Source organism: Streptomyces sp. NPDC001450, from assembly GCF_053597295.1.
On sequence record NZ_JBSFHY010000038.1, the window covers coordinates 56,449 to 108,060 of the forward strand.

At 70.7% G+C, this 51,612-nt stretch carries 51 protein-coding genes, 1 rRNA gene, 4 pseudogenes and 1 riboswitch; of the genes and pseudogenes, 21 read left to right on the forward strand and 35 right to left on the reverse strand.

Going from position 1 to position 51,612, the window contains the following annotated elements:
* Positions 1 to 146 precede the first annotated feature (146 nt).
* The 4 genes from ACWC5O_RS33690 to ACWC5O_RS33705 all read right to left on the reverse strand — a co-directional run bounded on the left by ACWC5O_RS33690 (position 147) and on the right by ACWC5O_RS33705 (position 3,059).
* Positions 147 to 911 (reverse strand): SDR family oxidoreductase, encoded by a 765-nt coding sequence (locus ACWC5O_RS33690; protein ID WP_450583288.1) that lies wholly within the window; start codon positions 909 to 911, stop codon positions 147 to 149.
* Between the two features lie 29 nt (positions 912 to 940).
* Entirely contained in the window at positions 941 to 1,702 is a 762-nt protein-coding gene (gene fabG / locus ACWC5O_RS33695) for a 3-oxoacyl-ACP reductase FabG (protein WP_100825028.1), read from the reverse strand.
* A 146-nt stretch (positions 1,703 to 1,848) separates the two neighbouring features.
* Positions 1,849 to 2,298 (reverse strand): DUF3037 domain-containing protein, encoded by a 450-nt coding sequence (locus ACWC5O_RS33700; RefSeq protein WP_450583286.1) that lies wholly within the window; start codon positions 2,296 to 2,298, stop codon positions 1,849 to 1,851.
* Positions 2,295 to 3,059: a HipA family kinase gene (locus tag ACWC5O_RS33705; protein WP_450583284.1), complete on the reverse strand. Its 765-nt coding sequence runs from the start codon at positions 3,057 to 3,059 to the stop codon at positions 2,295 to 2,297. Before ACWC5O_RS33705 ends, ACWC5O_RS33700 begins: the two co-directional genes overlap by 4 nt.
* A gap of 174 nt (positions 3,060 to 3,233) precedes the next feature.
* On the opposite strand from ACWC5O_RS33705, the gene ACWC5O_RS33710 reads away from it, so the two are divergent.
* Positions 3,234 to 3,755 (forward strand): Rieske (2Fe-2S) protein, encoded by a 522-nt coding sequence (locus ACWC5O_RS33710; protein ID WP_450583282.1) that lies wholly within the window; start codon positions 3,234 to 3,236, stop codon positions 3,753 to 3,755.
* A gap of 22 nt (positions 3,756 to 3,777) precedes the next feature.
* Here ACWC5O_RS33710 and ACWC5O_RS33715 read toward each other — a convergent pair whose 3' ends face one another.
* Positions 3,778 to 4,422, reverse strand: a complete 645-nt coding sequence (locus ACWC5O_RS33715) for a cysteine hydrolase (RefSeq protein WP_450583280.1) — start codon at positions 4,420 to 4,422, stop codon at positions 3,778 to 3,780.
* A 149-nt stretch (positions 4,423 to 4,571) separates the two neighbouring features.
* On the opposite strand from ACWC5O_RS33715, the gene ACWC5O_RS33720 reads away from it, so the two are divergent.
* Positions 4,572 to 5,039 (forward strand): pyridoxamine 5'-phosphate oxidase family protein, encoded by a 468-nt coding sequence (locus ACWC5O_RS33720; protein ID WP_450583278.1) that lies wholly within the window; start codon positions 4,572 to 4,574, stop codon positions 5,037 to 5,039.
* A 21-nt stretch (positions 5,040 to 5,060) separates the two neighbouring features.
* On the opposite strand, the gene ACWC5O_RS33725 is transcribed toward ACWC5O_RS33720, so the two are convergent.
* Positions 5,061 to 5,963: a LysR family transcriptional regulator gene (locus tag ACWC5O_RS33725; RefSeq protein ID WP_450583277.1), complete on the reverse strand. Its 903-nt coding sequence runs from the start codon at positions 5,961 to 5,963 to the stop codon at positions 5,061 to 5,063.
* A gap of 74 nt (positions 5,964 to 6,037) precedes the next feature.
* Between ACWC5O_RS33725 and ACWC5O_RS33730 the strand changes: the two genes are divergently transcribed.
* Positions 6,038 to 6,967: a DMT family transporter gene (locus ACWC5O_RS33730; RefSeq protein ID WP_450583275.1), complete on the forward strand. Its 930-nt coding sequence runs from the start codon at positions 6,038 to 6,040 to the stop codon at positions 6,965 to 6,967.
* A 15-nt stretch (positions 6,968 to 6,982) separates the two neighbouring features.
* Here the strand turns inward: ACWC5O_RS33730 and ACWC5O_RS33735 are convergent, their stop codons facing one another.
* Positions 6,983 to 8,314, reverse strand: a complete 1,332-nt coding sequence (locus ACWC5O_RS33735; protein ID WP_450583274.1) for an aminotransferase class I/II-fold pyridoxal phosphate-dependent enzyme — start codon at positions 8,312 to 8,314, stop codon at positions 6,983 to 6,985.
* A gap of 35 nt (positions 8,315 to 8,349) precedes the next feature.
* Between ACWC5O_RS33735 and ACWC5O_RS33740 the strand changes: the two genes are divergently transcribed.
* Positions 8,350 to 9,033, forward strand: a complete 684-nt coding sequence (locus tag ACWC5O_RS33740) for a pyridoxamine 5'-phosphate oxidase family protein (RefSeq protein ID WP_450583272.1) — start codon at positions 8,350 to 8,352, stop codon at positions 9,031 to 9,033.
* 9 nt (positions 9,034 to 9,042) lie between these two features.
* On the opposite strand, the gene ACWC5O_RS33745 is transcribed toward ACWC5O_RS33740, so the two are convergent.
* From ACWC5O_RS33745 to ACWC5O_RS33755, 3 genes are all read right to left on the reverse strand, one after another.
* A complete protein-coding gene (locus tag ACWC5O_RS33745) occupies positions 9,043 to 9,981 on the reverse strand; it encodes a DMT family transporter (protein ID WP_450583271.1) in 939 nt (312 codons plus the stop codon).
* A 191-nt stretch (positions 9,982 to 10,172) separates the two neighbouring features.
* Complete coding sequence (locus tag ACWC5O_RS33750) at positions 10,173 to 11,177, reverse strand: EamA family transporter (RefSeq protein WP_450583269.1); 1,005 nt, start codon at positions 11,175 to 11,177, stop codon at positions 10,173 to 10,175.
* Positions 11,178 to 11,268: 91 nt separating this feature from the next.
* A complete protein-coding gene (locus ACWC5O_RS33755) occupies positions 11,269 to 11,847 on the reverse strand; it encodes a Clp protease N-terminal domain-containing protein (protein ID WP_450583267.1) in 579 nt (192 codons plus the stop codon).
* A 375-nt stretch (positions 11,848 to 12,222) separates the two neighbouring features.
* On the opposite strand from ACWC5O_RS33755, the gene ACWC5O_RS33760 reads away from it, so the two are divergent.
* On the forward strand, positions 12,223 to 12,651 hold the full coding sequence (locus tag ACWC5O_RS33760; RefSeq protein ID WP_450583265.1) for a type II toxin-antitoxin system Rv0910 family toxin: 429 nt from the start codon (positions 12,223 to 12,225) through the stop codon (positions 12,649 to 12,651).
* Between the two features lie 73 nt (positions 12,652 to 12,724).
* Here the strand turns inward: ACWC5O_RS33760 and ACWC5O_RS33765 are convergent, their stop codons facing one another.
* Positions 12,725 to 13,351, reverse strand: a complete 627-nt coding sequence (locus tag ACWC5O_RS33765; protein ID WP_450583263.1) for a PadR family transcriptional regulator — start codon at positions 13,349 to 13,351, stop codon at positions 12,725 to 12,727.
* 360 nt (positions 13,352 to 13,711) lie between these two features.
* Between ACWC5O_RS33765 and ACWC5O_RS33770 the strand changes: the two genes are divergently transcribed.
* Entirely contained in the window at positions 13,712 to 14,275 is a 564-nt protein-coding gene (locus ACWC5O_RS33770; protein WP_450583262.1) for a dihydrofolate reductase family protein, read from the forward strand.
* 113 nt (positions 14,276 to 14,388) lie between these two features.
* Positions 14,389 to 14,991, forward strand: a pseudogene (locus ACWC5O_RS33775) (maleylpyruvate isomerase N-terminal domain-containing protein); the annotation flags it as partial.
* Here the strand turns inward: ACWC5O_RS33775 and ACWC5O_RS33780 are convergent.
* Positions 14,936 to 15,301 (reverse strand): MerR family transcriptional regulator, encoded by a 366-nt coding sequence (locus ACWC5O_RS33780; RefSeq protein WP_450583261.1) that lies wholly within the window; start codon positions 15,299 to 15,301, stop codon positions 14,936 to 14,938. The pseudogene ACWC5O_RS33775 and the gene ACWC5O_RS33780 overlap by 56 nt on opposite strands.
* Before the next feature lie 93 nt (positions 15,302 to 15,394).
* On the opposite strand from ACWC5O_RS33780, the gene ACWC5O_RS33785 reads away from it, so the two are divergent.
* Positions 15,395 to 15,838: a hypothetical protein gene (locus ACWC5O_RS33785; RefSeq protein ID WP_450583259.1), complete on the forward strand. Its 444-nt coding sequence runs from the start codon at positions 15,395 to 15,397 to the stop codon at positions 15,836 to 15,838.
* Positions 15,839 to 15,886: 48 nt separating this feature from the next.
* Positions 15,887 to 16,702 (forward strand): PhzF family phenazine biosynthesis protein, encoded by an 816-nt coding sequence (locus ACWC5O_RS33790; protein ID WP_450583258.1) that lies wholly within the window; start codon positions 15,887 to 15,889, stop codon positions 16,700 to 16,702.
* 36 nt (positions 16,703 to 16,738) lie between these two features.
* Here ACWC5O_RS33790 and ACWC5O_RS33795 read toward each other — a convergent pair whose 3' ends face one another.
* Both ACWC5O_RS33795 and ACWC5O_RS33800 read right to left on the reverse strand, forming a co-directional pair.
* Complete coding sequence (locus ACWC5O_RS33795; RefSeq protein WP_450583701.1) at positions 16,739 to 17,539, reverse strand: CPBP family intramembrane glutamic endopeptidase; 801 nt, start codon at positions 17,537 to 17,539, stop codon at positions 16,739 to 16,741.
* Between the two features lie 94 nt (positions 17,540 to 17,633).
* Complete coding sequence (locus tag ACWC5O_RS33800) at positions 17,634 to 19,151, reverse strand: glutamate--cysteine ligase (protein WP_450583256.1); 1,518 nt, start codon at positions 19,149 to 19,151, stop codon at positions 17,634 to 17,636.
* A 568-nt stretch (positions 19,152 to 19,719) separates the two neighbouring features.
* On the opposite strand from ACWC5O_RS33800, the gene ACWC5O_RS33805 reads away from it, so the two are divergent.
* Entirely contained in the window at positions 19,720 to 20,304 is a 585-nt protein-coding gene (locus ACWC5O_RS33805) for a hypothetical protein (protein ID WP_450583254.1), read from the forward strand.
* A 365-nt stretch (positions 20,305 to 20,669) separates the two neighbouring features.
* Positions 20,670 to 20,876 carry a DUF5999 family protein gene (locus ACWC5O_RS33810; RefSeq protein ID WP_041665012.1) on the forward strand — a complete coding sequence of 69 codons (207 nt, stop codon included), beginning with the start codon at positions 20,670 to 20,672 and terminating at the stop codon, positions 20,874 to 20,876.
* Positions 20,877 to 20,969: 93 nt separating this feature from the next.
* On the opposite strand, the gene ACWC5O_RS33815 is transcribed toward ACWC5O_RS33810, so the two are convergent.
* The 7 genes and pseudogenes from ACWC5O_RS33815 to ACWC5O_RS33845 all read right to left on the reverse strand — a co-directional run bounded on the left by ACWC5O_RS33815 (position 20,970) and on the right by ACWC5O_RS33845 (position 28,115).
* Positions 20,970 to 22,043 carry an endo-1,4-beta-xylanase gene (locus ACWC5O_RS33815; RefSeq protein WP_450583253.1) on the reverse strand — a complete coding sequence of 358 codons (1,074 nt, stop codon included), beginning with the start codon at positions 22,041 to 22,043 and terminating at the stop codon, positions 20,970 to 20,972.
* 56 nt (positions 22,044 to 22,099) lie between these two features.
* Positions 22,100 to 22,864 carry a carbohydrate ABC transporter permease gene (locus ACWC5O_RS33820; protein WP_244201699.1) on the reverse strand — a complete coding sequence of 255 codons (765 nt, stop codon included), beginning with the start codon at positions 22,862 to 22,864 and terminating at the stop codon, positions 22,100 to 22,102.
* Between the two features lie 59 nt (positions 22,865 to 22,923).
* Complete coding sequence (locus tag ACWC5O_RS33825) at positions 22,924 to 23,922, reverse strand: carbohydrate ABC transporter permease (RefSeq protein WP_450583251.1); 999 nt, start codon at positions 23,920 to 23,922, stop codon at positions 22,924 to 22,926.
* Between the two features lie 6 nt (positions 23,923 to 23,928).
* A complete protein-coding gene (locus ACWC5O_RS33830) occupies positions 23,929 to 25,224 on the reverse strand; it encodes an extracellular solute-binding protein (protein ID WP_450583699.1) in 1,296 nt (431 codons plus the stop codon).
* A 168-nt stretch (positions 25,225 to 25,392) separates the two neighbouring features.
* A complete protein-coding gene (locus ACWC5O_RS33835) occupies positions 25,393 to 26,883 on the reverse strand; it encodes a glycoside hydrolase family 43 protein (protein ID WP_450583249.1) in 1,491 nt (496 codons plus the stop codon).
* Between the two features lie 193 nt (positions 26,884 to 27,076).
* Positions 27,077 to 27,816, reverse strand: a pseudogene (locus ACWC5O_RS33840) (diaminopimelate decarboxylase family protein); the annotation flags it as partial.
* A complete protein-coding gene (locus ACWC5O_RS33845; protein WP_450583247.1) occupies positions 27,813 to 28,115 on the reverse strand; it encodes an SAV_915 family protein in 303 nt (100 codons plus the stop codon). The gene ACWC5O_RS33845 and the pseudogene ACWC5O_RS33840, both read right to left, overlap by 4 nt.
* A gap of 357 nt (positions 28,116 to 28,472) precedes the next feature.
* Here ACWC5O_RS33845 and ACWC5O_RS33850 point away from each other — a divergent pair, with 357 nt between their 5' ends.
* From ACWC5O_RS33850 to ACWC5O_RS33860, 3 genes are all read left to right on the forward strand, one after another.
* Complete coding sequence (locus tag ACWC5O_RS33850) at positions 28,473 to 29,003, forward strand: universal stress protein (RefSeq protein ID WP_450583245.1); 531 nt, start codon at positions 28,473 to 28,475, stop codon at positions 29,001 to 29,003.
* 103 nt (positions 29,004 to 29,106) lie between these two features.
* Positions 29,107 to 29,664 carry a hypothetical protein gene (locus tag ACWC5O_RS33855; RefSeq protein WP_450583244.1) on the forward strand — a complete coding sequence of 186 codons (558 nt, stop codon included), beginning with the start codon at positions 29,107 to 29,109 and terminating at the stop codon, positions 29,662 to 29,664.
* A gap of 351 nt (positions 29,665 to 30,015) precedes the next feature.
* Complete coding sequence (locus ACWC5O_RS33860) at positions 30,016 to 31,965, forward strand: amino acid transporter (RefSeq protein WP_450583242.1); 1,950 nt, start codon at positions 30,016 to 30,018, stop codon at positions 31,963 to 31,965.
* A gap of 95 nt (positions 31,966 to 32,060) precedes the next feature.
* Here the strand turns inward: ACWC5O_RS33860 and ACWC5O_RS33865 are convergent, their stop codons facing one another.
* Entirely contained in the window at positions 32,061 to 32,657 is a 597-nt protein-coding gene (locus ACWC5O_RS33865) for a DUF1707 SHOCT-like domain-containing protein (protein WP_450781138.1), read from the reverse strand.
* 125 nt (positions 32,658 to 32,782) lie between these two features.
* Here ACWC5O_RS33865 and ACWC5O_RS33870 point away from each other — a divergent pair, with 125 nt between their 5' ends.
* Together ACWC5O_RS33870 and ACWC5O_RS33875 are read left to right on the forward strand one after the other, a co-directional pair.
* Positions 32,783 to 33,178: a TOBE domain-containing protein gene (locus tag ACWC5O_RS33870; protein WP_450583238.1), complete on the forward strand. Its 396-nt coding sequence runs from the start codon at positions 32,783 to 32,785 to the stop codon at positions 33,176 to 33,178.
* 199 nt (positions 33,179 to 33,377) lie between these two features.
* Positions 33,378 to 33,728, forward strand: a pseudogene (locus tag ACWC5O_RS33875) (molybdopterin cofactor-binding domain-containing protein); the annotation flags it as partial.
* Here the strand turns inward: ACWC5O_RS33875 and ACWC5O_RS33880 are convergent.
* A pseudogene (locus tag ACWC5O_RS33880) lies at positions 33,643 to 34,085 on the reverse strand (hypothetical protein). The pseudogenes ACWC5O_RS33875 and ACWC5O_RS33880 overlap by 86 nt on opposite strands.
* A 150-nt stretch (positions 34,086 to 34,235) precedes the next feature.
* Here ACWC5O_RS33880 and modA point away from each other — a divergent pair.
* Genes modA through ACWC5O_RS33900 form a run of 4 tightly spaced genes read left to right on the forward strand, consistent with a single transcriptional unit; the run spans position 34,236 to position 37,512 of the window.
* Entirely contained in the window at positions 34,236 to 35,063 is an 828-nt protein-coding gene (gene modA / locus ACWC5O_RS33885) for a molybdate ABC transporter substrate-binding protein (RefSeq protein ID WP_450583236.1), read from the forward strand.
* Positions 35,060 to 35,926, forward strand: coding sequence for a molybdate ABC transporter permease subunit (modB, locus tag ACWC5O_RS33890; protein ID WP_450583235.1), 867 nt, complete (start codon positions 35,060 to 35,062; stop codon positions 35,924 to 35,926). Before modA ends, modB begins: the two co-directional genes overlap by 4 nt.
* A gap of 52 nt (positions 35,927 to 35,978) precedes the next feature.
* Positions 35,979 to 37,064, forward strand: coding sequence for an ABC transporter ATP-binding protein (locus tag ACWC5O_RS33895; RefSeq protein ID WP_450583697.1), 1,086 nt, complete (start codon positions 35,979 to 35,981; stop codon positions 37,062 to 37,064).
* Between the two features lie 28 nt (positions 37,065 to 37,092).
* Positions 37,093 to 37,512: a TOBE domain-containing protein gene (locus ACWC5O_RS33900; RefSeq protein ID WP_450583233.1), complete on the forward strand. Its 420-nt coding sequence runs from the start codon at positions 37,093 to 37,095 to the stop codon at positions 37,510 to 37,512.
* Positions 37,513 to 37,564: 52 nt separating this feature from the next.
* Here ACWC5O_RS33900 and gcvP read toward each other — a convergent pair whose 3' ends face one another.
* Positions 37,565 to 40,450, reverse strand: a complete 2,886-nt coding sequence (gene gcvP / locus ACWC5O_RS33905; protein WP_450583231.1) for an aminomethyl-transferring glycine dehydrogenase — start codon at positions 40,448 to 40,450, stop codon at positions 37,565 to 37,567.
* 172 nt (positions 40,451 to 40,622) lie between these two features.
* A riboswitch (glycine riboswitch) is annotated at positions 40,623 to 40,717 on the reverse strand.
* Positions 40,718 to 40,836: 119 nt separating this feature from the next.
* On the opposite strand from gcvP, the gene ACWC5O_RS33910 reads away from it, so the two are divergent.
* Positions 40,837 to 41,208: a PRC-barrel domain-containing protein gene (locus tag ACWC5O_RS33910; RefSeq protein ID WP_386579652.1), complete on the forward strand. Its 372-nt coding sequence runs from the start codon at positions 40,837 to 40,839 to the stop codon at positions 41,206 to 41,208.
* On the opposite strand, the gene ACWC5O_RS33915 is transcribed toward ACWC5O_RS33910, so the two are convergent.
* The 11 genes from ACWC5O_RS33915 to rrf all read right to left on the reverse strand — a co-directional run.
* Positions 41,130 to 42,623: a DNA polymerase IV gene (locus ACWC5O_RS33915; protein ID WP_450583229.1), complete on the reverse strand. Its 1,494-nt coding sequence runs from the start codon at positions 42,621 to 42,623 to the stop codon at positions 41,130 to 41,132. The genes ACWC5O_RS33910 and ACWC5O_RS33915 overlap by 79 nt on opposite strands.
* Positions 42,624 to 42,675: 52 nt before the next feature.
* Positions 42,676 to 43,356: a MerR family transcriptional regulator gene (locus ACWC5O_RS33920; protein WP_450583227.1), complete on the reverse strand. Its 681-nt coding sequence runs from the start codon at positions 43,354 to 43,356 to the stop codon at positions 42,676 to 42,678.
* A gap of 263 nt (positions 43,357 to 43,619) precedes the next feature.
* Positions 43,620 to 44,093: a bifunctional nuclease family protein gene (locus tag ACWC5O_RS33925; protein ID WP_026253112.1), complete on the reverse strand. Its 474-nt coding sequence runs from the start codon at positions 44,091 to 44,093 to the stop codon at positions 43,620 to 43,622.
* Positions 44,094 to 44,177: 84 nt separating this feature from the next.
* Positions 44,178 to 44,915, reverse strand: a complete 738-nt coding sequence (ftsR, locus tag ACWC5O_RS33930) for a transcriptional regulator FtsR (RefSeq protein ID WP_450583226.1) — start codon at positions 44,913 to 44,915, stop codon at positions 44,178 to 44,180.
* Between the two features lie 40 nt (positions 44,916 to 44,955).
* Positions 44,956 to 45,786, reverse strand: a complete 831-nt coding sequence (locus ACWC5O_RS33935) for an FHA domain-containing protein (protein ID WP_450583224.1) — start codon at positions 45,784 to 45,786, stop codon at positions 44,956 to 44,958.
* A gap of 190 nt (positions 45,787 to 45,976) precedes the next feature.
* A complete protein-coding gene (locus ACWC5O_RS33940; protein ID WP_450583222.1) occupies positions 45,977 to 46,813 on the reverse strand; it encodes a DUF881 domain-containing protein in 837 nt (278 codons plus the stop codon).
* 5 nt (positions 46,814 to 46,818) lie between these two features.
* Positions 46,819 to 47,151 (reverse strand): small basic family protein, encoded by a 333-nt coding sequence (locus tag ACWC5O_RS33945; RefSeq protein WP_003988855.1) that lies wholly within the window; start codon positions 47,149 to 47,151, stop codon positions 46,819 to 46,821.
* A complete protein-coding gene (locus tag ACWC5O_RS33950) occupies positions 47,148 to 48,059 on the reverse strand; it encodes a DUF881 domain-containing protein (RefSeq protein ID WP_450583220.1) in 912 nt (303 codons plus the stop codon). Before ACWC5O_RS33950 ends, ACWC5O_RS33945 begins: the two co-directional genes overlap by 4 nt.
* 130 nt (positions 48,060 to 48,189) lie before the next feature.
* A complete protein-coding gene (locus ACWC5O_RS33955) occupies positions 48,190 to 50,685 on the reverse strand; it encodes a sugar phosphate nucleotidyltransferase (protein ID WP_450583218.1) in 2,496 nt (831 codons plus the stop codon).
* Positions 50,686 to 50,798: 113 nt separating this feature from the next.
* Positions 50,799 to 51,407 carry a CDP-alcohol phosphatidyltransferase family protein gene (locus ACWC5O_RS33960; RefSeq protein WP_450583216.1) on the reverse strand — a complete coding sequence of 203 codons (609 nt, stop codon included), beginning with the start codon at positions 51,405 to 51,407 and terminating at the stop codon, positions 50,799 to 50,801.
* Between the two features lie 110 nt (positions 51,408 to 51,517).
* Positions 51,518 to 51,612: ribosomal RNA gene (gene rrf / locus ACWC5O_RS33965) — 5S ribosomal RNA — on the reverse strand; the annotation flags it as partial.

Consider the following 51,612-nt stretch of genomic DNA (forward strand, 5'->3'; position numbering starts at 1 on the left):
CGGGCCTCTGAACCACCCCAGGGGTCGAAGTTCTTGATCGTTGTGCTATGACGACGTTGTCATTGCGCTGTGCGGACCGTCTGACGGGTTTCGGGCGCCGTTCCGCTGGGAAACGGCGCCCGAAAAAGACGACCGGACAACGCAGGTCAGGCACCCACGCCGGCGTTGAGGAAGATGCCGCCGTCCACGACGAGCGTCTGGCCGGTGACCCAGTCGGACTGGGCGGAGGTGAGGAACGCGGCCGCCCCGCCGATGTCGGACGGCACACCGAGCCGGCCGAGCGGGTAGGCGGCGGCCGCCTCCGCCTCCCGACCCTCGTACAGGGCCTGGGCGAACTTGGTCTTCACGACGGCCGGGGCGATCGCGTTCACCCGCACCCTGGGCGCGAACTCGTGCGCCAGCTGCTGGGTCAGGTTGATCATAGCGGCCTTGCTGACGCCGTAGGCGCCGATGAACGGCGAGGGCGCGAGGCCCGCGATCGAGGCGATGTTGACGATCGCGCCGCCGTTGTCCTTCTGCCAGGCGTGCCAGGTCTTCTGGGCGAAGCCGAGCGCCGAGATCACGTTGGTCTCGAACACCTTGCGGGCGACGTCCAGGTCGAGGTCGGCGATGGGTCCGAAGACCGGGTTGGTGCCGGCGTTGTTGACCAGGAAGTCGACGCGGCCGAAGGCCTCCATGGTGCGCTCGACGGCCTCGGCCTGGTGGGCGAGGTCGTGGGCCTTGCCGGCGACGGCGATGACCCGCTCGGCGCCGAGCTGCTCGACGGCTTCCTTCAGGGCGTCCTCGTTGCGGCCGGTGATGCAGACGCGGTCACCGCGGGCGACCAGCGCCTCGGCGACGCCGTAACCGATGCCGCGGCTCGCGCCGGTGACCAGCGCGACCTTGCCGGAAAGCTCCGGGAGTTCAGTCATGTCCGTGTTCCCCTATGTCCCCGAATTCCCTAGTTGAGCGGTCCGCCGGCCACGTACAGCACCTGGCCGGAGACGAAGCCGGCCGCCTCGCCGGTGAAGAAGGCGATGGCATTCGCGATGTCCTCGGGCTCGCCGACGCGCTGCACCGGGATCTGGGTGGCGGCGGCCTTCTTGAAGTCGTCGAAGCCCATGCCGACGCGGTCGGCGGTGGCCTTGGTCATCTCGGTGGCGATGAAGCCGGGGGCGACGGCGTTGGCGGTGATGCCGAACTTGCCCAGCTCGATGGCGAGGGTCTTGGTGAAGCCCTGCAGGCCGGCCTTGGCGGCCGAGTAGTTCACCTGGCCGCGGTTGCCGAGCGCCGAGGAGGAGGACAGGTTGACGACCCGGCCGAAGCCCGCGTCGACCATGTGCTTCTGGACGGCCTTGGTCATCAGGAACGAGCCGCGCAGGTGGACGTTCATGACGGTGTCCCAGTCGGAGACGCTCATCTTGAACAGCAGGTTGTCGCGCAGCACGCCCGCGTTGTTGACCAGGATCGTCGGGGCGCCCAGCTCCGCCGCGACCCGGGCGACGGCGGCCTCGACCTGCGCCTCGTCGGAGACGTCCGCGCCGACCGCGATGGCTTTGCCGCCGGCCGCGGTGATCTTCTCGACGGTGTCCTTGCAGGCGGCCTCGTCCAGGTCGATCACGGCGACCGCGCGACCCTCGGCAGCCAGTCGTACGGCGGTGGCGGCGCCGATACCGCGCGCCGCGCCGGTGACGATCGCGACCCGCTGTTCAGTGGTGGACATTCTGCTTCTCCTCGCCCTTGAGAGAACCTGTCTGGCTCTTGAGGGAGCCTGCCTGGTGCGGTGAGCGACCGCTTAGTACCTTCAGCACACGTGACGCTAGAAGTCCTGGCACCCGGTGTCAACGGGACACCGGGTGGTGTGATCCATTACCTCACCAGGAGGTCCAGCAGACGCTCGGTTTCGGCCGCCGGGTCGGCGGTCAGTCCGGTGTGCACGGGGCCGGGCTGGACGATGGTGGAACGGGGCGCGACCAGCCAGCGGTAACGGCGTCCCGCGTCGTCGCCGGCCGCCTGTCCGGCCTCCTCGCCGCCCGCGCAGTGACGCTCGATCGCGGCGAGCGCGGCCCGCACCCCGGCCACGTCGGCAGCGGGGTCGAGGGCGAGCAGGCGGGCCTCGTCCAGATGGGTGCGGGCGCCGACGTAGGCCTGGGCGCGGCAGTAGACGACCACGCCCGCGTTGATGCACTCACCGCGCTCGACGCGGGGGACGACCCGCAGCAGGGCGTACTCGAACACGTCCCGGTCGCCGCCCTGACCCGCCCTGGTGATGTGGCGCTCGATCACATGGCCGGCCATGTGGATGTGGGTCCCGCTCACTTGCCCTCCTCGATACCGGTGATGCGCTCGGCGACGACGGCCGCCCGGGCGAGCAGGGGCCGCACGTAGGCCCGCCGCAGGTCGTCCGGGGTGTCGAAGCCGGGCTCGTCGGCCAGCCAGGCGTCGGGGATCTCGGCGGTGACCTCGGCCAGGAGGTCCTCGGTGACCTTGGGGGCCAGCTCGGCCGCGGCGCCGGTCACGTCCGGGGCGAACCCGGCGAGGGCGTGGTCGGAGGCGTCGTAGGGGCGGGCCGCCGAGGCCTCGACGGAGGGCCAGTTGTGGTGCCAGATCATCGTGGCGCCGTGGTCGATGAGCCACAGCTCGCCGCGGTGCACGAGGAGGTTCGGGTTGCGCCAGGAGCGGTCCACGTTGTTGATCAGCGCGTCCAGCCAGACGATCCGCCCGGCCTCCTCGGGACTCACCGGGAAGGCGAGCGGGTCGTAGCCGAGGGCGCCGGAGAGGAAGTCCATGCCGAGGTTGGTGCCGCCGCTGGACCGGAGCAGCTCCTGGACCTGCTGCTCGGGCTCCCCGAGCCCCAGGACGGAGTCCAGCTCGATGGTGACCAGGCGCGGCATCCGGAATCCGAGCCGGCGGGCGAGTTCGCCGCAGACGACCTCGGCGACCAGTGTCTTGCGGCCCTGTCCGGCGCCGGTGAACTTCATGACGTACGTCCCGAAGTCGTCGGCCTCGACGAGCCCCGGCAGCGAGCCGCCCTCACGCAGCGGCGTGATGTAGCGGGTCATGGTGACTTCCTTGAGCATCGCCCCAGGTTACTGGCGCGGGAGCCGCGCCCCGCCGACTGCTTGTCGACAGCCGTGGTTCACGGCGGTCTCATGCCCGCCGGGCAAGGATCTGGTTGCCCGTCTGAACAGGTGGTGCCCCAGGACCGTACCCCTGGACGGATCACGAAAAGCTCCGCGGAAGGGAACGCCCACATGACCAGCGCATCGCCCAAGCCCGAAGCGGGACCCGCCCGTCGTACCGTCATGGCGGCGGCGGGAGCGGCCGGGCTCGCCGCCGCGCTGACCGCCTGCGGTTCGAGCGACGACTCGTCGGACACCGTCAACACCGGGTCCGGTTCGTCCGGCACGACCGGGTCCACCGGCTCCACGGGATCCACCGGGGCCTCGCAGGACAGCGGTTCCTCGGCCTCGGGCGGTTCGGCCGGCGGCACGGCCCTCGCCAAGACCTCGGACATCCCGGAGGGCGGCGGCAAGATCTTCAAGGACCAGGGCGTGGTGGTGACCCAGCCTGCGGCGGGCACCTACAAGGCCTTCTCCTCGAAGTGCACCCACCAGGGCTGCGCGGTGGGCAGTGTGGCCAACGGCGTGATCGTCTGCCCGTGCCACAACAGCCACTTCTCCGTCGAGGACGGCAGCGTGAAGAAGGGTCCCGCGACCCAGGCGCTGGCCGCCGCGAAGATCGCCGTCTCCGGCGACGAGATCAAGCTGGCCTGAGGCGTGCTGGTGCCGACAGGCCCTAGGCCCGTCGGCGCGGCCGTTTCAAGCAGCCGAGCACCTCGTCCGTGGACGTGATCGTGGCGACCAGGGCGAGGGTGTTGCGGATCATCGCGGGGGTGTAGTCGGCGGGCACACCCGCGATGGCGTCGGCCGGGACGACGGCGGTGTAGCCGCGGTTGACCGCGTCGAACACCGCGTTGGGAACGGCCACGTTGGCCGAGACGCCGGTGACGATCAGGGTGCGGCAGCCGAGGTTGCGCAGCACCGCGTCGACCTCGGTGCCCTGGATCGGGGACAGTCCGTGCAGCCGTCGTACGACGAGGTCCTCCTCGGTGACCTCGATCGGGGGCGCGACCCGCACCGCGGTGGTGCCGGTCAGCTGCTGGACGGGGAGCCGTTCGGCGGCGCGGAAGAGGCGGGCGTTGCGGCTCGCGCCCCGGCCGTCCGGGCGGCGCTCGGCGAGGGCGTGGATCACCTGCACCCCGGTCTCGTGAGCGGCGGCGACCAGCCGGGCCACGTTGCGCAGGGCGCCGGAGGAGCGGGCTTCGCGGGCGAGTTCGGGCAGCGCGCTGTCCGGGCCGACCACTCCCCGCTGGCACTCCACGGTCAGCAGGACCGTGCTCGCGGGATCGAGCAGTTCGCCGAGCTCTTCGTACGACGGCATGGCGCCTCCGTTCGTCGAGGTGCGGGGCGGTGAGAGTAACCACAACGAGGCAACAGCGGAAGTCGACCCATTCCCTTTTCTGACGTGATGTCAGAGGATCAACAGCACTCGGAAGTCCTCTGGCACGACGTGGGAGAAGAGGGGACCGCATGACCGTCACTCAGCAGCGCCGGGGCCGGAAGATCATGATGACGCCCGGTGAGCTGGACGAGTTCCTGACCAGCCAGCGCACCTGCCGGGTCGCCACCGTCTCGGCGGACGGCGCGCCGCACGTCAGCGCGCTGTGGTTCGCCTGGGACGGCACCTCGCTGTGGCTGTACTCGGTGGTGCGCAGCAGGCGCTGGACCCAGCTGCGCCGCGATCCGCGGGTGGCGGTCGTGGTCGACTCGGGCGAGGAGTACGACCAGCTGCGCGGGGTCGAGCTGTCCGGGCGGGTGGAGTTCGTCGGCGAGGTGCCGCGGACCGGCGAGCTGTGCGCCGAACTCGACACGGCGGAAACGCTGTTCGCCCGCAAGAACTTCGGCCTGGACGAGATGCCGCACGACGGCCGGCACGCCTGGGCGCGGCTGACCCCGGAGAAGATCGTGTCCTGGGACTTCCGGAAGCTCGGGGCGTAGCACTCGCTCGGGACGTAGCACTCAGTCGGGTTGCCGGGCGGCGGCGCGCAGGGCCTCGACCGCCGCCCGGATCGAGGGGCGGCGGTCGGCGTCCGCGCGCCAGACGACGTACACGTGCCTGCGTACGCGCTGCTTGAGCGGGACCATGACGATGCCCGGCGGCACCGGGTGGCGGCCCAGCAGCGGCGCGATGCACACACCCAACCCGGCGGCGACCAGCCCGAGTTGGGTGTGGGTCTCGCCGGCACGGTGGCCGACGATCGGCTCGATGCCCTTCGAGCGCAGCGTGAACATCAGCCACTCGTGGCAGAACTCGCCCTCGCCCCAGGTGATCCACTCGTCCTCCGCGAACTCGGCGAGGTCCACCTCGTCCCGGTCCGCGAGCCGGTGCCCGACGGGCAGGGCGACGTCGGCCGCGTCGTCCAGCAGCGGAGCCTTGACCAGGCCGTCCGGCACGGGCATCGGCTTGTTGTACCAGTCGAGGACGACCGCGAGATCGAGGTCGCCGCGCACCACACCGGCGATGCCCTGCTCCGGCTCCAGTTCGCTGGAGCGCACCCGCAACCCCGGATGCTGGGCGCGCAGGGCGGCGAGCACGGCCGGGAAGAGGCCGCGGGCGGCGGTCGGGAACGCCGAGAGGCGCAGTTCGCCGACGACCTGGCCGCGGTGCGCCTCCAGGTCGGACTGGGCCAGCTCGACCTGCGAGAGGATGCGGGACGCGTGCTCGGACAGCAGCCGCCCCGCGTCCGTGAGCCGCACACCCCGCCCGTTCTTGGCCAGCAGCCGCTGGCCGACCTCCCGCTCCAGCTTGCCCAGCTGCTGCGAGACCGCGGACGTGGTGACGTGCAGCGCCTCGGCGGCGGCGCTGACCGAGCCGTGCCGGGCGAGGGCGTCCAGGGTGCGCAGGCGCTCCAGATTCAACATGTAAGCAATCCTAAGAGATAATGAGTGGGAAATCTCGATTGTGCTACGAGGTTGCCTCCAGCATCGTTGATGCCATGAGCACGGTCACCGCACCCCGAACCCAGCCCTCCGCCCCTGCCCGCACCCGCACCCGCCTCGGCTGGCGGCTGCGCTTCGGTGCCCTCTCGCTGATCTGGGGCTTCAGCTTCCTGTTGATCAAGGTGGGCACGGAGGGCTACGCGCCCTTCCAGGTCACCCTGGGCCGGCTGGTCTTCGGTACGGCGGTACTGGCGGCGACGATGGCCGTGAAGCGGGAGCGGCTGCCTCGGGGGGCGCGTGTCTGGGGCCACATGGCGGTCGCCGCGTTCTTCCTGAACGCCCTGCCGTTCTCCCTCTTCGCCTACTCGGAGCTGACGATCCCCTCCACGCTGGCGGGCATCTGCAACGCCACGTCACCGCTGTGGGGCATGGCGCTGTCCTTGGTCGCGCTCTCGGAGGACCGGCCCACGCGGGTTCGCTTCGCCGGTCTCGGCCTGGGCTTCCTGGGGGTGCTGACGGTGCTTGGTGCGTGGCAGGGGTTCCATGGGCTTGATGCCACGGGTACCGCCATGGCTCTGTCGGCTTCGCTGAGCTATCCGATCGGGTGGATCTATGTGCGGCGGACACTGGCGGGGACGGGGAACTCGCATCTGTCGATGACGGGGGCGCAGTTGCTTCTGGCGACCGTGCAACTGACCGTTGTGACACCTCTGTTCACCAGCCTTCCGACGCACTTCTCGTTCGTTCCGCTGCTGGCGGTCGCTGCCCTGGGGGCTCTGGGGACGGGGCTGGCGGTTCTCATCCAGTACGGGTTGGTCGCGGAAGTCGGGCCCACTACGGCTCAGATGGTCACGTACTTCATTCCGGTCATCGCCACGGCTGCGGGGGTGGCGATTCTCGGGGAGTCGCTTCGCTGGACCACGCCGGTGGGAGCGGTGATCGTACTCGCGGGGGCTGCGCTTACTCAGGTCAGGAAGAAGGCCTAGGTCAGTCGCCCTGCCCTACACGTAAGTCCGCACCGGCGTTGGGCCCACCGCTGCCGACACCGCGTCCGCCAGCGGACCGGCCTCCTCCGTCGTCAGCGTCGAGATCGTGATGCGGATTCCCGGTGGGGCGTTCAGGCGGAAGCGGGCGCCCGGGGAGACCGCCCAGCCCGCGTGCAGCAGGCGGGCCACCACACCCGTCTCGTCGGGGACCGGTACCCAGACGTTCATGCCGCTGCGGCCGTGCGCCGTCACCCCGCGTGCGGCCAGGGCCTTGATCAGGGCGTCCCTGCGGCTGCCGTACGAGGCCGCCACCTCGCGTGTGTCCACCGCGCCGTCGTTCCACAGCCTCACGACGGCCCGTTGGACCAGCAGACTCACCCACCCGGCACCCAGCCGCTGCCGCCCCCGCACCCGGTCGACGGTGACCGCGTCCCCGGTGAACACGGCCAGCCGCAGATCCGGGCCCCAGGCCTTGGCGACGGAGCGTACGAAGACCCAGTGGCGGGTGACCCCGGCGAGCGGGGACAGCGGCACATCGACGATGCCGTGGCCGTGGTCGTCCTCGATCAACAGTGTCTCGGGGTACTCCTGGAGCACCGACCGAAGCGCACACGCGCGCGTGGCGGTCAGGGCGGCGCCGGTCGGGTTCTGCGCCCGGTCCGTGACGATCAGGGCACGGGCCCCGGACTCCAGCGCCCGCCTGACATCTTCAGGGCGCGGCCCTTCGTCGTCGACACCGACCGGCACCGCCCGCAACCCGAGTGCCGGGACCAGATCCAGCACCCTGCCCCAGCCGGGGTCCTCCACCGCCACCCGGTCGCCCGGTTTGAGGTGCGCCGCTAGGACCCGCTCGACGGCGTCCAGGGATCCGGAGGCCACGCCGATGGGGCCGTCGGGCACGCCGTCGGCGTCCAGGGCGGCGCGGGCGAGACGCGCCAGCTCCGGCTCCACCGGGTCGTGGCCGTACAGCACGGGTTCCCGGTCGCCCTGCGCGGCGGCCGCCGCGAACGCCTCCGCGAGGTGGGGCAGCAGCGCGGGGTCCGGGTTGCCGTCGGCCACGTCCCGTACGCCTTCCGGCACGGCCACCCGGATCTGCTCGCGCCCCGTCGTGGCCGGCTTGGGCCGGACCCTGCTGCCCCGGCGGCCGGCGGTCTCGATCACCCCGCGCTCGCGCAGGGTGCGGTAGGCGGCCGCGACCGTGTTCGGGTTCACCCCGAGCCGGGTCGCCAACTCCCGCATGGGAGGCAGTGGTTGGCCCGGTTCCAGCTCACCGGCGCCGACCGCGCGTTCGACACTGGCCGCAATCTCAGCTGCGCCGTGCCCCTGAATCGGATACTCTCCTAGCACAAAAACAATTATGCACTAGTACAATGGAGAACGCCATGCAGGGGACCCAGGAGACTCCGCCGAAGCCCGTCGCGTACACCCCGACCCACCGCACCGTGCCGACGCGATCCGCGCAGAAGGCGTCGTACGACAAGGACGTGGTGCACGCGATACTCGACGAGGGCTACGTCTGCCACCTCGGCTTCGTCCGCGACGGCGCCCCGGTGGTGCTGCCGACGCTGTACGGCCGGGTCGGCGAGCGGCTCTACGTGCACGGGTCCACGGGTTCGCGCCCGCTGCGGATGACCGGTGAGGCGGACCCGGGCCTCGCGGTGTGCCTGACGGTCACCCATGTCGACGGGCTGGTGCTGGCCCGCTCCGCGTTCCACCACTCGGTCAACTACCGCTCCGTGGTGGTGCACGGCATCGCGCACGAGGTCACCGACCCCGAGGAGCGGCGGCTGGCCCTGGACGCGCTGGTGGACCAGGTCGTGCCGGGCCGGTCCGCCGACTCCCGGCGCGCGAACAAGAAGGAGCTGGCCGCGACCGCGGTCATCCGCCTCGACCTCGACGAGGTCTCCGCCAAGATCCGCACCGGCGGCGCGAACGACGAGCCCGAGGACCTCGACCTGCCGCACTGGGCCGGGGTCGTCCCGCTCCGCAAGGGCTACGGCACCCCCCTCGACAACGCCGACCTGGCGCCCGGCATCGACGTCCCGCAGTACGTGACGGCGCTGTGACGCGGGGGGTCAGGCCGGCACCGGCTCACGGCGGTCGCGGGCCTCGGTGAACGCCAGGCCGACGACCGCGCCGAGCAGCAGCAGGGTCCCGGTCACCGTGGCCGCCGTGAGGGGCTCGCCGAGCAGGACGACGGCGAGCACGGCCGCGGTCACGGGCTCCAGCAGCATGATCACGGAGACGGTGGCGGACCGTACGACGGCGGCTCCCGCGAAATACAGGGCGTAGGCGAGGGCGGTCGGAACGGACGCGATGTACGCGAGGAGCACCAGCAGCCGCACGGGGTGGTCGGTGTGCGGGAACAGCCCCTCGCCCAGGGCGAACGGCAGCAGGCACAGGGCGGTGACCCCGAAGGCCCCGACGGTGGTGCCGGAGGCGTCGGCGCCGGTGTCGCGCCCCCACCACCGGGTCAGCAGCGTCATCGCGCAGTAGCCCGCCGCCGACGCGAGGGCGTAGAGCACGCCCAGCGGCCGGACGCTGGCGGCCGAGCCGCCGAGGGTGAGCACGGCCAGCCCCGCCACGGCCCCGGTGACCGCGAGGACACCGCCCCCGCCCAGCCGCTCCCCCAGGGTGAGCCGGGCGCCGAGCGCGATGAGGACGGGCCCGGCGCCGAGCGTGACCACGGTGGCCACGGCCAGGCCGGTCGACTCGACGGCCGCGAAGTAGGCGGTCTGGAACACCGCGAGCCCGACGCCGGTGGCGAGGGCCTTGCCGGCCCTGCGGCGCAGGGCCTCGGGCGCGGCCGGGCGGGCCCGGGAGCGCAGCAGGCGGCTCGCCAGCAGCAGCACGAGCCCGGCGGCGCAGCGCCAGAACGAGAGGGCGAAGGGGCCCATGCCCCCGGTCCGGTAGACCAGGGAGGCGGCGGCGCCCACGGTTCCCCAGATGGCACCGGTGACGATCAGATAGAGCAGGCCACGCCCGACGGACAGGCCAGAGGCAGTGTTCGACACGAGGTTTCTCCGCAGAAGCGCACAGAAGTGCGGAAGTTCGGAAGGCGACCCGCCTCGGCGGGGCGCACGGACTTCGTCTGCGGGCAGCACCGTCCCGCCCGGCACCACAGGCCAGGCGGCTTCTTCCCGGAGGCCCGCCTCAGGCGGCCGGGGGCGGAAGGACGAGTGCGGTCAGCGGCATGATCAGCACCCTAGGCAGCCGTACCCGGGGTGGACAACTCCCTTTCCGCGCCGCCCGCGGCCACCGGCTCGCTGGAGCCCTTGGCGGGAGTCGAGGACTGGGCGATGAACGCGCCGAGGAGGACGACGGCACCGCCCACGATCTGCGGCGCCGACAGGTGCTCGCCGAGCAGCACCCAGGCCAGCACGGTCGCGACGACCGCCTCCAGGCAGGCGACGACACCCGCGACCTGCGGGGACAGCCGTCGCACGGACAGCACACCGGTGATGTACGCGACGACCGTGGCGACCAGGACGATCCAGCAGAGCAGGACGAACGCCGGGACGGCGGTGCCGTTCATGTCGGCGGAACCGGCGAGCACCGACCAGTCCATGCTCCAGGGGCGGGCCAGGACGGTCAGTACGGCGGCACCCACGAGCAGCCCGTACGCGATGACGCCGAGCGGGTTCGGCGCCTGGTCGCGCACCTCGGTGCCCTGGTCGGACAGGACGAAGTAGCCGACCTGGCAGCAGGCGGCGCCGAGCGCGAGCAGCAGGCCGAGCGCGTCGAGACTCAGCCCCGACCACACCTCCACCACGCAGGCGAGACCGGCCGCCGCGAGGACCACGCCGAGCGCGGCGGCGCGCGACACCGGCCGCCGCTGCACGAACCGCACCCAGCCGAGCACGAGCGCGGGGGCCAGGTACTCGATGAGCAGCGCCACTCCGACGGGTATGCGGGAGAGCGCGGCGAAGTAGCAGGCCTGGGCACCGGCCACGGCGAGCAGCCCGAACCCGGCGAGCAGCGCGGGACGGTGGCGCACCAGGGCGCGGTGCCGCACGGCGAACGGCAGCATCACCAGGGCCGCGCCCGCGACCCGCAGCCACACCACGTGGAGCGGGTCGAGTCCCGCCTCGATCAGCGGTTTGGCGGCCGGCCCGGCCCCGCCGAAGGTCAGCGCCGATGCGAGCGCGAGACCGAGCCCGACACCCTTGCCGCGGCTGCCCTGACTGCTCTCAGACGTGTGCACCGGCACATGATGACAGGCGCCGACATGAGCGTCATCCCCGTTGACACCTGTCTCAGGGGATGGACGTCCGGGGCCGGCCGGGCGCCGGTGCTGCGGTTCAGCAGGCCGTCCCGCCTTCGCCTGCGAACTCCCCCGCGCGGGCCTCGATCCGGGCACGCAGGTCACGTGCGGGGATGCCGGCACGCTCCAGGACGGCGACGGCCCGGGACTCCGGATCCACCACCAGCGCGGCCAGCAGATCAGTGCCGCCCGCCCGGATCTCGCCGCGCCCCCGGGCACGCCGCCGGGCGTCCTGCATGGCGGCGGCCGCGACGGGCGACCAGCCCCCGCCCCTGGGTTCACCGCCACACAGGGCGGGGTCCGGTACGACCGCGATCGCGCCGGAGTCCTCGACGCCGCTCTGCCAGCGCAGCCCGTAGCCGATGCTGCGCTGCACGAGATAGCCCAGCAACCGGGCGAGCTGCGGGGCGTCACCGACGACGGCTCGGGCCTCGGGGTCGGACTCGAGAAGGGAGTGGAGCAGATGGGCGGTGTCGATCTGCCGGTCGCCGTCCCGCAGGGCCCTGCGGCGGGCACCGGCGAGCACCGCCGCCAGCTCGGCACTGAGCCCGGCGTCGTCGTCCGTGGGCAGGCCACCCTGGTCATGGGCGGGCTGACGGGCTGTACGGTGTTGCACATCCTCTACCCCATCAGCCCCAACGAGCCGAGTCATCCTCGAGGGGAACCATTCTCGCGTCCCGCACAGAGTGGACATCGCCGACCGGGATCTCATCCTTACGGAGGAGATCAGGCCCCTCTCGGCCCCAGCCTCGGCCAAGGAGCGCGCGCCGCCTCGCCCTGCAACCCGAACGCAACCAGTGTGCCCCGTCGCACGTCCCGGAGTGGCATGGCGGACGGGTGCGGGTGCTGGATGGTGGCTCTTCCGGCCGTCGACGGCAAACAGTACGTGTACCGAGACCACCACAATTTCTGACGGTTCATCAGTATTGAATGTTCGAGGCCCTGCGACTACGTTCCGCGACACCGAAGCCCGAACCGAAGGGGTGGTCGCATGGCCGAAGTCAGCGCCGAGGCACGCATCCAGGCACCGGCCGAGAAGGTGTGGACCCAGCTCACCGACTGGTCGGCGTACGGCGAGTGGAACGCGACCCACACCAGCTTCCCCAAGGGCGGACCCGAGACCCTCGCGGTGGGCGGCACGTTCCAGGAGAACATGAAGCTGATGGGCTTCCCGGCCGAGGTCGACTGGACCATCGAGGAGCTGGAGCCGGCACGGGTGTTCGCCATCCGCGGCAAGGGCCCGATGGCCGTGACCGTGGCCACCCGCTACACACTCACCCCCGACGGCGACGCCACGGCGGTCCGCATCGACGGCGAGTTCACCGGCGCCGCGGTGTCACTGATGGCGGGCAAGCTCAAGGACTCGGCGACGGCCGCCCTGAACGAGTCGCTCCGCAAGCTCGGCGCACTGGTGGCCTGAAGCCGGACACGAGAGCGGACACGGGAAGGCGCCCCGCGGAGTCTCCACGGGGCGCCTTCCGTCACCCAGGGCCTCAGTCCTCGTCGGCGAGGATGAGGTACAGCTTCTTGCGGGCGTCGTTGATGACGGCCAGCGCCTTCTCGCGCTGTTCCTTGGTGCCGGTGTTCCAGACCTGCCCGAAGGCCTGCATCAGGCCGAAGCCGGCCTGCCGGATCTCACCAAGGGCCTCGAAGTCGACCCCGCGCGAGGCCTCCTCCCACGGGGCCTCCGGACCTTCCTCGGCGGCACTGCGGCCACTCTCGGTCAGGGAGAACAGCTTCTTGCCCCCCTCGCTCTCGCTGGTGATCAGGCCCTCGTCCTCCAGCAGCTGGAGGGTGGGGTAGACCGAGCCGGGGCTGGGCTTCCACGCGCCGCCGCTGCGCTCGGCGATCTCCTGGATCATCTCGTAGCCGTGCATGGGCCGGTCCTTGAGCAGGGCCAGGATCGAGGCGCGCACGTCACCGCGCCGCGCCCTTCCCCTCGGGCCACCGCGCCCTCGCGGCCCCCAGGGTCCCGGTCCGAAGCCGGGCCCGAACCCGGGACCAGCCGGCCCGAAGGGCCCGAAGGCACCCCGACGCCCTTCGAATCCACCGAACCCGCCCCAGCCGTGCCGACCCGGGCCGTCCTGCCGATGTCCACGCTCGAATCCGTGGGTGCGCATCGCGATCACTCCATTCCATCGCTGATCAGTCACGTATCACTCGCGTTCCTTACGCGATGTCTCGACGATATATCGGTACCGAGAGCGCGACAAGCCCCTTCTCGGACTTGGCTCGCTCCCAGGCACCCTGGAACTGGCCCTGCCCGAATTCCTCTACGCCGACGCCGACGCCGACGCCGACGCCGACGAGCAAGTCGACATCAGCAGGCTCCCCCACAGGCTTCGGCGGAATCGAAGATCGCCGCCCTTCATGATGATCTTCGCGTGGGGCGGGAGATCTGAGGGGATCCCGCGAGCCGCGATGAGTCCTGCGGCGTCCGGCGGTCGTACTGTCGAACCCGTTACCGAGGAGGACTTCTGATGCGCAGCGTGACGTATTCGATGGGCGTCTCACTCGACGGCTACATCGTCGGGCCGGACGGCGGCTTCGACTGGACGGCGCCCGACGAGGAGGTCGTTCGCTTCGCCACCGACGAGGTACGAGAGGTCGGCGTCCACCTGTTGGGACGACGGCTGTACGAGACGATGCTGTACTGGGAGACCGCCGACCAGGATCCATCGCTCGACGCCTCAATGCTCGAGTTTGCCGCGATCTGGAAGCCGCTCCCCAAGGTGGTGTTCTCCACGACGCTGTCGGCGGTGCAGGGCAATGCCCGCCTGGCCTCCGGCGGGCTGGCGGAGGAGATCGAGCGGTTGCGGGCCGAGCCGGGGGAGGGCGACATCGCGATCGGCGGCGCGACGCTCGCCGCCGAGGCGGCCGCGTTGGGTCTGATCGACGAGTACCGGGCCAGGGTCTACCCGGTGCTGGTCGGCGGTGGCATTCCGTTCTTCCCCCAGCACGAGCGCCGGGTGGATCTCGAACTCGTCGAGACCCGCACCTTCAGCTCAAGAGTCGTCTACCTCCGCTACCGTGTGGCGAGCTAGGCCGTGGAACCCAGTCCACGCAGGTCAGCGGAATACGCGTGACCAATTTCGTTGAGACAGGACAACTCCCGGGGCGCGCGGCCGCGCCCGCCGCCTCGGCTCACCGCTTCTGAGCCGCCACCGTCGCCGCACGGCCCGCCTCCGTTCTCCCGGCCGAGACCGCTTCGGAGAGCGCCCCGGCCGCCCCGGGAGCGCGAGGCACTGCCGGCCTGGTCGGCCGAGTCGACGGAGCAGCTGCTGAGGGCGCTGCGCGAGGCCGGCCCGGATCGTGACCGCCGGACGTGGTGGTGTGCGTCGGAGTCGCCGCAGCCGTCCGGTGCCTTCACTCGGCACCAGCTCCAGGAGATCGCGGTGCACACCTACGACGCCCGGATCACCCTGGGTGCCCCACGACCGCTGCTGGACGAGGAGGCACTCGACGGTGTCGACGAGTTCCTGTCCACCCGCTGCACAACGAGCGCCTGGCGGTACGAGGCCGCTGCCCGCGAGGGCGCGGACACGCCCGCCGCCTCTGCCGGGGCACGGCCGGGGAGCTGGTCCTCACCCTGTACGGCCGTATTCCGGTGGACTCCGTGAAGCTCGACCGCGACCGACGTCTCTTCGACCTGCTCCAGGCCTGGGAGCCGGAGGAGCAGGACGTGACGGTCGTCCCGGTGGGGCTCAGGCGTCCGTCCCAGTCGCCCGCAGTGGGCAGCCCGTTCCGACGCGGGACGTGAGATCGGCTCGCAGGGCCGCGAGTTCGGACATGCGGGTGTCGATGATCCGGATCTTGTCGGCGAGCAGTGCGGACAGTGCCTCGGCGCTGTCCGGGGCGTCGCGCAGGTCCGCGCCGTGCCGGGCGATCTCCGCAAGCGTGAAGCCGAGGGTCTGTGCGGTGCGGACGTAGTGCAGCCAGGTCACCGTCTCGGGCGGGAAGTCGCGGTAGCCGTTGGACAGGCGGCGTCCCTCGATCAGCCCGATCCGCTCGTAGAAGCGAACGGTGTCCTTGGACAGGCCCGCCTGTGCGGCCAGTTCTCCGATGCGCATGACTCCCCCGCCGCTCCCCGGACTTGACCTTGGAGCGTACTCCGCTGTTTAGCGTGAGCCGCGTCAGAGACGGCCCCACCCGAGGAGTTCTTCGTGAGGATTTCGCCTGTCCCCTCCCGCCCCGCCTATCTCCGCCTGGTACGGGCCAGCGGCTGGTACGACCTGCTCGTCACCGCCGGCTTCGCGACGCCGTGGACGTACGCGCTGGTGCACGACCTGCTGGCGGAGGCGGGTGACGCGGCCGGGCTGGGTGCCTTCCCCGCGCTCGACCCGATGCAGATCCTGTACGCCAACCTGATGGGCTCGGTCGTGGTCGTCTGGTCCGTCCTGCGGGTCGTACGACCGCTGCCGCTGCACGGGCTCCTGGACGGAGTGGCGCGCACGCTCTTCGCGCTGTGGCAGGCGTACGCGCTGGCGCACGGCGGTCCGGCGGTGCTGTGGCCGTTCCTCGTCGTGGAGGTGGCGTTCGGCGTCGCCCAACTCGCCCCGTGGGTCACGGCCGGCCGCGGCGCCGGCGTGAAATCGGTCCAGGGCTAGTGAATTGGCCTTGGCCCCGTGGCTTCCCGCGCACCTAGCGTCGGGGCCATGCGCATCCGAATCGTCGACGCCTTCACCGACCGCCCCTTCGCCGGCAACCCGGCCGGAGTCCTGATCCTGGACGACGTCTTCCCGGAGGACGACTGGCTCCAGAAGGTCGCTCTGGAGGTCAACCACGCGGAGACGGCGTTCGCGCACCGGCTACCCGAGGGCGGCGCCGCGGACTGGGCGCTGCGCTGGTTCACGCCCGTCACCGAGGTCGCGATGTGCGGGCACGCCACCCTCGCCACCGCCCATGTCCTGTACACCACCGGTGCCCACGAGGGGCCGGTGCGGTTCGCCACCCGCAGCGGGGTGCTCATCGCCACACCCGGTGCGGACGGCTCGATCACCCTGGACTTCCCGACCGCCCCGCTCACCCCGGTCGAGATCCCGGCCGGGCTCGCCGAGGCGCTGGGCGCCGAACCGCTCGGTGCCCACGACACCGGCCCCGACGTCGGCGACCTGCTGGTCGAGCTGGCCGACGAGCGGACGGTCCGCGGGCTCGCCCCGGACTTCAAGTCCCTCGCGGCCCACTCCTCGCGCGGCGTCATCGCCACCGCCCTCGCCGACGACCCGTCCCTCGGCTACGACTACGTGTCCCGCTGCTTCTTCCCGAACCTCGGCATCGACGAGGACCCGGTCACCGGCAGCGCGCACACCTCGCTCGCCCCGCACTGGTCCGCCCGCCTGGCCCGGGACGACCTCACCGGCCTGCAGGCCTCCCGCCGCACCGGCCTGGTCCGCACCGGACTGCGCGGCGACCGCACCCTGCTCACCGGTGGCGCGGTCACGGTCATCGAGGGCGAACTGCTGGGGTCCTAGGGCCTTTCTGCGCGGCAGGCGGGAACTGTCAGAGTCCTAGGCCGTGGGGAGCCAGCCCACCTTGCCGGCGAGGAGGGCGTAGCCGACGAAGGCGCCGATGTCGAGCAGGGAGTGCGCGACGACCAGCGGGCCGACCCGGCCCCAGCGGCGGTAGAGCCAGACGAAGACCACGCCCATGACCATGTTGCCGATGAAGCCGCCGATGCCCTGGTAGAGGTGGTACGAGCCGCGCAGGACCGCGCTGGCCACCAGTGCGGTCCCCGGGGTCCAGCCCAACTGCCCCAGTCTGCGCAGCAGATAGCCGACGACGATGACCTCTTCGAGGATCGCGTTCTGCAGGGCGGACAGGATCAGCACCGGGTACTTCCACCACACGTCGGGCAGCGCCTCGGGCACCACGGTGAGGTTGAAGCCGAGGCCGCGGGCGGCCAGGTAGAAGGCGATGCCGGTGCTTCCGATCACGGCCGCGACGCCCGCGCCCCGGCCGAGGTCGGGCCAGGGGCGGGTGCGGTCGAAGCCCAGCGTGCGCATGCTCTCGCCCTCGCGCAGCAGCAGGTGCGCGACCAGGGCCACGGGGACCAGCGCGCTGGCGATGCCGAAGAGCTGCCAGGCGAGGTCGAGCCAGGGGCGGCCGGGCGCGGCAGAGGCGTTGAGGGTGGCCGCCTGCTCCTTGAGCCCGCCCGGTTTGGTGACCGACCCGACGAAGCTGATCAGCGCGGACACCCCGCTCGCGCCCAGCGAGAGCCCCAGGACGAGCAGTGTCTCGTCGCGGAAGATCCGCCGCGAGAACCGCTCCCGCGGGTACGACTCGGCCACCGGGTCAGCCTCCACGTGCACTCCTGCCTTCGGTCCGGTCATGCGAGGTCACAGCATGCCGGATCGACCTGTGGAGTGCGTGCCCGGGCAGGCTTCCCCGGTGGGCCGACGGCCCTCAGCCGAGCGGCACCGGCTCGGGCAACCCGACGGGCCAGGTGTGCACCGGCTCCCCCGCCTGCATCAGGTCGGCATAGCGCCGGGTCGTCGCGGCCAGGGCAGCGTCGCGTCCGAGTCCCTGTTCCAGGGCCCGGTGGAAGGTGGCCGCCTGCCAGGACGCCCCGTTGACCCGACGCCGGCACCGCTCCTCGATGACGCCGAGGTAGAGATCCCGGTCGGCGGCTTCCACGCCCCACGCGTCCAGTCCCGCCGAGGCCAGCGGCAGCAGCTCGTCGCGGACCAGGGTGACCGCGTCGACCTCGCCGGTTCCGCCGTAGCGTCCCCGTCGCGGCCAGACGAAGCGCGCGTCGATGCCGTACCGGCACGCCGCGTCGAAGTTGGCCTCGGCCGCCGCGAAGGGCAGCCGGGTCCACATCGGCCGGGACTCCTCGGCGAGGGCGCGCACCAGGCCGTAGTAGAAGGCCGCGTTGGCGATCACGTCGGTGACGGTCGGCCCGGCCGGCAGCACCCGGTTCTCCACGCGCAGGTGCGGGACGCCGTTCGCGATGTCGTAGACGGGCCGGTTCCAGCGGTAGATCGTGCCGTTGTGCAGGACGAGTTCGGCGAGTCGGGGTACGCCGCCGGCGTCCAGGACCTCCAGCGGCTCCTCGGCGTCGCAGATCGGCAGCAGGGGCGGGAAGAAGCGCAGGTTCTCCTCGAACAGGTCGAACGCGGAGGAGATCCAGCGTTCGCCGAACCAGATGCGCGGCCGCACCCCCTGGGCCTGGAGTTCCGGCGGGCGGGTGTCGGTGGCCTGCAGGAACAGCGGCACCCGCGACTCGCGCCACAGCTCGTGCCCGAACAGGAAGGGCGAGTTGGCGCCGACGGCGATCTGCGCGGCCGACGCCACCTGCGCCGCGTTCCACACGTCGGCGAAGCGGGCCGGGGTGACCTGGAGGTGCAGCTGGACGGAGGTGCACGCGGCCTCGGGGGCGATGGACCTGGAGGTGCGGGTCAGGTGCTCCACCCCCTCGATGTCGAGGACGAAGTCCTCGCCGCGGGCGGCCACGATCTGGTCGTTGAGCAGGGTGTAACGATCCGCCTCGGAGAGGTTGGCGGAGACCACGTCGTCGGGCTCGAGCGTGGGCAGAATGCCGATCATCACGATTCCGGCGTCCACCTCGCCGGCCTTCCGGTCGGCATACGCCAGGGAGGTGCGCAGTTCCTCGGCGAGCCGGTCGAATACGCGGCCGCCCAGCCGGTGTGGGGCTATGTTCACTTCCAGATTGAACCTGGCGAGTTCTGTTTGGAAATCGCGGCTCGCGATGCGCTCCAGCACCTGCCCGTTCAGCATTTTCGGCATGCCGTCGGGGCCGGCGAGATTCAATTCGATCTCCACACCCATGAGGTTCTTCGGGCGGTCGAACCGCTTCTCGGCCAGCAGCCGCTCCAGTCCCGCCAGACACTTTTGGAGCTTTTCGCGGTAGCGCTGGCGATCGGACAGGTCGAACTGCCCTGCCACGACCTTCTCCCCCATCGAAGTGTCCCTCCTCGGATGGGCGGGCCGCAGATCCGGCCGCCGGGGTCCCGGGTCAGGTGGGATGATGCCCAGCCGAAGCGATCGATAACGTCCCATGCGGGCCCGGTACCCGCTACTCTGTCGAATGTTCCCCGCGGCACATTCACGGGGCATGCCGCAGTACGCATCTTCGGGTTCCCAGCCCACCTCGTGAAAAACGCCGACGACATTCGGCCGACCGCGGTGACGGTGTATTCCGAGGTCAGCGGCGCGATCCCGGACCGGAAATCGGGATGATTCACGCGAATCAGCGACTGAATGACCCCTTGCCGGGTCAACCGGAATCCGGTAGACGAAACATCGCCTGAACACGCGTCGTATAACCTTGCGAACAAGGCCTCAGGTTGGTGCCCGCGGTCCCCGGTTCCCGTCGTGTTCCTGCCGCCGAAGTGACGGGCGGCAGGCCTCAGCCGCACCCTCGTTCACCGATCCGGGCCCCCACCTCTCCGGCCACCCGTGAGCAGACAGCGCCGTCCGCCCCACCCTCCTCGCGCCGCCGCGCCTGTCGAACGAGAGGCGACCCACCATGCCGCTGCATGTGCCCCTTGCACCCGCGCCCGCCCTGCGCTCCGTCCTCACAGCCCTCGGTTCCCCCACCGCGGTCCGTGAGGCCCGAACTCCCTCCCTGCGCGCCGCGCAGGGCCCCGCGACGCCCGAACTGCCGCTTCCCGTGTACGTGTTGGACCGGATCACCGCGCAGGGCCTGTCCGCGACCCGGCTGGCCGGGTGGCGCTTCCTGATACGTTGCGGCGACCGCGCGGTGGCCGCGGCCGACACCATGCTCACCCCGGACGGCTGGGCCTTCTCGCACTTCTTCGAAGGCCCCTACATCGTCTCCACCGAGCGGGCCCTGCAGCAGGCCGAGGCGCTGCAGCAGCCGTACCAGCCGCGTCTGCTGTCCGTGCCCGGCCTGTACATGCTCACCCTGTGGCTGCACGGCGAGCCCGCCGCCGAGCCCGCCGAGGGCCATCCGGCCGCCACCGACCTGCTGATACCGCTGGCCCCGGCGCCGCCCGGCATATCCGCCCACCGGCCCTGCCAGGTCTCCGAGTTGCTGCCCGTCCTGACCCATCGGGCGACCCCCCTCCCGCTGCTCGGCTCACCCGCCTGAACGACGCCCGCGTACCCCGCTGCCCGGAAGGGAAGCGGGGTACGACTGTTTTTGCCGGGATGCGAATACTTTTCCGGGACTGCGGCGCCCCCGGGGAATAGAATGCGCTCGTACGAGCAATTACCCGCTCTGACGAGCCGGAAAAGACTCTCCTGCGTACGGACTAGTCCTATCCGGCCACCCCGAACCACCCAAAGGGACAGTGCAGTTGGAATGAACCGTCCGCGTGGGTGACGCGTCATGAACCTGTGAGAAGCGGTGCTGCGAAATCCCTGCGGAATGACGCCCAGAGGGCAACACTGGGTTCCGACCGACTATCACCACGGGGGACGAAGATGACCACGACCGAGCGAGAGATCCCACCCATGTGCCAGCATCAGCCACCGTGTCCGCCAGCCGAGTCCGCCGACCGGGAGTCCGCCCGCCTCGTGGCGCACCACCCGGAGCAGGGATGGAGTCTGCTGTGCAACGGCGTCCTGCTCTTCGAGGACACCGGTGAGCTGCTGCCCGACGGCCGTGTCATCGCCCCGCACCGCCCGCTCGGTGCGGAACAGGTGATGACCGCCGCCTGAGCAGCGTCCCGGGCGGTCCGCCGCACCGCCCGGTGATCCCAAGGGGCCGGCCGCACGCCCACGGTGCGCACCGGCCCCGGCGTGTGTCCGGGGTCAGCTACGGTCCGTAGCCGAACGCTGTCGCAGCGCCTCCCGCAGCGCGGTGTAGGCCGGCTTGGGGTTCAGCTGCTCGTCCCAGGGCAGGGCCGCGCCCTCGCCCGGGAAGAAGGCCGGGATCCAGGAGTACTTGTCGGTGTAGCCCCAGATCGTCACGCCGACACAGTGGCGCACGGCCAGACAGGCCGCGGTCAGGTCCCGGTACCAGTCCGCCTGCTCGGTGAGCTTCTCCGTGGTCGCGGGCAGTTGCATCCGTACGTCGACCTCGGTGAGGGCGGTGTCGAGGCCGAGGCGGGAGAAGCGGCGGAGGTTGTCCTCCAGGGTGGTGGGATAGCCGTACTGCAGGGCCAGGTGGGCCTGGAGGCCGATGCCGTCGAGCGGGACGCCCTGCGCCGTCAGATCCTGGGCCAGCCGGTAGTAGGCGTCGCTCTTCGGGCCGACGGCCTCGATGTTGTAGTCGTTGAGGTAGAGCCTGGCGTGCGGATCGGCCTGGTGGGCCCAGCGCAGTGCGTCGGCGATGTAGCCGGGGCCGAGGGTCTTGTACCAGAGGGTCTCGCGGTAGCTGCCGTCCTCGTTGAACGCCTCGTTGACGACGTCCCAGGAATACACCTTGCCCCGGTAGTGCCGCACCTCCGTGGTGATGTGCTTCTTCAGCACGGCCCGCAGCTCGGTGGCCGTCCACTGCTTCGAGGTGAGCCAGTCGGGCAGTTGGCTGTGCCAGACCAGGGTGTGGGCGCGGACCCGCTGGTGGTGCTTCCGGGCCAGGTTCACGATCTGGTCGCCGTTGGTCCAGTCGAAGACGCCCTGCCGCGGTTCGGTGGCGTACCACTTCATGCCGTTGCCGGGCGTGATCATGTCGAACTCGCCGCCGAGGATCCGGGTGTAGGCGCTGTCGGTGAGTTCGGGATTGTCGGTGGCGCTGCCGAAGTACCGGCCGTGGCGCTGGGCGAGGTCGGCGAGGGTGGGCTGCCGTTCGTGGGCCTGGGCGGCGGGACCGATGGCGAGGCCGGCGGCCACCAGGACGGCCGCGAGGGCGCCGGTGAGTCTGAGACGCGTGCTCTTCTTGGGCATGGTGCGACTCCTGTCTCTCGAAGGGTGTGCTCGGCCGGCGTGATCAGCCGGAGTGATCAGCCCTTGGTGGCGCCGGCGGTGAGGCCGCCGACGAGCTGGCGCTCGGCGACCGAGTAGAAGGCGAGGGCGGGGACCATGGCGAGCACGAGGTAGGCGAAGACGCGGGCGTAGTCCGACGAGTACTGGCCCTGGAACTGCTGGACGCCGATGGGCAGGGTCCACCACTTGGAGTCGGTGAACACCAGCAGCGGCAGGAAGAAGTTGTTCCAGCTGGTGACGACGGCGAGGACGGAGACGGTGCCGAGCGCGGGCCGCGCCATGGGCAGCAGCACCCGCCAGAAGAACCCGAAGGAACTGCAGCCGTCGAGGGTGGCCGCCTCCTCCAGCTCGCCGGGGATGTCCCGGAAGAAGCCGCGCAGGATGATGATCGTCATCGGCAGTCCGAAGGCGGCCTGCGGAAGGATCACACCCAGCGGGTTGTCCAGCAGGTCCAGATAGCGCAGCAGCAGGAACAGCGGCAGGGCGGCCACCGCGAAGGGGAACATCAGCCCCATCGTGAACACGGTGAACAGCACCTCCCGTCCGCGGAAGGCGAACCGGGCGAAGGAGAAGGCCGCGAGCGCGGACACGGCCACCACGAGCACGGTCGTGCCCACCGCGATCAGCGTGCTGTTGCCGACCAGCCGCCAGAAGTCGCCCGAGCCGAGGATGCCGGTGTAGTTCCCGGTCAGCCAGTGCTCGGGCAGTCCGAACGGGTTGCTGGACAGCTCGTCGGTGGACTTGAAGCCGGAGAGGACGGCGTACACCAGGGGTACGACCATCACCGCGCCGACGGCCACGAGGATCACGTGCAGCGGCAGGGTGTGTGCGCTCTTCCGGGTCACGTGCCGTCTCCCCTCATCGTCGTGGTGGCCCCTTCGAGGTCGCGGCGGAGCACGAACCGCTGGTAGGCGAGGGCGAAGACGAGGCAGATGCCGAACATGACCACGCTGATCGCGCTGGCGTAGCCGACCTGGTAGCGCTTGAAGCCGAACTGGAACATGGTCACGGCCATCGTCTCGGAGTGGTGGTCGGGGCCGCCCTGAGTGATCACCCACACCAGGTCGAACAGCTGGATCGACCCGATGACGGACAGGAAGACGCTGATGCGCAGGGTGGGCGCGAGCAGCGGCAGGGTGACATTGCGAAAGCGCTGCCAGGGACCGGCGCCGTCGATCAGCGCCGCCTCGGTCAGCTCGGCCGGAACGGCCTGGAGTCCGGCCAGGAAGAGCATCATGTGGAAGCCGAAGTACTTCCAGGTCATGACCAGGAAGAGGGTCGCCATGACGTAGGACGGATCGGCGAACCACTCACCGCCCAGCCCGTCCAGGCCGATGCTGCCGAGGACGTGGTCGGCGAGGCCGTCGTCCGGGGCGAAGACCATGCCGAACAGCACGCCGGTGATGGCCTCGGACAGGACGTACGGCGCGAAGAACAGCATCCGGTACACGGCCCGCCCGCGCAGCCGCTGGTTGAGCGCCACGGCCATGGCGAGCGCGAACGGCAGTTGCAGGGCGAGGGACAGGGCGACCAGGACGAGGCAGCGCCACAGGTCGCCCAGGAAGACCGGGTCCTGGAAGAGCCGGGTGAAGTTGTCCGTGCCCGTGTAGTCGGAGGGCATGCCGAAGCCGCCCCAGCGGAAGAAGGCGGCGTACAGCGCGAACAGCATCGGCAGCAGCACCAGCGTGATGAACAGCACCAGTGCGGGCACCTGGAAGCCGACCGCGGTGAGCCAGTTCAGGGTGCGCCGCCGCGCCCGCCCCCGGGCCGGGGCCACGGCCGGGGACGGCAGGGCGACGTCGGGACCCGACCGCTTGTCCGGGAGGAAGGTGGAGGTCATCGCCGGCTACTGCTCTTCCTTCGCGGTCCGGGTGATCGACTGCGCGACCTGCTCGGGGGACTTGGAGCCGGCGATCAGCGCGGCGACGCTGTCGTTGACCTCCTGGCCGACGGCGGGCGCATACGCCTGGTCCAGGTAGAGCTGGAAGCCGGTGGCGCCCTTCAGCTGCGCCTGAACGGCCTTGGTGTTGGGGTCGGAGATGGCGCTCTCGGCGGCCGGGACCACCGGCAGGGTGCTGGTCTTCTTGACCAGTTCGATGTCCGTGGTGGCCGAGGCGAAGAACTTCAGGAAGTCGACCGCCGCCTGTGGGGCGCCCTTGCGCAGGGCGTGCCCGCCGCCACCGCCGAACACCTCGGTGATGGTGCCCTTGCCGCCCTCGACCGCGGGGAACGGGAAGAAGCCGAGGTTCGAGCCGAGACCCTTGCCCGCGTCGGCCTCCACGACCGGGGCCCACTGGCCCATGAGTTCCATCGCCGCCTTGCCGTTGCCGACGGTGGCGGCCTGCCCGGTGGGCGTGGAGTAGGCCGCCCCGAGGAACCCCTTCTGGAACGGCTGGAGCCCGACCAGGTCCTTGAGGTGCTGCCCGGCCTCGACGAACCCGGCCCCGGTGAAGTCCTTGGCGTCGTTGGCCTTCTGCAGGGCGTCGACGCCGGCGGTGCGCATCGCGAGGTAGGCCCAGTAGTACATGCCGGGCCACTTCTCCTTGCCCGCGAGGGCGAGGGGGGTGATGCCCTTCGCCTTCAGCGTGCGTACGGCGTCGAGGAAGCCGCTCCAGGTGGTCGGGGGCGCGGTGATGCCGGCCTGCTTGAAGAGCGCCTTGTTGTACCAGAAGCCGATCATGCCGATGTCGAACGGGATGCCGTACAGCTTGTTGTCGAGGAGGTACGGCTGCTTGGCCACCGGCAGGAGTCCGTCGGCCCATGGCTTGGTGCGGTCGCCGAGGTCCTCGACCAGACCCGCGTCGACCTGCTGCCTCAGCACGCCGCCGCCCCAGGTGTGGAAGATGTCCGGCAGCTTCCCGGAGGCGGTCAGCGCTGTCATCTTCGACTTGTACGCGTCGTTCTCCAGCTGGACGATCTTCACCTTGACCTTGGGGTTCTGGGCCTCGAACTTCTTGGCGAGGCCGGCCCAGACGGTCTTGGTGGGCTCGGTGGTCGAGATGTTCCACCACTCGATCGTGGTCGTCCCCGAGGACGACCCTCCGTCCGAGTCGCCGCCGCAGCCGCTGAGTGCGGTCACACCGAGACCGGCGGCGACGGAGGCCGCCAGGAAGCCGCGGCGGGACAGTGCAGGGTCGCCCATCATGCGCTCCTTCGAAACTTTCGGAGTTGCTTCGGAGAGGGTCCCGACAAGAGAAAGCGGGGCCCACCGCATGCAGCCGATTCGTTCGCCGCATCCCGGTGGGCCGAAACATTCGCCCAGATTCCCGAACGTTCCGAACCGCGACTCTAGGAAGGCGCGCTGGGAGCGTCAAGATGTCGTGCAGCAGGTCGCGGACTCGTAGTCGAACCAGTCGAAGGCCGCGCTCCCCTCGGTGACGTACACGCCGAGGACACGTCCGGTGAAGCCGCCGGCCACCTCGGTGGAGAGATAGCGACCGTCCAGTTCGGCCAGTCGAACGGTTCCTTCGGAAGTTTCGATCGAGAAGGCGATGCTGTCGGGTCCGCTCAGCGGTGCAGGTTCCCGGGTCGCACGGATGTCCAGAGCCAGGGTGACCGGGCCCGCGGGCACCGGGTGTGCGGCGATCCGCTGCCGCACCGGCCCGATCCGTACGACCACGGCGGCCTCGCCCCCGCCCACTTCGAGGTCGTAGTGGTGGGCCTCGTCGAGGCGGACGGACAGCCCGGAGCGCGACGCCGGTCCGGGGTCGAGCAGCACGGCGGCCCGGCAGTCGGGGTGCTGCTGGCGGCGGCCGACGAAGGTGTGCCCGGGCCGGTCGAGGCTGTCGCCGGTGGCCGTCAGCGACAGCCGGCCCGGCCGCTCGGCCAGCGACCAGCAGCCGTCGGGCCGGCGGCGCGGGGAGATCCAGTGCGGTGCGAGGGTCCGGCCGGTGAAGTCGTCCCGGACGGGCGGCGGCTGGAGGGGCACCCAGGCGGCCGGTGCCGGATGCCGCTCCCGCACCGGTCCCAGCCGGGGCCAGCCGTCCACCCACTCCACCGGCACCAGGAACGTCTCCCGGCCCAGGACGTGGAACTCCGGGAAGCAGCCGCGCGGCCGGGTACCGAGCAGCACCATCCACCAGCTGCCGTCGGCCGCCTGGACCAGGTCGGCGTGGCCGGTGCACTGGACGGGCAGACCGCTACCGCGGTGGGACAGCAGCGGATTGCCGGGCGCCGGCTCCCAGGGGCCGCGCGGGGATCGGGCGCGGGCGGCCGAGACACCGTGGCCCAGCGCGGTGCCGCCCTCGGCGAGCAGCAGGTACCACCAGTCCCCGATCCGGTACAGGTGCGGCGCCTCGGGGTCCCGCAGACCGGTGCCGGACCACATCGGCAGCGGCCCTTCGAGCACCGTCCCGGTCCGCGGATCGATGCGGGCCACGGTGACCCCGGCCATGGCGCACCAGCACTGCCCGTCTTCGTCCCAGGCGAGGTCGGGGTCGATGCCGGGCAGGTCGATCCACACCGGGTCCGACCAGGGGCCCTCGGGGCGTTCGGCGGTGACGAGGAAGGTGCCGCCGGCGCCGACACAGGTGGTGATGACGTGGAAGAGCCCGTCGTGGTGCCGGACGGTCGGCGCGTAGACACCTCCGGAGGCCGGCACGTCGTCGGACAGCGCCAACTGCCCGGGCCGGTCGAGGACGTTGCCGATCTGGCGCCAGTGCACCAGGTCCCGGCTGTGGAACAGCGGAAGGCCGGGGAAGTACTCGAAGCTGGAGCACACCAGGTAGTAGTCGTCCCCCACGCGGCACACGCTCGGGTCGGGATGGAAGCCGGGGATGACGGGGTTGTCGTACGTCCGCATGTACGCCTCACAGGTTGTCGAAAGTTTCGAACCTGGCGGCGAATCTTACTGACAGCCCACGGTGGGGCTCAGGCGGACGAAGCAACTGCGAGGCCCGGGCGGGCCGGCGCCGGCGAGGGAGGGAAGACCGACCCGCCCGGGAGTCCGGTGCGCGGCACAGTGCCGGCGGACGAGGGTGGCGTCGGACGGGGTGATGTCGGATGAGCTGGTGGGCCGGCAGGCCGACCATGCGGCGCACGGCGGTGACGTACGGCTTCGCGCCGGTGATCTGCTAGCCCAAGTGGCAGTGCAGGCCGACGAGTCGGAGCTACGGCTGGTCGAGGATGCAGGCGATGGCGTGCTGGGCGTGGCCGGCGGAGAGGGAGCGGCCGAACTGCTGGTCCTCGGTGCCGGTGCGGATCTTCTCGTGCCCGCCCGCGGCGATCTTGGGCACCACGCGGACCAGCACCTGCTGCCGGCCGTCGGGTCCGAGGGCGGCGGCCGGGCGGGCGATCTCCGCGGGGCTGTCGATCACGATCCGGCCCACGCCCAGGCGCAGCGCCGGCTCCAGGTCGCGCGGCGCTCGGCGTTGCCGTGCAGCACGATCGGCTCGGGCGGGAGCCCGTCGGTGACCGCCGGCTCAAGCTCACCGGCCGAGCAGACGTCCAGGCCCAGGCCCTCCTCGTCCGTCCAGCGGACCATGGCCCGGCACAGGAACGCCTTGGCCGCGTAGAGGACTTCGGCCTCGGGGAAGGCCTGCCGGTAGGTACGGCAGCGCTCGCGCACCTCGCCCTCGTCGAGCACGTGGACCGGGGTGCCGAACCGGTCCGCGACGTCGGCGAGCGGGACCCCGCCGACGGCCAGGTCGCCGGGACGGGGTTCGGCGGCCGAGGCGGGCCAGACGGACAGATCGGCGAGGGCGGCGGGGACGGCTGCTTCGTGCAGGGTGGTCATCGGGCGCTGCCCTCAGTGACCCGGAAGGCCGGGAGCGGGATCGACCGCGCGGCGGGTGCGGGGGCCGTGAACGTGGGGTCCGCGGTGACGGTGGTGACGCCGAGCGGCGCGGTCAGCGCGCGCAGCGCGGGCTCCGCGAGCCGGATCCGCGGCTGATCGGGGCCGAGCGTGCCGGCCAGGCGACGGGCGGAGGTGAAGGCGACGGCCGTGCGAGCGCCGAGAGGGGTGCGGAACAGGAGGGCCGCGCACCCGGCGCGTCCCGGCCGGACGAGGACGAACAGGGGTCCGGCCGGGTGCACTCGGAAGGCTCCGGGTCGTCGCCGCAGACGAGTTCGGGCATGGGTTGCCTCCTGGGAGGAGCGTGGTGGCCTTGAGCGCCCCGGACGCGGGGAGGCGGACCGGGGCTGCCTCGACGCTATGCCCGGCCGGCCGGTGCTCCGATCCCTCATGACGCGACGCTGACGGCGAACGGGCCGACGCTGACGGGTTGCTGACGGGCGCGGGCACCGGACGGGCCGGAGCCGTCAGGAAGCTGCCAGAGATTGCTCCCGTCGGCTGGTCGAATCGCCTGCACGGGAGTGGGATGGGAGAGAAGCCCTTTACGCGGGCCCACCTGCGGGGGTCGCCCGCGGGCATGCGTGAGGAACGGTGGAGTCATGTCCGGTTACGACGCCTCGGCGGCCGCCCGTGTGGTGGTCGGGGTGAGCGGTTCCCTGGGCAGCGTCACGGCCCTGCGCCGGGCCGCGGCGCTGGCCCGGCGGCTCGGTGCGGAGCTTTGGCCGGTGCTGGCCTGGGAGCCGCCCGGCGGCGATCCCGCCGCGCGCCGCTCCCCCGCTGCCGGTCTGCTGGTCGAGGAGTGGCAACGACTGGCCAAGCAGCGCCTGGCCTCCGTGCTCGAGGAGATCTTCGGAGAGGACGGGCCAGGGGTGCCGATGCACGCCGTGATCGTTCGCGGCACTCCGGGCAGGGCGCTGGTGGCGACCGCCGACCGCGACGACGACCTGCTGGTCGTGGGCGCCGGGCGGCGCGGCCTGCAGCGCGCCTTCTCGGGCCGCGTCTCCCGGCACTGCCTCGCGCACGCCGACTGCCCTGTCCTCGCGGTACCGCCGTCGCCACTGGAGTCCGACCTGGTGTCGGTGCACCGGCGCAACGCCTGGCATCTGCGCATGGACACGCGGGGCCTGTGAGGCGCTGCGAGCGCGTCAAGACAGGGCGCCACACCGTCAGGTTCGCATCAACATCCGGCACGGCCCTGCCCCACCAGGCTCTCCGCTCCCTACCGTCGAACTCATGGAGCACCACGACGACATCCGCTCCGAGGTGACGGTCCCGCACCCGCACGGCACCGGTTGCGTGGTGTACGACCGCCAGTGGACCTCGGACGTGTACGGCTCGGCCCGCTGCGCGGCCGTGCTGCTGGGCATGCTGCTGCTCGTCGACGGCGTGGCCGACACCCTCACCTGGTGGCGCTCGGCCCTGTGGGCGTCGCTGGCCCTGCTCCTCTTCCTGGTCCTCTTCCCCACCCACGTCTCGGCCGGCGAGGGCTGGCTGGCCTCCCGCCGCCTGCTGCGCACCCGCCGGGTCCGCACCGACCGGCTGGTCGCGGTACGCCCACGGGACGGCGTCGCGAAGAGCCTGGTCCTGCGCGACGCCCTCGGCGCCCGCGTCGAGATCGACCCCGAGGTGCTCCTCCGCAATCCCGACCTCTGGCTCCGCCTGACCGAGGCGGCCCACGCCTCGGAGACCTCCGGCACGCTCCGCTCCGGCACGACGGCTCTGCACCAGCTGACGGAACGCATCGACCGGGAGACGGCACTGAAGGTGTTCAGGGCGTCGGGTCTGGAGTAGCGGACGCGTCCGCCTGCACCACGGGGCGTCGGCCCACCGCGGGTCAGCCCGCTCGCAGCGGCTGCGGTTCCGCTGTCCGCGGGGCAGCATGGAGGTGTCGTACGAGATGACGCTGGGTGTCCGAGCCGGAGTTCGCGGCCGTCCCTGCCCCCCATACAGTCCGACGCGTGCCGTCGGCCTCCGGGCCTCCGCATCTTGATGTGTCGCCTCCATCCGTCGGGTCTTTCTTAACGCAAGATTGACGCCCCGAGCCCCCGGATCCGTGGGCCCAGGCGTCACTCTCTGCTTACGCTGGTGCCGCCGTCCGCGTGATGGCCGGAAACAGCTGAGCCGCACACCAGGAGCACGCCGATGGCCACGACCGAGCACCCTCCTCCCAGTCGCCTGCGCACCTGGATGCTGGAGGGGCTGTCGGACATGGGCAAGGGGCACACCCGCCCCGAGGCCGAGCCGGAGCCGGCGCACAAGGGCCAGCGCTGGTACCGGGTGATGTGCCTGACCGGTGTCGACTACTTCTCGACCCTCGGCTACCAGCCGGGCATCGCGGCACTGGCGGCCGGTCTGCTGTCGCCCATCGCAACCATCGTGCTCGTCATAGTCACCCTGGCGGGTGCACTTCCGGTGTACCGCCGGGTCGCAGAGGAGAGCCCGCACGGCGAGGGCTCCATCGCCATGCTGGAGCGACTGCTGTCCTTCTGGAAGGGCAAGCTCTTCGTCCTGACCCTGCTGGGCTTCGCGGCCACCGACTTCCTGATCACCATCACCCTCTCCGCCGCGGACGCCTCCACGCACCTCATCGAGAACCCGCACCTGCAGAGCACGCTGCAGGGCCAGCAGATGCTCATCACCCTGCTGCTGGTCGCCCTGCTCGGCGCCGTGTTCCTCAAGGGCTTCCTGGAGGCGATCGGCGTCGCGGTCGCCCTGGTGGTGGTCTATCTCGGACTGAACGCCGTGGTCGTGGTCGTCGGTCTGTGGCACGTCCTCACCGCCGGCCACGTGGTCACCGACTGGACCAGCGCCCTGACCACCGAACACGGCAACATCTTCGCCATGATCGGCGTGTCCCTGCTGGTCTTCCCGAAGCTCGCTCTGGGCCTGTCGGGCTTCGAGACCGGCGTCGCCGTCATGCCGCACGTCCAAGGCGACGAGGGCGACACCGAAGAGCGGCCCGCCGGCCGGATCCGGGACACCAAGAAGCTGCTGACGGCCGCTGCGCTGATCATGAGCGTATTCCTGATCGCCACGAGCTTCATCACGACGGTGCTCATCCCGGCGGACGAGTTCAAGACCGGCGGTCAGGCCAACGGCCGCGCGCTGGCCTACCTCTCGCACGAGTACCTGGGCAACGCCTTCGGCACGGTCTACGACGTGTCGACGATCGCCATCCTGTGGTTCGCCGGCGCCTCCGCCATGGCCGGGCTGCTGAACCTGATGCCGCGCTATCTGCCCCGTTACGGCATGGCCCCGCACTGGGCCCGGGCGGTGCGCCCGATGGTGATCGTCTTCACGCTGGTCGCCTTCCTGGTGACCTGGATCTTCGACGCCAACGTCGATGCGCAGGGCGGCGCGTACGCCACCGGCGTGCTGGTCCTCATGTCCTCCGCGGCGATCGCGGTGACCATCGCCGCCCGCAGGGCCGCGCAGCGCGGTTGGACCATCGGCTTCGCGGTCGTCTCGGCCGTCCTCCTCTATGTGACCGTTGCGAACGTCGTCGAGCGCCCGGACGGTGTGAAGATCGGTGCCTGCTTCATCGTCGGCATCATCCTGGTCTCGCTGGCCTCCCGGCTGGCCCGCGCCTTCGAGCTGCGCGTGACGCACGTGTCCATGGACCCGATGGCGGAACGATTCGTCCGGGACATGGCCAGCCGCAAGATCCGGCTCATCGCCAACGAGCCCGACCGGCGCGACAAGGCCGAGTACCGCGACAAGATCGAGCAGATCCGGGCCGACAACGAGATGCCCGAACAGGAGGACTTCGTCTTCGTGGAGGTCACGGTCACCGACCCTTCCGAGTTCGAGGCGGGCCTGACCGTGCGTGGCGAGGTCCTGCACAACCGCTACCGCGTGCTGACCCTGGAGTCCTCCTCCATCCCCAACGCCCTCGCCGCGATGCTTCTCCACGTACGGGACATGACGGGCTGTACCCCGCACATCTACTTCGAGTGGACCGAGGGCAACCCGTTCGCCAACTTCCTGCGCTTCTTCCTCTTCGGGCAGGGCGAGGTCGCTCCGGTCACCCGTGAGGTGCTGCGCGAGGCGGAACCGGACCGCGCCCGCCGCCCGCGCGTCCACACGGGCTGAGGCACACCCGCAGTCACATCAGCTCCATCAGGTCCATCAGGTCCATCAGGTCAGGGAGACGGCAGTCGTATCAGGCCAGGAAGACGGCACGCGCCTCAGGCCGTCGCCGTCTTCCTGCCGAACAGCCGCCGCGGCGGCCGCGCCTCCAGCCGGCCCATACTCAGCCGCCCGTGTATCTCCACGCGCAGCACGACCGGTGTCCCGGGGTCCCCGGCCGGCCGCACCTTGGCCGTGCCGTAGTCGATCACCAGGGAGTCGGTGTCCACGACCACGCCGGGCCGGGTGAGCAGCCGCAGGCTGCCCCCGCGCAGGTCCAGGTCGATGCGGAGCGCCTCGTGAATGATCTTCGCCCGGGTGAAGTCGATGGTCACATCGCCCCATTCCGAGTCGATCTCCATCCGGCGCGGCACCGACCATCCGTCGCCACGCCTGGCCGATGCAAACTGCTGCTCGATGCGGACGACGTCCTTGACCGGCGCCGCCCCGGCAGCGTCCGGCAGGTCGGTCGTCAGCTCGGCCAGCTCCCCGAGCGTGCGCGCCGACAGGGCGGCCCCGACCCGGTCCTCGTGTTCCTCGGCAGTGAGTCTGCCGTCCCCCGCGGCAGCCGTCAGGACGTCCACCACGCGGTCCCGGTCCGCGTGCGAGGCCCGCAGCCCGGACGGCACATCCGTGGGCACCAGCTCGGCCGACATACCCTCACCCCGATTCAGACGCCCCCACAGGAGCCCCACCGTCACGCACTAACGCTATATCGCGTTATACCCAACGGCCAACCCCACGTCCACGGTTCCCACGTCATGGCCCTATCGTGACCGGCATGCAGTCCTACACGATCGGCCAGGCCGCACGGCTGCTCGGCGTGAGCCCCGACACCGCCCGCCGCTGGGCCGACGCCGGCCGGGTGGCCACCCATCGCGACGTGGCCGGGCGACGGCTCATCGACGGCAAGGATCTCGCCGCGTTCTCGGTCGAACTGGCCAAGGCGGGCGGCGGCGAGGAGGACGCCTCCTACACCTCGGTCCGCAACGCCTTCCCGGGCATCGTCACCGCCATCAAGCTCGGCGACGTCGCCGCCCAGGTGGAGATCCAGGCGGGCCCGCACCGCCTGGTCTCCCTGCTGACCCGGGAGGCCGTGGAGGAACTGGGCCTGGAGGTCGGCATGGAGGCCACCGCGCGCGTGAAGTCCACGAACGTGCACATCGACCGCGTCTGAGACCGCCTCCGAAGCGGCCCCCTCACCAGCACGGCAGCGCCGCCCGCAGGTCGAACCGGTCGCTCAGCAGGGACTCTCCGGTACCAGTTGCTACACCTCGCCGAAGCCCACCTCGGCGCACCCCGCCAGCACTGCCGGCTCGCGGAGGAGGCGGTGCTGTACCCGGGCGGACGGCTCCTGCTGAAGGAGGTGCGTGCCGCAGGGGCAGGTCGAGGGCGGGGGCGCCCAGGCGCTCGGCGCCACGCTGTTCGAGCAGGTGCACCGGACGAGCGGGGCGCGGTGGAGACGGCCGCCTTCCGCCGCCACCGGCTCCCCCGGTACGCCTACGTGCCGCGCACCGAGGTGCACTTGATGGAGACGGCGACGCCATCGGGCCGCTGGGCGCCAAGTCGATGAGCGAGAGCCCGTTCAACCCGGTCGCCCCCGCCCTGGCCAACGCCGTACGGGGCAGACCCGGGAGCGGTTCACGGAGCTGCCGCTGACGTGCGACCGGGTGTGGCCGGCACTGGACCGTCGAAGCAGTAGCCCCCGTTCACCCGGATCGCCGTGATCCCCTGATGTGCCGGGCCCCGCAGCGGTCCTGCGGCAGCACCATCCGGGGGGCCGGCCTGGTCCAGCGGGGTGCCATCGATGAGGAAGCGCAGCCGGCCCTTGCGGCGGGCGGGGTCGAAGCCGGGTCCGGCGTCGGCGAGCACGTCGTACAGGCGCGGACCGGTGAACGGTGGTGCCGGATGCCGCTGGTGGCGCACTCGAAGCTGACGTCCGCCACGTGCTGCGGCCAGCCGAGCAGGTCCGGCACGGTCAGCCGGGCCGGGCGTACGAGCTCGCCGGTCAGGGCGAGTTCCGCGAGCCTCACGCGACCACCTCCCACAGGGCCTCCCCGACTGGGGACCGTATGAACGCACATGCAAGCCCCAAGCCGTAACTTCGCAGATCATGCGATGCCACAGGAGACTTACACCTGGCAGATGCGGCAGTATCATCGCCGCATGGCCGATTTGACCGGCCGTGCCAGGGCGCGACCGTTGTTCCGCAGAACCCGAGGAGTAGATCCGTGATGACCCGTTCCGTGCGCCGGACCCGGATGCTGCAGCTGGCCGGTGCGGGAGCCGCCGCCCTGATGGCACTGAGCGCCTGCTCCTCCTCGGCCGACGACTCGTCGGCCGCGTCGAAGGCGCCGGACGCGTCGTCCTCCGCCTCCCCGAAGCTCTCCGGGAAGGTCACCGTGTTCGCGGCCGCCTCCCTCAAGGAGAGCTTCACGGCCCTGGGCAAGGAGTTCGAGCAGGCGCACCCCGGCACCACCGTCAGCTTCAGCTTCGGCGGCAGCGACACCCTCGCCGCGAGCATCACCAGCGGCGCCCCGGCGGACGTCTTCGCCGCCGCCAGCCCCAAGACCATGGCGATCGTGACGGACAAGCAGGACGCGGCCGGCACCCCGGCCACCTTCGTCCGCAACCAGCTGGAGATCGCCACCCTGCCGGGCAACCCCGACAAGGTGTCCTCCCTGAAGGACCTCACCAAGTCCGGTCTGAAGGTCGTCCTGTGCGACAAGACCGTGCCGTGCGGTGCCGCCGCGCAGAAGGCCCTGGACGCCGGCAAGCTGAAGCTCACCCCGGTCTCCTACGAGCAGGACGTCAGGGCCGCCCTGACGAAGGTCGAGCTGAAGGAGGCCGACGCGGCCGTCGTCTACAAGACCGATGTGAAGGCGGCGGGTGACAAGGTGGAGGGCGTGGAGTTCCCCGAGTCGGCCAAGGCCGTCAACGACTATCCGATCGCCCTGCTGAAGAACGCCGGCAACGCCGCGGCGGCCAAGGCGTTCATCGAGTTGGTGCAGTCCGCCGAGGGCCAGAAGGTCCTGGGCGAAGCCGGGTTCCTCAAGCCGTGACCTCGCTCGACAAGCCCGGTGCCGCGGCCGGCCCCCGCACGAGTGGGCCGCGGTGCCGCCGCGTCGGCACGGGGGGCCGACGCGGGGTCCCGTTGCCGCTGCTGGTGCCGGGCGTGGTGGCCCTGGCGTTCCTGCTGCTGCCGCTGATCGCGCTGCTCGTACGGGCTCCGTGGCGGGGCCTGCCGCAGCAGCTGACCAGCGCAGAGGTGTGGCAGGCGCTCCAGCTGTCCCTGGTCACCGCCACGGCAGCGACGGCCGTGAGCCTGGTGCTGGGGGTGCCGCTGGCCTGGCTGCTGGCCCGTACGCAGTTCCCTGGCCGCGGTCTGGTCCGCGCCCTGGTGACCCTGCCCCTGGTGCTTCCGCCGGTGGTCGGCGGTGTGGCCCTGCTGCTCGCCCTGGGGCGCAACGGCGTCATCGGCAAGTGGCTCGACGCCTGGTTCGGGATCACCCTCCCCTTCACCACCACCGGTGTCGTGATCGCGGAGGCGTTCGTCGCGATGCCGTTCCTGGTCATCAGCGTCGAGGGCACCCTGCGGGCCGCCGACCCGCGCTTCGAGGAGGCGGCCACCACGCTCGGCGCGTCCCGCTTCACCGCGTTCCGCCGGGTCACCCTGCCGCTGATCGCCCCCGGCATCGCCGCGGGCGCGGTGCTGGCCTGGGCCCGCGCGCTCGGCGAGTTCGGCGCGACGATCACCTTCGCGGGCAACTTCCCCGGCCGCACCCAGACCATGCCCCTGGCGGTCTACCTCGCGCTGCAGAACGACCCCGAGGCGGCCATCGCCCTCAGCCTCGTCCTGCTCGCCGTGTCCATCGCGGTGCTCGCGGGATTGCGGGACCGGTGGCTGACGGGGACCGGGCGGTGACGCGAGGATGGAAGACGACGCTGTGCGTGTGCCGACGAAGGACGCCCTCTTCATGACCGACATCGACGCCCTCAGGGCCGACCTCGAAGTGGTGGGCGAGCAGGGGCTCGACGCCCGGCTCGTCGTCGAGCAAGGCTCCTTCCGGCTCGACGTGGCTCTGACCGCCGTCCCCGGGGAGGTCATCGCACTGCTGGGCCCCAACGGCGCCGGCAAGACCACCGCTCTGCGCGCCCTCGCCGGTCTCGTCCCGCTCACCGACGGCCATCTGCGGCTGGACGGCGCCTCCCTGGACCGCATGCCACCCGAGTCCCGCCCGGTCGGCGTGGTCTTCCAGGACTACCTGCTCTTCCCGCACCTGTCCGCCCTGGACAACGTGGCCTTCGGACCGCGCTGCCGGGGCGTCTCCAAGGCCGAGGCGCGGGCCCAGGCCGCCGCCTGGCTGGACCGCATGGGCCTCGCCGAGCACGCCGGCGCCAAGCCCCGCAGGCTCTCCGGCGGCCAGGCCCAGCGCGTCGCGCTCGCCCGCGCCCTCGCCACCCGGCCCCGGCTGCTGCTCCTGGACGAGCCGCTGGCGGCCCTGGACGCTCGTACCCGCCTGGAGGTCCGCGCCCAGCTCCGCCGCCATCTGGCCGAGTTCGAGGCGGTCGCCGTCCTCGTCACGCACGATCCGCTGGACGCCATGGTGCTCGCGGACCGGCTGGTGGTCGTCGAGCACGGCCGGGTCGTCCAGGTGGGCACCCCGGCCGACATCGCCCGCCATCCGCGCACCGACTACATCGCGCAGCTGGTCGGCCTCAACCTCTACCGGGGACGGGCCGAGGGGCATACGGTACGGCTCGACGCGGGACCCTCGATCACGACCACGGAGGTGCTGTCCGGGCCGGTCTTCGTGGCGTTCCCGCCGGCCGCCGTCACCCTCTTCCGGGACCGGCCCACAGGTGCCAGCGCCCGCAACCTGTGGCGCTGCGAGGTCGCCGGTCTGGAGACCCACGGCGACCAGATCCGCGCCGACCTCACCGGTGAACTCCCCCTGGCCGCCGACCTCACCACGGTCGCCGCGGCCGAGCTGGACCTGCATCCCGGCGCAGCTGTCTGGGCGACGGTCAAAGCGACGCAGACGCACGCATACCCTGCCTGAACGGGAGCGCCCTCTACCGTGGGTGCCCATGACACTGAGCATCCGCAACCAGCTCCCCGGCACCGTCACCGAGGTCCACCCCGGCGAGGTCATGGCCACGGTCAAGATCCGCCTGGACGGCGGGCAGGAGCTCATGGCGGCCATCACCCTGGAGGCCGTCGAGCAGCTCGGCCTCGCTCCGGACTCCCGCGTCCTCTCCCTGGTGAAGTCGACGGAGATCTCGCTCGCCACGAGCCGGTTCGAGGGCCTGTCGATCCGCAACCAGCTCCCCGGCGCGATCGTCCAGATCGCCCTCGGCGGAGTCATGGCCTCCGTGAAGGTCTCGGTGGCCGGCGGCGAACTCACGGCCGTGATCACCAAGGACGCGGCCGAAGACCTCGGCCTCTTCGTCGGTTCCGACGCGATCGCCCTGATCAAGGCTACCGAAGTGGCGCTTGCCTCGGTGTGAAGACGGCGGAGCCCCGCCCGGAACACGGGCGGGGCTCTCACCAGGAACTAGCTCAGTCCTCGTACGCGTCCAGCGGCGGGCAGGAGCAGACCAGGTTGCGGTCACCGAAGGCCTGGTCGATCCGGCGCACCGGCGGCCAGTACTTGTCGGCGGCCGAGACACCGGCCGGGAAGACGGCGTCCTCACGGCTGTAGGCGTGCGTCCACTCGCCGCCGAGCGCGGCCGCCGTGTGCGGAGCGTTCGCGAGCGGGTTGTCCTCCGCGGGCCACTCGCCCGAGCCGACCTTCTCGATCTCCGCGCGGATGGCGATCATCGCGTCGCAGAACCGGTCCAGCTCGGCCAGGTCCTCGGACTCGGTCGGCTCGATCATCAGCGTGCCGGCCACCGGGAAGGACATGGTCGGCGCGTGGAAGCCGTAGTCGATCAGGCGCTTGGCCACGTCGTCCACGCTCACGCCGGTCGCCTTGGTCAGCGGGCGCAGGTCGATGATGCACTCGTGCGCGACCAGGTTGCCGGGGCCGGTGTAGAGCACCGGGTAGTGCGGCTCCAGGCGCTTGGCGACGTAGTTCGCGGAGAGCACGGCCACCTGGGTGGCGCGCTTGAGGCCCTCGCCGCCCATCAGGCGGACGTACGCCCACGAGATCGGCAGAATGCCCGCACTGCCCCAGGGAGCCGCCGAGATCGGGCCGACGCCCGTCTCCGGGCCGGCCGCCGGCTGCAGCGGGTGGTTGGGCAGGTACGGCGCCAGGTGCCCGCGGACCGCGACCGGGCCGACGCCGGGGCCGCCGCCACCGTGCGGGATGCAGAAGGTCTTGTGCAGGTTCAGGTGCGAGACGTCACCGCCGAAGTGGCCCGGCTTGGCGAGGCCGACCAGGGCGTTGAGGTTGGCGCCGTCGACGTACACCTGGCCGCCCGCCTCGTGCACCTGGGCGCAGATGTCGGCGACGTGCTCCTCGAACACACCGTGCGTGGACGGGTAGGTGATCATCAGGACCGCCAGCTCGTCGCGGTACTGCTCGATCTTGGCCCGCAGGTCCTCGACGTCGATCTCGCCGTCCTCGGCGGTCCTCACGACGACGACCTTCATGCCGGCCATCACGGCGCTGGCGGCGTTGGTGCCGTGCGCCGAGGACGGGATCAGGCAGATGGTGCGCTGCTCGTCGCCGTTGGCCCGGTGGTAGCCGCGTACGGCCAGCAGACCGGCCAGCTCGCCCTGCGAACCGGCGTTCGGCTGGAGCGAGACCTTGTCGTAGCCGGTGACCTCGGCGAGACGCTCCTCCAGCTCGCGGATGAGCGTGAGGTAGCCCTCGGCCTGCTCGGCGGGCGCGAAGGGGTGCAGCTGGCCGAACTCGGGCCAGGTGACCGGCTCCATCTCCGTGGTCGCGTTGAGCTTCATGGTGCAGGAGCCCAGCGGGATCATGCCGCGGTCGAGCGCGTAGTCGCGGTCGGCCAGCTTGCGCAGGTAGCGCAGCATGGCGGTCTCTGAGCGGTGCTCGTGGAAGACCGGGTGCGTCAGGAAGTCGTCGGTGCGCAGCAGCGCCTGGGGCAGGGTGTCCGCGGCCGTCACGTCCAGCGCCTCGATGTCGCCCTCGACACCGAAGGCGGACCAGACGGCGGCCAGCTGGGCCCGGTTGCTGGTCTCGTCGCAGGCGAGGGAGACGTGGTCGGCGTCCACGAGACGCAGGTTGACGCCGTTCTCCAGGGCGGCGGCGACCACCTCGGCGGCCTTGCCGGGAACGCGTGCGGTGAGGGTGTCGAAGTAGGCGCCGTGGACGATCTCGACACCGCCGGCCTTCAGGCCCTCGGCGAGGATCGTGGCGTAGCGGTGGGTGCGGCGGGCGATGGCACGCAGCCCCTCGGGGCCGTGGTACACGGCGTACATACCGGCCATCACGGCGAGCAGCACCTGCGCGGTGCAGATGTTGCTCGTGGCCTTCTCGCGGCGGATGTGCTGCTCACGGGTCTGCAGCGCGAGGCGGTAGGCCTTGTTCCCGTCGGCGTCGACGGAGACGCCGACCAGACGGCCGGGCAGGCTGCGCGCGAACTTCTCGTGCACCGCCATGTAGCCCGCGTGCGGCCCGCCGAAGCCCATCGGCACGCCGAAGCGCTGGGTCGTGCCGACGGCGATGTCCGCACCCAGCTCGCCCGGCGAGGTCAGCAGGGTGAGGGCCAGCAGGTCGGCGGAGACGGTGACGAGGGCGCCCAGCTCGTGCGCCTGGTCGATGACCGCCTTGATGTCGCGTACGGCACCGGAGGCGCCCGGGTACTGGATCAGCACGCCGTTGATCTCGCGCGCGGCGACGTCGGCCGGGATGCCGTTGCTGAGGTCGGCGACGACGACCTCGACACCGGTCGGCTCGGCACGCGTCTCGATGACGGCGACGGTCTGCGGCAGCGCGTCCGCGTCGACCAGGAACAGGCCCTTCTTGTTCCTGCCCATGCGCCGGGACAGCGCCATCGCCTCGGCGGCGGCGGTGCCCTCGTCCAGGAGGGAGGCGCCGGAGGTGGGCAGGCCGGTGAGGTCGGCGACCATGGTCTGGAAGTTGAGCAGCGCCTCCAGGCGGCCCTGCGAGATCTCCGGCTGGTACGGCGTGTAGGCCGTGTACCAGGCCGGGTTCTCCATGACGTTGCGCAGGATGACGGGCGGGGTGAAGGTCCCGTAGTACCCGAGCCCGATCATCGAGCCGAGCACCTGGTTGCGGTCGGCGAGCGAGCGCAGCTCGGCGAGCACCTCGGCCTCGGTACGGGCACCCGGCAGATCGAGCGCGTCGGCGTTCTTGATCACATCCGGCACCGCGGCGGCGGTGAGCTCGTCGAGCGAGCCGTAACCGACGTGCGCGAGCATCTTGGCCCGCGCCTCCTGGTCGGGCCCGATGTGGCGCTGCTCGAAGGGGATGCCCGCTTCGAGCTCGGAGAGCGGAATGCGATGGGGGGTCATTGCGGAGGCCTCCTGGTCTGACGCGACCTTCGAGGGGCACCACGGCGGTTGCCCCGACGGCCTCCCCCTCTGTCATCAAAACCTGAGAGCTTCACCGGGCGCCCGAGGGGCCCGGCTTTCACCGTCGGTGAGGGCGGGAGCCGTCGACACTCGCCCTGCTTTCCAGAGTGACCTCGTCCGTGCGGTACGTGAGCCTGAGAGATTCCGGGGAGGATTTGCTCCTTCGGCGCCTCCGAGGTGGTCGGAGGACTCTCCCGCACGGGGTCAGCAGCCGCTGCCAGCCTACCAGCGAGGTCAACGCACGGGCCCTCGAGTGGCCGCCTCCTTGAATGTGCTCTTTTGTAGTGCTTACGGATGAGTTGCGACCAAGTGGAGGGAGAGGGACGGTGCAGACCGACATCGATCCGCGCAACCTGATCGGCCGCAAGGCGTTCGACCGCAATGGCACCAAGATCGGCACCATCGACGAGGTGTACCTCGACGATGCCACGGGCGTACCGGAGTGGGCGGCCATACGCACCGGCCTGTTCTCCCGGGACGCCTTCGTCCCCCTGGAGCCCAGCGAACTGGTGGAGGGCGCCCTCCGGGTCCCCTTCGACCGCGCGCTCATCAAGGACGCCCCCGACTTCGGCGTGGGCCGTCACCTCTCCCCCGAACAGGAACTCCAGCTCTACCACCACTACGGCCTCGATGCGGCAGCACCTCCCTCGGTGCCGGACCACGACTTCGGCAAGCTGGCGGGCACGGAGGAGGTCTGATCCTCGGCCGGGGAACCCGTCTCCTCCCCGGGAACGGTGGTCTGCCGCACGGGCGGGTCGGCGACATCGGTTCCCTGAACCAACGGCAACGGCTCAGCCGACTCCAGCGAGGGATCGTCGGCAAAAAACGTCCGCACCCGCCCCGGCTCGGACAGCGGTGTCTCGAAGCGAACAGTGACCCGTCCCAGGCCACTGCCCTGCACCCAGCCGTGCCCGTACTCGGTGTGCCGCACGTCGTACCCGGCACGCCAGTGCCGCTCGGCGGGCTCCGGGCGCTCCTCCACGGCCTCGGGTGCGGGCTCCTCCGGCGCGTGCGCGGCCGCGGCGGCGTTCCGCTCGCCCGCCGCCGCCTGCGCGAACAGGTCCTCCTGGGTGTAGTCGGCGAGCCCCGAGACGCCCACGCCCAGCAGCCGTACTCCGCCCGTGGTGTCCACCGACTCCAGCAGCCGAGCGGCCGCCTCCCGGATCACCGCCGGATCGTCGGTGGGGCCACGGAGCGTCTCGGAGCGGGTCAGCGTCGAGAAGTCGTACCGCCGCACCTTCAGCACGATGGTCCGCCCGGACAGCCCCGCCCCGCGCAACCGCCCCACGCACCGGTCGGCGAGCCGCTGCACCTCCAGGCCGACCCGCAGCCGGTCATGGATGTCCACGTCGTAGGTGTCCTCGACCGACACCGACTTGGTCTCCCGCTCGGCCACCACGGGCCGGTCGTCGTGCGCCAGCGCCATGGCGTACAGCGCGTGCCCGTGCGCCTTGCCGAGCATCCGTACGAGTTCGTCCTCCCCCGCCTCGGCCAGCTCCTCGACGGTGGTGATCCCGGCCCGCCGCAGATGGTCCCCGGTGGCCGGCCCGACCCCGGGCAGCGTCCGCACGGACATGGGGCCCAGCAGCGCCCGCTCGGTCCCGGGTTCGATGAGCACGAGTCCGTCGGGCTTGGCCTGCTCGGAGGCGATCTTCGCGAGCATCTTGGATGCGGCCAGCCCCACCGACCCGGTCAGCCCCGTGACCGCCCGGATGTCCGCGCGCAGCTTCGTCCCGGCCAGCCGCGCCGACGTCTCGTCCCAGGCCGCTCCCCCGGCCTCCAGATCCACGAACGCCTCGTCCAGGCTCAGCGGCTCCACCAGCGGCGACAGCGCCCGCAGCAGCGCCATCACCTGCTCGCTGACCGACTTGTACAGGGCGAAGCGCGGCACGAGGTACGCGGCGTTCGGCGCCAGCCTGCGCGCCTGGGCCATCGGCATCGCGGAGTGGACCCCGAAGACCCGTGCCTCGTACGACGCGGTGGCCACTACCCCGCGCGGTCCGAGTCCGCCCACGACGACTGCCTTCCCGCGCAGGCTCGGCTTGGACGCCTGCTCCACCGAGGCGAAGAAGGCATCCATGTCGAGATGCAGGATCGTGGGCGCGTTTCTCACATCTCCGATGCTGCACCACGCCACTGACAACGCGCCCCCCGAGGGGACGCCGTCAGACCGCCCGGTTGCGGCGCCTGGCCAGTTCGTCGGCCGGGTTGTGCCCGACCAGGGTCTCCCCGGTGTCGATGCGTTCGCCGTGCAGCTGGGAGAGCGCGCTTTCCACGTCCCGCCAGACCACTCCGACGGCGATGCCGAAGATGCCCTGACCGCCCTGGAGCAGGGCGTGGACCTCGTCGGGAGAGGTGCACTCGTAGACCGTGGCACCGTCACTCATCAGCGTCATGCGCTCCAGGTCGCGGAAACCGCGTTCCCTGAGGTGCTGGACGGCCGTACGGATGTTCTGCAGCGAGACCCCGGTGTCCAGGAACCGCTTGACGATCTTCAGGACGACGACGTCCCGGAAGCTGTACAGGCGCTGCGTGCCCGAGCCGTACGCGGGCCGCACGCTCGGCTCCACGAGGCCGGTGCGGGCCCAGTAGTCGAGCTGCCGATAGGTGATGCCGGCGGCCGCGCAGGCGGTGGGCCCGCGGTAGCCGATCTCTTCGGACGCCATGGACGCCGCCCCTCCGCCGTCGGGCACCGCCGTCGGTCGCTGTGAGGCGTGGTCGACCGCGCTGCTGGGATGGGGGTACCCCCTGTTCGAACGCAGCTGAAAACCTGGGGGAGGGTACGGACCGCTCTCCCCGAGTCGTCCGGGGGCACCCCCAGCCGTACCGTCGCCGCTGGTTCTCACGCCGACCTCCGTCCTTGACCTGCCTTCTCGACGGTAGGCAGTCACCAGGGGTGCGTCAACGATCGCCACACTCGGCACGCCGAGTGATAATCACCCTAGGAGTGGTTTCCCGTGCCCCACCGCGGGGAAAGGCTAGCCGAATGCTCCGGCGGGGGACCGTAGGACGCTCTCAACGGCCGGTGGCAATTGCCATGGCACCGGGCTCGTACGAGCGGTCGACCGGCCGGTCACGGACCCCGCGGCTCGCCCGGCCGGCCCCCGTCTCACTGGCTGCTGGTGCCGAAGTCCTCGGGCGAGATCTGGTCGAGGAACTCGCGGAACTTCTCCACCTCGTCCTCCTGCTCGTCCGGGATCGCGATGCCGGCGTCGTCCAGCACCGTGTCACTGCCGTAGATCGGCGTTCCGGTGCGCAGCGCGAGCGCTATGGCGTCCGAAGGACGTGCACTCACCTCGACCCCGCTGGCGAAGACCAGCTCCGCGTAGAAGACGCCCTCACGCAGATCCGTGATGCGTACTTCGGTCAGCTCCTGGCCGACGGCCTCCAGCACGTCCTTGAACAGGTCGTGGGTCAGCGGTCGCGCGGGCGCCATGCCCTGTTGGGCGAAGGCGATCGCCGTCGCCTCCCCCGGCCCGATCCAGATGGGGAGGTAACGGTCGCCCCCCACTTCGCGCAGGAGCACGATCGGTTGGTTGGAGGGCATTTCCACCCGGACACCTACGACATCGAGCTCGTTCACACAGCAACCCTAGGCCGTGCCCGGGACGTTTGGGTAGTCGGGCCGGGAACAGGTGCCCGATCCGGCCCCCGGAACCCCCGCCGCTCAGGGCAGCCGGACACCCAGGGCGATCTGCACCAGCGCGGCGTGCAGCTTCACCGTGAGCGCCGCCAGCTCCTTCGCCCGGGCCTCGGCGTGCGCCCTGGTCTGCGGGTTGCGGTGGCGCTTCAGAGGGGCCACCACCTGGTCCACGAGCCCCGCCTCACGGTCGGCGGCTGCCTTCATCACCCGAAGGTGGCGCGGCTCGATCCCGAAGCGGCCCAGCTCGGCGATCAGCGAGGCCACGGTGACGGCCTCGGCGTCGTACGCCCCGTCCTGCAGGGGGGCGATGAGCCCGTACGACTCCCACTCCTCGAGGTCGCCCTCGGCGATGCCTGCGGCCGCCAGCAGCGCGTCCCGCCCGATCCGGGTGACCGTGGGCCGCTCGGGCAGCTCCGGCACGTCCTCACCGGTGCGCTGGCGCCCCACCAGGGGCAGCTGGACGGCCTCGCCCCGCTCCATGGCGTCCAGGTGCTCCCGGATCACCTTGAGCGGCAGATAGTGGTCCCGCTGCATCCTCAGCACATGAGCTAGGCGCTCGACGTCGCCGGCACTGAACTTTCGGTACCCCGAAGGGGTCCGCTGCGGCTCGACGAGGCCCTCCGACTCCAGGAAACGGATCTTGGAGATGGTGACCTCGGGGAACTCGTCACGCAGCGCGTTGAGCACCGCGCCGATGCTCATCAGCCCACCGTCCGCGGCGGCGGTACCGCTTCGGGCACCGCCGCTCGGTGTTTGAAGCATGGACCTTCCCTGGGGTCCCCCCCGGACGGAGTCCGGGGGGTCAGATGCCCTGCCGGCTCGCGTAGAAGACCAGCCGGTACTTGCCGATCTGCACCTCGTCACCGTTCGAGAGAGCGACCTGGTCGATCCGCTCACGGTTGACGTACGTGCCGTTCAGACTGCCCACGTCGGCCACCGTGAACGAGCCGTCCGGGGAGCGCCGGAACTCCACGTGCCGACGGGAGACCGTCACGTCGTCCAGGAAGATGTCGCTCTGCGGGTGACGGCCGGCCGTGGTCAGGTCGCTGTCCAGCAGGAAGCGGCTGCCCGAGTTCGGGCCCCGGCGCACCACCAGCAGCGCCGAGCCCATCGGCAGCGCGTCGACCGCGGCCTGCGCCTCGGGCGAGAGCATCGGCATGGCGGTCTGACCGGTCGCCTCGGCGTCGTAGGCCTCGAGACCGGAGATGGAGATCGTGGACGTGGTCTCGGACGCACGCTCCGGCGCCACACCGGGCCGCAGCGGCGCACCGCAATTGGAACAGAAGCGGGCGTTCTCCGCGTTGCGGTTACCGCACCTCGTACACACCAGGACCGACATGGACGGATCCTCCTGCCGCGGCAGCCCCGCGGGGGCGTTGGACGCATACGGGTCGGGGGTAAACCCTCCACCCGCACTTGAGGTTGACGGTTGCCCGAAACCTATGCCGCCGGACTGGGCAGGGTCAACAGACGCCGCGCCCTGACCTCCGGAAATGTCACCGCCCGGACCAGCGACCTGGTCGCGGAACAACGGGCGCTGGCCCTCTGCGTCAGGCTGTGCGCGATGACGAGCGGTCGCGTTGTCGCTACCCTCTCGCGCGCTCTTGCCGAACAACTTCGCAAACAACTTCACGGGCGATTCCCCTTGACCGAAACAGACCCGCCCGTGGGGCAGGACGAACCCTGATTGCCTACACCGGCCGACCCGGACACTCTCACAACGTCCGTATCCACCAGACAGTTTCCACCACGCACAACCCCTTCGGTGCGCCGACCCCCCGCAACCTCATGCCCCTGCCGGACGTCCCCCATGCACCGCCGGTTCACTGGGAGGACGACCGAGCGTAGTCAGGCTGCTTCGCATGCCGCAAGGCGTCCACGACGATCTTGGTCGACCGCTCGACGGTCGCCGTGGCCTGCTCCTTCTCCAGCGTCTGCACCACGCCTCCAGGAATGTTCAGCGCCGGCTCGAGATCCTGCGGCTTGCCGATGACCTTGAAACGATAGGGAGCGTTGATCTGGTTCCCGTCGACGCTCACGGTCTTGCCGGAGTCGGTGAAGTAACTGCTCGCGACCACCCGTACCCCGTTGACCTGGATCGCCTCCGCGCCGGCCGCGCGCAGCTCCTGGATCGCGTCGAGCAGCATGTCCGCCTTGACCGTCCCCTTCGTGTCCTCGATCGTCATGGTGATGCCGGGACCCTGCGCCGCCACGGTGCCCGCCAGAATGCCGAGTTGCCTCTCCTTCTCGGCGGTCTGCCGGCGTGCCTCCGCGGCCTGGTCGGAACTGCTCTGCAGCTCCTGGCGCTGCTTCTCGAGTCCCTGCTTCTCGTCCTCAAGACGCTGAGTACGGTCATCCAGTTCATCGAGGATGCGAACAAGATCTTCCTGACGGGCGCCGCGCAGCGCGCTGTCGCTGTCGCTGTTCGACGCCACCTGCACGGCCAGCCCGAAACCGAGGCCGAACAGCAGCAGCGCGACTATGAGTTGCGCCCGGGTGACCCGCGGCGGCCACAGCCCTTTGACCAGCCGCTGGCGCCCGGTGAGCTGCGGCTCGGCGCTCTCGGCGGGTGCCTGCTCGGGCTCGGCGGCAGGGGCGGGCACCTCGTCGGGCAGTTCCTTGCGCAGCCTGTTCTCCGACTGCTCTTCCTGGTTGCTCATCGCTCTCACGCCCGGAAGACGTGCCGCCGGATCGCCGCGGCGTTCGAGAAGATCCGGATACCGAGAACGACCACGACTCCCGTGGACAGCTGGGCCCCCACGCCCAACTTGTCACCCAGGAAAACGATCAACGCGGCCACGACCACGTTCGACAGGAACGACACCACGAAGACCTTGTCGTCGAAGATGCCGTCCAGCATGGCCCGCAGACCACCGAACACGGCGTCCAGCGCCGCCACGACGGCGATCGGCAGATAAGGCTCGACGACCGCCGGAACCTCGGGCCGGACCAACAGGCCGGCCACGACTCCCACGACGAGGCCCAGTACGGCGATCACGATGTGCCCTTCTCAGTCTTCTCGGCGTTCGGCTGTGCTGTGCGTACGATCACACTCGGTGCGGCGGGCAACCGGACGTCACCCTGCGTGGAGATGGTGGCGCGGATGCCGAAGTTCTGCTCCAGGGCATGCAGATACAGCCCGTCCGCGCTGTTCTGGAACCCCGTGCTCAGCTGCTCTCCGTCCCCCACCGCCAGCACCGTGTACGGCGGCACCAGCGGCCTGTTGTCGACCAGTATCGCGTCACCCGCGGCCCTGATCGCGGACAGGGCCGTCAGCCGCTGTCCGTTGATCGAGACGGCTTCGGCCCCGGAGGCCCACAGCCCGTTGACCACCCGCTGCATGTCCCGGTCGCGCAGGCGTCCGGTGTCGGAGAATCCGGAGGTCTCGCGCGGATTGGTGCCGTCGCCGCCGGTGCTGGCCTCCTTGGCGTCGTCGACCACGAGTTTCACCCCGGGGCCGTGCACCGCTGTGGCACCCGACAGGACGCCCACCAGGTCCGCCTCGGAACTGCCGCCGCTCTGCTTCAGCGCCGTTCGCTGGCGGGCGCTGACGTCGTCGCGCAGCTTGTCGACATCGCCTTCCAGGCTGTCCGCGGCCGCCGTCTCGCGGTCGATGCGGTCGATCAGCTCCTGGCGCTCCTTGGCCACCACGGGCGCCGCCACGCGCGCCTGGGCCGCTCCGACGGTCACGACCAGCGCCGCGAGCACCAGCCCGGCCGCAAGGCCCAGCTTCGCCCTGAGGGTCTTCGGCAGCCCGCCTTCGATCCCCTGGGACCTTTTCCGGGCGGCGGCCTCGGCGTACCCGTCGTCGAGGCTGTGGTCCATGACGTTGGTGATCAACGACATGGAAGCGTCCGGACGCCGCGGCCGCGAGGGGCTGCTCCGAACGGGGGGTTGCTGCGGCATGCCGCACATCGTCGCATGTCGCGCGCAGTACCTCCGAATGGCCCCACCGGCGTGCCGGACAGGCCCCCTTGGGGGACACTTGTCCGGCACGCGCGCGTGCTGTGGCTTTTGCCGTCCGGAGCTGCCGGTTCTACCGCCCGGCGCTGTCCACCACGGCGGACCACTCGTCCAGCAGGGCCTGTGCCGAGGCGTCGTCGGGGCCCTCGGCCCACAGATGGGTGACGGCCTCGGCGGGGTCGGGCAGCACCATCACCCAGCGACCATCGGTCTCCACGACCCGCACACCGTCCGTGGTGTCGACAAAGCGATCACCGGCCGCCTCGACGACACGCCGCATCACCAGACCCTTGACGGCCCACGGGGTCGCCAGGTCCCGCTTGAGGACGTGCGCCCGCGGAATCCGCGCGTCGATCTGGCTCAGCGTGAGCTGCGTTCGCGCCACCAGCCCGATCAGCCGTACGAAGGCCGCCGTGCCGTCGTAGACGCTGCTGAACTCGGGGACGATGAACCCGCCCTTGCCGTCACCGCCGAAGATGGTGCCCTCTTCGCCTCCCACGCGCGTGAGGTCGTCGGGCGACGTGGTCGTCCACTCGACCTGCGTGCCGTGATAGGCGGCCACCTGCTCGGCGATCCGGGTCGTGGTCACCGGCAGCGCCACACGTCCGCTGCGCCGCTCCGCGGCCACCAGGTCCAGCATCACGAGCAGGGCCCGGTCGTCCTCGATGATCCGGCCCTTCTCGTCCACGAGCGACAGCCGCTCGCCGACGGGGTCGAACCGGACACCGAACGCGGCCCTGGAGGACGCCACGATCTCACCGAGGCGCACCAGCCCGTTCCGGCGCATCTCGGCGCTCTCCGTGGGCCGGGACTCGTCGAGGCCCGGGTTGATGGTCAGCGAGTCCACACCGAGCTTGCCGAGCAGGCTGGGCAGCACGAGGCCGGCGCTGCCGTTGGAGGCGTCCACGACCACCTTCAGGCCCGATTCCGCGATCCCGGTGATGTCGACGTTGCGCAGCAGCGAACCGGTGTAGGAGTCGAAGACGCTCGCCGGGAAGTACAGGTCGCCGATCTCACCGGGGAACGCCCGGCGGTACTCCTGTCGCGCGAACACCCGGTCGAGCTTGCGCTGACCGCCCTGCGACAGATCCGCGCCCCGTCCGTCGAAGAACATGATGTCGACGGAGTCCGGCACACCCGGCGAGGTTCGGATCATGATGCCGCCGGCACTGCCCCGCGCGGTCTGCTGCCGGGCCACGGGAAGCGGCACGTTCTCCAGGTCCCGTACGTCGATGGCGCTGGCCTGGAGCGCGGAGATCACCGCTCGCTTGAGGGCACGGGCGCCTCGGGAGTGGTCACGGGCCGTGGTGACCGTGGAACCCTTCTTCAGCGTGGTCGCATAAGCACCGGCCAGCCGTACGGCCAGCTCGGGTGTGATCTCCACGTTCAGGATTCCGGACACACCGCGGGCACCGAAGAGGTGCGCCTGTCCCCTCGACTCCCAGATGACCGAGGTGTTGACGAAGGCGCCCGCCTCGATGGTCTTGAACGGGTAGACCCGCACATTGCCCTGGACGATCGATTCCTCACCGATCAGGCACTCGTCACCGATGACCGCGCCGTCCTCGATCCGCGCCGCCCGCATGATGTCGGTGTTCTTGCCGACGACACAGCCACGCAGATTGCTGTGCTGACCGACGTACACGTTGTCGTGCACCACGGCCCGGTGCAGGAAGGCACCGCTCTTGACGACGACATTGGATCCGACGACGGTGTGCTCGCGGATTTCGGCGCCGGCCTCCACCTTGGCGTAGTCGCCGATGTAGAGCGGACCGCGGAGCACGGCATCGGGGTGAACCTCGGCGCCCTCCGCCACCCAGACGCCCGGCGATATCTCGAACCCGTCGATATCGACGTTGACCTTGCCCTCGAGGACGTCGGCCTGGGCCTTGACGTAGCTCTCGAGGGTGCCGACGTCCTCCCAGTAGCCCTCGGCGACATAGCCGTAGATCGGCTTGCCTTCCTTCATGAGCTGCGGGAAGACATCGCCGGACCAGTCGACGGGCACATCGGGTTCGACGTAGTCGAACACCTCGGGCTCCATCACGTAGATGCCCGTGTTCACCGTGTCGGAGAAGACCTGCCCCCAGGTCGGCTTCTCGAGGAAACGCTCGACCTTGCCTTCCTCGTCGACGATGGTGATACCGAACTCCAGCGGATTGGGCACCCGGGTCAGGCAAACCGTGACCAGGGCTCCCTTCTCCTTGTGGAAATTGATCAGGTCGGTGAGGTCGAAGTCCGTCAGAGCATCGCCGGAGATGACAAGGAAAGCATCGTCCTTCAACGCCTCTTCGGCGTTCTTGACGCTTCCAGCGGTACCGAGCGGCTTCTCCTCGTTGGCATATGTGAGCTCCATTCCGAGCTCTTCGCCGTCGCCGAAGTAGTTCTTGACGAGCGATGCCAGGAACTGCACGGTGACAACTGTCTCGTTGAGCCCATGCCGTTTGAGCAGCCGTAGCACGTGCTCCATGATCGGGCGGTTCACCACCGGCAGGAGCGGCTTGGGCATGCTCGAGGTCATAGGGCGAAGGCGAGTGCCTTCGCCACCGGCCATCACGACGGCCTTCATGTCGGAAGCGTCCTCCTAGAGAGACGACGGTCTAGCCGACTTCACCCGTCCAGATTGTCCCGCAGTTTTCCGCAGCGGGCCATCGGGCCACTATGTCCGGACAATCAACGAGCTCAATCGGCCGTGGCATCCGCGCGGACCAGGCGGCGGACTTGTACCACGTAGAGCACTCCTGCCCACCAATAGAGCGTTGTACCCCACCCTGCGAACGCCCATCCGAAAACAGCGGCAAGTGACGCGATCCATCCGTTTCCGTCGCTGAGGAGCAGGAGCGGGAAGGCATACATCAGGTTGAAGGTGGCGGCCTTCCCCAGGAAGTTCACCTGCGGCGGCGGATAGCCGTGACGCCGGAGGATACCCACCATCACCAGCAGAACCAGCTCTCTGGCGAGCAGGAGGCCGGTCAGCCAGATCGGCAGGATCTCCCGCCAGGTGAGGCCCACCAGAGTGGAAAGCACGTACAGCCGGTCGGCGGCCGGATCGAGGAGGCGGCCGAGGCTGCTGATCTGATTCCAGCGCCGGGCGAGCTTGCCGTCGAGATAGTCACTGATCCCGCTGAAGGCCAGCACGAGGAGGGCCCAGCCATCGCTGTTGGGACCCCCGAACTCCGGCCTGAGGATCAGCCAGAGGAAGAGGGGTACGCCGGCGAGCCGCGCCATGCTGAGGATGTTGGGGATGGTGAGGACCCGGTCAGTCTGGACACGGGTCTCCTGGACCTCCACCCGGGGGCCTCCTGTGCGAAAACGAGCCAACGATGCCCCCTGACCTTACCTCAACGCAAAAAAGCTCCGGCCCCTGGGCTGTGTGCCCAAGAGCCGGAGCTGTAAAAGGAGTTCGGCGGCGTCCTACTCTCCCACAGGGTCCCCCCTGCAGTACCATCGGCGCTGTGAGGCTTAGCTTCCGGGTTCGGAATGTAACCGGGCGTTT

Coding starts and splice junctions, on each gene's coding strand:
- ACWC5O_RS33940 (WP_450583222.1), bottom strand. CDS start 46,813: ATGAGCAACCAGGAAGAGCAGTCGGAGAACAGGCTGCGCAAGGAACTG.
- ACWC5O_RS33850 (WP_450583245.1), top strand. CDS start 28,473: ATGTCCGGTTACGACGCCTCGGCGGCCGCCCGTGTGGTGGTCGGGGTG.
- fabG (WP_100825028.1), bottom strand. CDS start 1,702: ATGTCCACCACTGAACAGCGGGTCGCGATCGTCACCGGCGCGGCGCGC.
- ACWC5O_RS33725 (WP_450583277.1), bottom strand. CDS start 5,963: ATGTTGAATCTGGAGCGCCTGCGCACCCTGGACGCCCTCGCCCGGCAC.
- ACWC5O_RS33870 (WP_450583238.1), top strand. CDS start 32,783: ATGCAGTCCTACACGATCGGCCAGGCCGCACGGCTGCTCGGCGTGAGC.
- ACWC5O_RS33790 (WP_450583258.1), top strand. CDS start 15,887: ATGCGCATCCGAATCGTCGACGCCTTCACCGACCGCCCCTTCGCCGGC.
- ACWC5O_RS33705 (WP_450583284.1), bottom strand. CDS start 3,059: ATGCTCAAGGAAGTCACCATGACCCGCTACATCACGCCGCTGCGTGAG.
- ACWC5O_RS33830 (WP_450583699.1), bottom strand. CDS start 25,224: ATGGGCGACCCTGCACTGTCCCGCCGCGGCTTCCTGGCGGCCTCCGTC.
- ftsR (WP_450583226.1), bottom strand. CDS start 44,915: ATGCTTCAAACACCGAGCGGCGGTGCCCGAAGCGGTACCGCCGCCGCG.
- gcvP (WP_450583231.1), bottom strand. CDS start 40,450: ATGACCCCCCATCGCATTCCGCTCTCCGAGCTCGAAGCGGGCATCCCC.
- ACWC5O_RS33835 (WP_450583249.1), bottom strand. CDS start 26,883: ATGCGGACGTACGACAACCCCGTCATCCCCGGCTTCCATCCCGACCCG.
- ACWC5O_RS33955 (WP_450583218.1), bottom strand. CDS start 50,685: ATGAAGGCCGTCGTGATGGCCGGTGGCGAAGGCACTCGCCTTCGCCCT.
- ACWC5O_RS33740 (WP_450583272.1), top strand. CDS start 8,350: ATGCAGGGGACCCAGGAGACTCCGCCGAAGCCCGTCGCGTACACCCCG.
- ACWC5O_RS33730 (WP_450583275.1), top strand. CDS start 6,038: ATGAGCACGGTCACCGCACCCCGAACCCAGCCCTCCGCCCCTGCCCGC.
- ACWC5O_RS33810 (WP_041665012.1), top strand. CDS start 20,670: ATGTGCCAGCATCAGCCACCGTGTCCGCCAGCCGAGTCCGCCGACCGG.
- ACWC5O_RS33895 (WP_450583697.1), top strand. CDS start 35,979: ATGACCGACATCGACGCCCTCAGGGCCGACCTCGAAGTGGTGGGCGAG.
- ACWC5O_RS33900 (WP_450583233.1), top strand. CDS start 37,093: ATGACACTGAGCATCCGCAACCAGCTCCCCGGCACCGTCACCGAGGTC.
- ACWC5O_RS33860 (WP_450583242.1), top strand. CDS start 30,016: ATGGCCACGACCGAGCACCCTCCTCCCAGTCGCCTGCGCACCTGGATG.
- ACWC5O_RS33825 (WP_450583251.1), bottom strand. CDS start 23,922: ATGACCTCCACCTTCCTCCCGGACAAGCGGTCGGGTCCCGACGTCGCC.
- modA (WP_450583236.1), top strand. CDS start 34,236: ATGACCCGTTCCGTGCGCCGGACCCGGATGCTGCAGCTGGCCGGTGCG.
- ACWC5O_RS33760 (WP_450583265.1), top strand. CDS start 12,223: ATGGCCGAAGTCAGCGCCGAGGCACGCATCCAGGCACCGGCCGAGAAG.
- ACWC5O_RS33770 (WP_450583262.1), top strand. CDS start 13,712: ATGCGCAGCGTGACGTATTCGATGGGCGTCTCACTCGACGGCTACATC.
- ACWC5O_RS33855 (WP_450583244.1), top strand. CDS start 29,107: ATGGAGCACCACGACGACATCCGCTCCGAGGTGACGGTCCCGCACCCG.
- ACWC5O_RS33815 (WP_450583253.1), bottom strand. CDS start 22,043: ATGCCCAAGAAGAGCACGCGTCTCAGACTCACCGGCGCCCTCGCGGCC.
- ACWC5O_RS33710 (WP_450583282.1), top strand. CDS start 3,234: ATGACCAGCGCATCGCCCAAGCCCGAAGCGGGACCCGCCCGTCGTACC.
- ACWC5O_RS33950 (WP_450583220.1), bottom strand. CDS start 48,059: ATGCCGCAGCAACCCCCCGTTCGGAGCAGCCCCTCGCGGCCGCGGCGT.
- ACWC5O_RS33805 (WP_450583254.1), top strand. CDS start 19,720: ATGCCGCTGCATGTGCCCCTTGCACCCGCGCCCGCCCTGCGCTCCGTC.
- ACWC5O_RS33865 (WP_450781138.1), bottom strand. CDS start 32,657: ATGTCGGCCGAGCTGGTGCCCACGGATGTGCCGTCCGGGCTGCGGGCC.
- ACWC5O_RS33715 (WP_450583280.1), bottom strand. CDS start 4,422: ATGCCGTCGTACGAAGAGCTCGGCGAACTGCTCGATCCCGCGAGCACG.
- ACWC5O_RS33765 (WP_450583263.1), bottom strand. CDS start 13,351: ATGCGCACCCACGGATTCGAGCGTGGACATCGGCAGGACGGCCCGGGT.
- ACWC5O_RS33720 (WP_450583278.1), top strand. CDS start 4,572: ATGACCGTCACTCAGCAGCGCCGGGGCCGGAAGATCATGATGACGCCC.
- ACWC5O_RS33780 (WP_450583261.1), bottom strand. CDS start 15,301: ATGCGCATCGGAGAACTGGCCGCACAGGCGGGCCTGTCCAAGGACACC.
- ACWC5O_RS33800 (WP_450583256.1), bottom strand. CDS start 19,151: ATGGGGGAGAAGGTCGTGGCAGGGCAGTTCGACCTGTCCGATCGCCAG.
- ACWC5O_RS33690 (WP_450583288.1), bottom strand. CDS start 911: ATGACTGAACTCCCGGAGCTTTCCGGCAAGGTCGCGCTGGTCACCGGC.
- ACWC5O_RS33820 (WP_244201699.1), bottom strand. CDS start 22,864: ATGGTCGTACCCCTGGTGTACGCCGTCCTCTCCGGCTTCAAGTCCACC.